Genomic DNA, 56,692 nt, shown 5'->3' with positions numbered 1-56,692 from the left:
GCTCATGCGCCGCGCGGTGCGCTGGACCGAACCCGTGGAACTCTTCGTGCACCCCGCGACGGTGCGCCTCGCGGCCACGGCGTCGGGCCTCGTGCGCGACCTCGAGGGGCAGGTGTCGAAGAAGATCACCAACAGCGACATCGCGTTCCACGCGCTCCGGCCCTACGTGCCGGGAGACGATCGCAGATACGTGCACTGGCGCACGTCGGCGCGCATCGGACAGCTCATGGTGCGCCAGTTCGAGGAGACGCGTCGGTCGCAGCTCACCATCATCCACAACAGTCTCGAGAGCCTCTACGCGAGTGAGGAGGAGTTCGAGCTCGCGGTCTCAGTCACGGCGTCGATCGGCGCTCAAGTGTTGCGCGACGGCACCCAGATGAACATCGTGAGCGAGAGCGGGGTGTGGCGCACCCCCTCGGTCACGTCGATGCTCGACCACTCGAGCCGTATCGAACCCGCGGGACGGATCTTCGAGAGCACGCGCAGTTTCGCTCGCGAGCAGACCAAGCGACTGCCCGCACCGAGCATCGTCATGATCGTGGGCGGGTCGCTCATGTCGACGGCCGAGTTCCGCAGCATCGAGAGCCTCTTCGGGCAGGACACGACGCAGATCGGATTCCGCATCTCGGCGGGGGCCGCGCCGTCGATCTCGGCCGTCGGCTCGCTCACCCTCGTGACGGTCGGCAGGCTCAGCGACCTCGGCATGCTCGTGAGGGTCGCCTCGTGAGCGCGTCGGCGCCGCAGCAGACGCAGGCGAAGCCGGTGCGTGCGCCTCGACCGGCAACTCCGAAGCGGATGCCGTCGACCCGCACGTGGGCCGACATCGCCGTTCTGCTCACCCTCGCGATGCTCGGCGTCGTCGGGTTCGAGCCGCCGTTCGGCGGGTTCGGGTTCCTGCTCGCGGGAATCGGCGGTCTCGCCGTGGGGGCGGCCACGGGCATCCTCACCTCGATCTACCGTCTGCCCGTGATCACGACGACCCTCGTCGCGGTGACGGGCTACTTCCTCCTCGGCAGCGCCTTCGCGGTTCCCGGCCAGGCGCTCGCGGGAGTCTTCCCGAGCCTGCAGTCGCTCGCCTCCCTCGCCGTCGGCGCGGTCTACGGGTGGGCCGACATCGTCACCCTCCAGACCCCGATCGGTGCGCCGCAGTACATCGCGGTCGTGCCCTTCGTCGCGACCTGGCTCGTGGCCCTCATCGCGACGACACTCGCGGCGCGATGGCTGCCGTCGCGCCCGCGTGCCGCGTGGCGTCACGGGGTCATGCTCATCGGGCCCGTGCTGCTCTACCTCGCGGGGGTCCTCCTCGGCACCGACACCCCGTTCCAAGCGGGCGTTCGCGGCGTCACCTTCGCGGTGCTCGCCCTCGTGTGGCTCGCTTGGCGACGCTCGAGCGAGGGCACCCTCGCGGCCGAGTCCGCGGCGCGCAACCGGCGCCGCAAACTCGCGGGCACCGCCATCCTCGTCGCGGCGTCCGTCGTCGTCGGCACCGGATCGGCTCTCGTGCTCGCTCCGCCGAACGACCAGCGATTTGTTCTGCGCGACGAGATCGAACCGCCGTTCGACCCCCTGCAGTACCCGAGCCCGCTCGCGGGGTTCCGTGAGTACAGCAAGCTCATGCAGGAAGACGTGCTCTTCACCGTCGACGGGCTCGCGCCCGCCGATCGGCTGCGTCTCGCGACGATGGACACCTTCACGGGCAAACTCTGGAACGTCACGGGCCCCGAACTCCAGACCGCCGGTTCGGGGTCGTTCGCTCTCGTCGGTCGCGAACTTCCCCGGCAGGATTTCATCACCGCGGATCGGCGCGAGAACGTCACCGTGACGATCGAGGCCTACGACGACGTGTGGGTGCCGAGCGTCGGCTACCCGACCGATCTCGAGTTCACCGCGGGAGACGCCGCCGACGACACCGACAGCCTGCGCTACAACGAGGCGACGGGCACGAGCGTGCTCACGACGGGCGTGAGCGAGGGCGACAGCTACACGATCGACGCGGATGTGCAGCGCGTGCTCTCGGGCGACGACCTCGCCGACGCGAGCCCCGCCGCGATCTCGCTCCCGCCCATCACCGACAACCCCGACATCACGACGGCGAAAGCCCAGGAGCTCGCCGGAAGCGCGACCGAACCGGCGGCGCAACTCGAGGCCATCCGGCTCGGGCTCGCGGAGCAGGGCTTTCTCTCTCGGGGGCTCGCGTCCGACGCCGTGCCCTCCCGGGCGGGTCACGGAGCCGATCGCATCGACGAGCTCTTGAGTCGAAACCAGCTCATCGGAGACGAAGAGCAGTACGCCTCGGCGTTCGCCCTCATGGCGTCGACCTACGGCTACCCCGCTCGCGTCGTCATGGGATTCGCTCCCGAGGTCGTCGAGGGGCAAGTGACCGAGGTGCGCGGTGAAGACGTGAGCGCGTGGGTCGAGGTCGCCTTCGAGGACATCGGGTGGGTCGCCTACGACCCCACCCCCGACGAGACCGACATCCCGCAAGACCAGACCCCGCAGCCGCAGATCGAACCGCAACCGCAAGTGCGTCAACCGCCGCGTGCCGACAACGACCCCGAAGACCTCCTCACCCCCGTCGAGCTCGACAACGAAGACACCGACGACGAAGACGCTTTCGTCTTTCCGACGTGGCTCGTCGTGCTCGCGCTCAGCATCCTCATTCCCGCCGCGATCATCCTCATCCCCGCGCTCATCATCGGCGCGCTCAAGGCTCGACGCGCTCGCCGTCGCCGGGACGCGGCGACGGGGGACGCCCGAGCCGCGGGAGCGTGGGACGAACTCGTCGACCAGTACACCGAACTCGGCTACGCCGTGCCCGCCCGATCGACACGCCCGATGATCGCGCGCGACCTCGAACGCCAGGTGCCGGGGGAGGAGCCGCTCCCGCTGCGATCGCTCGCGACGGCGACAGACCGCGCCGTGTTCTCCGGTGCCGACCTCGATGCGGTGAGCACCGACGAGGTGTGGTCGGAGGCCATCGCGGCCGTCGAGATCGCGCGTCGCGCCGTCACGCGCTCCCGCCGCATCCTCAGCAGGTATCGCTTGCACCGCCGTCGGCGTCGCCGCGGTCGCGCGTGACCACTCGGCTACCATGGCGTTCGTCGCTGAGCGGGGAGGTCGCGGGATGACGCCAACAGATCCGCACGCGGACGAGGGTCGGCCGTTCATCGCGCCGCCCCCGGGTGCGGATGCCGCGCCGCCCACTCAGAACGGTTCGAACGGTTCGGACGGGCCGGGGCGCAGCGCTACCGACGGCTCCGCCGGAGACCCCGCCCCCGACGACTTCATCAGCCTCCCGCCGGGCGTCGTCGACATCCCCGATCCCGACTCGGGAACACGCCGCGTGCAGCGGGCCAGACCGGACATCGCCGAGCCCGCGGCGACCCGCGGGCCGACCGCGCCGGCCGCGCCGGGCGGGATCACGTTCTTCCCTGCGCCGATCGGAGCCCCTGCACCGATCGGAGCTCCTGCGCCGCCCGTGCGCGACGCGCCGCCCGCCACCCCCGCGCCCGCCGCGCAACACGACGTCGAGACGGGGCAGACGGCAGCCGTCACGTGGCGCTTGCGCCTGCCCGGTGGCGACAGCATCCTCGTCGACCGGGCGGTCTTCGTGGGGCGCAACCCCTCGGCGACCGACGTCGCCGGTCTCGCGACCGCGGGCGCGCGACTCGTCGCCGTGGTCGACCCGGCCAAGACGGTGTCGAAGACGCACGCCCTCTTCGTGCTCGACGGCACCGACCTGCTGGTCGTCGACCTCGACTCGACGAACGGCGTGCACATCACCGCTCCCGGCGACGCCGAGCGTGCCGCGACCCCCGGCCAGACCACCGCCATTCCGGACGGCGCTCGCGTCGAACTCGGCGACTTCGCTCTCGACGTCTCTCGCGGCTGACCCCCGTCGCAACGAGCGCGCAGCGGTGCGCGTCGTAGACTTGCGAGATTACGCCCGTGTTACACGCGGTCGAGAGCACGTCACGAAGAGAGAGGGCGCTTCAGTGGGCAGGACGCTGGCAGAGAAGGTGTGGGACGACCACCTCGTGGTCAAAGGCGACGACGGATCACCCGACCTCCTCTACATCGACCTCCACCTCGTGCACGAGGTCACGAGCCCGCAGGCGTTCGACGGATTGCGCATGGCGGGTAGGCCCGTGCGGCGCCCCGATCTCACGATCGCGACCGAAGATCACAACACCCCGACCCTCGACATCGACAAACCGATCGCCGATCTCACGAGCCGCACCCAGATCCAGACCCTCCGCACCAACGCGGCCGAGTTCGGGGTGCGGCTGCACTCCCTCGGCGACGTCGAGCAGGGCATCGTGCACGTCGTCGGCCCCCAGCTCGGTCTCACGATGCCGGGCATCACGGTCGTGTGCGGTGACTCGCACACCTCGACCCACGGCGCGTTCGGAGCGATGGCGTTCGGCATCGGCACGAGCGAGGTGGAGCACGTGCTCGCCACCCAGACCCTTCCGCTCAAGCCCTTCAAGACCATGGCGATCACGGTCGAGGGTGAGCTGCGCCCCGGTGTCACGGCGAAAGACATCATCCTCGCCGTCATTGCGAAGATCGGAACCGGCGGTGGGCAGGGCTACGTGCTCGAATACCGCGGCAGCGCCATCCGCTCGCTGTCGATGGACGGCCGCATGACGATCTGCAACATGTCGATCGAGGCGGGCGCCCGCGCGGGGATGGTCGCGCCCGACCAGACGACCTACGACTACCTCGAGGGAAGGCCCCACGCTCCCGAGGGTGCCGACTGGGATGCCGCGGTCGCCTACTGGAACACGCTCGCGACCGACGACGACGCCGTGTTCGACGCCGAGGTCTTCCTCGACGCGAACGAGCTCGAGCCCTTCGTGACGTGGGGAACCAACCCCGGCCAGGGCGTCTCGCTCAACGACAGCGTTCCCGACCCCGCGACGATCGTCGACCACAACGAGCGGGCCTCGGCCGAGCGCGCCCTCGAGTACATGGCCCTCAAGGCCGGAACCCCGATGAAGGACATCGCCGTCGACGCCGTGTTCATGGGGTCGTGCACCAACAGCCGGATCGAAGACCTGCGAGCCTTCGCCTCGATCATCAAGGGGCAGAAGAAAGCCGACGGCGTGCGCGTCATGGTCGTGCCGGGGTCGGCGCGCGTGCGCATCGAGGCCGAGGCCGAGGGAATAGACCAGATCGTCAAAGACTTCGGAGCAGAGTGGCGATTCGCGGGGTGCTCGATGTGTCTCGGGATGAACCCCGACCAGCTCGCTCCCGGCGAGCGCTGCGCGTCGACCTCCAACCGCAACTTCGAGGGACGCCAGGGCAAGGGCGGTCGCACGCACCTCGTGTCGCCGCTCGTGGCAGCCGCGACCGCGGTGCGCGGAACGCTCTCGAGCCCCGCCGACCTCGCGGTCGCCGCCGAGAGGGGCGCGATCTGATGGACAAGGTCACCGTCATCACGGGTGTCGCCGCGCCGCTCGAGCGCGCGAACGTCGACACCGACCAGATCATCCCCGCCGTGTTCCTCAAGCGCGTCACCAAGACGGGTTTCGACGACGCACTCTTCTACGGATGGCGGCAGGACCCCGACTTCGTGCTCAACCGACCCGAATTCCAGGGTGCGAGGGTGCTCGTCGCCGGACCGGACTTCGGCACGGGCTCGAGCCGCGAGCACGCCGTGTGGGCCTTGCGCGACTTCGGGTTCGCCGCCGTGCTCAGCCCGCGATTCGGCGACATCTTCCGCGGCAACGCGGGCAAGCAGGGGCTCCTCGCGGCGCAGATCACCGAGGCCGAGGCCGAGGAGTTCTGGGCACTCATCCGCTCGAACCCCGGCATCGAGGCGACCGTCGACCTCGAGGCGCGGACCGCGACGATCGGCGAGCGCACCGTGGCGATCGAGGTCGACGACTACACCCGCTGGCGTCTTCTCGAGGGCCTCGACGACATCAGTCTCACCCTGCGTGACGAAGCGCAGATCACAGAGTTCGAGGGGCGCCGGGCATCCTGGCGACCGCGCACTCTGCCCGTAAAGTAGATCGACCGATCAGAAATCAGTGCAGGTGAACTCAATGAACTCTCTCGTCACAGACGCCCAAAAGGCGGGTCAGCGCGTGGGAATGACGTCCGACTCGATCATCATCGACGGCGGTAAACCCCTCAGGGGAACCATCGAGGTGCGCGGGGCGAAGAACCTCGCGACCAAGGCGATGGTCGCGGCACTCCTCGGGCAGACCCCGAGTGTTCTGCGCGATGTTCCCGACATCAGCGACGTGCAGGTCGTGCGCGGACTCCTCGAGGTCTACGGGGTCAAGGTCACGAGCGAGGCGCGCGGAGAGCTGCGGTTCGACACGAGCAAGGTCGAGACGGCCGATTTCGCCGAGATCGACGCGCACGCGGGAGCGAGCCGCATCCCGATCCTCTTCTGCGGACCCCTCCTGCACCGCCTCGGTCACGCGCGCATCCCCGACCTCGGTGGTTGCCGCATCGGCGACCGCCCCATCGACTTCCATCTCGACGCGCTGCGCAAGTTCGGCGCGATCGTCGACAAGACTTACGAGGGCATCAACCTCACCGCTCCGAACGGCCTCAAGGGTGCCGACATCGAGCTGCCGTACCCGAGCGTCGGGGCGACCGAACAAGTGCTGCTCACGGCTGTGCTCGCCGAGGGCACGACCGAGCTCAAGAACGCGGCCATCGAGCCGGAGATCATGGATCTCATCGCCATCCTTCAGAAGATGGGCGCGATCATTTCGGTCGAGCCCAACCGCGTCATCCTCATCGAGGGTGTCGAGAGCCTCGACGGCTACAAGCACCGCGCGCTCTTCGACCGCAACGAGGTCGCGAGCTGGGCGTCGGCCGCACTCGTGACCGGGGGAGACATCCTCGTCAAGGGTGCCCGCCAGTCGGAGCTCATGACCTTCCTCAACGTCTTCCGCAAGGTCGGCGGCGCGTTCGACGTGCAAGACGACGGCATCCGCTTCTGGCACCCCGGAGGCAACCTCAAGCCCGTGACGATCGAGACCGACGTACACCCCGGGTTCATGACCGACTGGCAGCAGCCGCTCATCGTCGCGCTCACGCACGCTCACGGCGAATCGATCGTGCACGAGACGGTCTACGAGAACCGTTTCGGCTTCACCGACGCGCTCAACGAGATGGGCGCCAACATCGTCGTGCACAAGACCGGACTGCCCGACCACCCGCGTCGCGTCGCTCGCCGCGATTTCGAGCAGGCCGCCGTCATCACGGGACCGACGAAGCTGCACGGCGCCGCGATCTACGTTCCCGACCTGCGCGGAGGGTTCAGTCACCTCATCGCGGCGTTGAGCGCCGAAGGTCGATCGGTCATCAGCAACATGGGCATCATCAGCCGCGGCTACGAGCACATCATCGACAAGCTCGAGGCGCTCGGGGCCGATTTCGTCTACGAAGGCTGATCCGGCGTGACGAAACGCGCGTCCGAGAAGACCCCGATCTTCCGGTTCCTGGCGTTCCTCCTGCTCCCCGTGATGCACGTGCTCGCGCGGTATCGCCTCCACGACGGCGACAAGCTCCCGAAAGACGGAGCGTTCGTTCTCGCACCCAACCACTACAGCGAGATCGACCCCGTCGTCGTGGGGGTCGCGATGTGGAAACTCGGGAGGATGCCGCGCTACCTCGCGAAAGCCGACCTCTTCAAGTACCCCGTCATCGGCACCCTTCTGCGCGCCTCCGACCAGATCCCGGTCGAGCGGACGGGCGCCGTTCGTGGGAGCGACCCCCTCGTCGCAGCACGCAAGATCGTCGACAAGGGGCTCGCCGTCGTCATCTACCCCGAGGGGTCGCTCACGCGCGACCCCGACCTCTGGCCCATGCGCGGCAAGGCGGGGGCCGTGCGCATGGCGCTGCAGTCGGGCATCCCCATCATCCCCGTGGCTCACTGGGGAACGCAGAAGGTCATGCCGCGCTACGCCAAGCGCATCAGCGTCTTTCCGCGCAAGACCATCGACATCAAGTTCGGCGACCCCGTCGACCTCTCCGCCTTCCGCGACAAACCCCTCGACGGCGCGACGGTGACCGCCGCGACGTCGCTCGTCATGGATGCGATCACCGCCCTGCTCGAAGACCTCCGAGACGAGAAGGCCCCCGCGACGCGGTGGGACCCGTCGAAGAACAACCAGAAAGAGACCGGTCGCTTTTGAGCATGACCATGCCGATCCGCCTGCCCATCCCCGGAGCGACGAGGATCGCCGTCCTCGGCGCGGGCAGCTGGGGCACGACCTTCAGCAAGGTGCTCGCCGACGGGGGAGGCGACGTCGCCCTGTGGGCGCGGCGGGCCGAGCTGGCTCGCGAGATCTCGCAGAGCAAGCGCAACAGCGAGTACCTCCCCGGCATCAACCTCCCGCGCAACCTGTGGTCGAGTTCGCGCTTGCCCGACGTGCTCGACGGCGCGGAGATCGTGTTCATCTCGGTTCCGAGCCAGTCTCTCCGTGGCAACCTCGCGATCGTGAAAGAGCTCATCCCCGCAGACGCTATCGTCGTGAGCCTCATGAAGGGCGTCGAGAAGGGGTCGGGCCTCCGCATGAGCGAGGTCATCCACGAGGAGCTCGGCATCGACCCCGAGCGCGTGGCCGTGGCATCCGGACCCAACCTCGCCCTCGAGATCGCCAAGCAGCAGCCGACCGCGGCCGTCGTGTCGTCGGTGAGCATGGCGACGGCGACGACCGTGGCCGTCGCCGCGACCAACCCCTACTTCCGCTCTTTCGTGAACACGGATGTCATCGGCACCGAGTTCGGGGGAGTGCTCAAGAACCTCATCGCCGTCGCGATCGGTATCGTCGACGGCGTCGGGCACGGAGAGAACACGAAGGCCTCGATCATCACGCGAGGCCTCGTGGAGATGACGGAGTTCGCCGTCGCGTTCGGTGCGCGCCCCGAGACCCTGTCGGGGCTCGCAGGGCTCGGCGACCTCATCGCGACGTGCGGTTCGCCCCTCTCGCGCAACAACACCGCGGGCCGTCTGCTCGGGCAGGGCTACGCGTTCGACGACGTCGTGACGCAGATGAACCAGACGGCCGAGGGCCTCTCGTCGGTCGCGCCCGTGCTCGAGCTCGCTCGCGCCAAGGGTGTCGACATGCCCATCGTCGAGCAGGTGGCCGGGGTGCTCGCCGGTACGATGAACCCGCGCGACATCGCGCCCCATCTCACCACTGACAGCGACGAACCGCAGACGGAGTCCTAGGTGCCAGCACAACTCACGGTCGTCGTTCTGTTCGGCGGCCGGTCGAGTGAGCACTCGGTCAGTTGCGCGACCGCCGGCGGTGTTCTCTCGGCGATCGACCGCTCGAAGTGTCGCGTGATCCCCGTCGGCATCACGCGCGACGGGGCGTTCGTGCTCGAGAGCGACGACCCCGACCGTTTCGCGATGACCGGCGAACTGTCGTCGGTCATCGACACCGGGTCACGCGTGCACTGGCCCGAATCCGCGGTGTCGCGAGAGCTCACCGTGACCGAGGAGGGCGTCACGCGTTCGCTCGGCGATGTCGACGTCGTGTTCCCGATCCTGCACGGCCGTTTCGGTGAGGACGGCACCGTTCAGGGCTTGCTCGAGCTGCTCGGGCTGCCGTACGTCGGCGCGGGCGTGCTCGCGTCGTCGGTGGGCATGGACAAGCACTTCACCAAGACGGTGCTGCAGGCATCCGGTATCGCCGTGGCGCCGTGGGTGACCGTGACCGAGTCGGCGTGGCGGCGCGACCCCGACCGTGAGCTCACCGCGATCGACGCTCTCGCCTCGAACGGCTCGCTCTACCCGCTCTTCGTCAAGCCCGCGCGCGCGGGGTCGAGTGTCGGCGTCTCGAAGGCGACGGATGCCGCGAGCCTCACCGAGGCCATCGACACGGCTCTGCGCGAAGACACCAAGGTTCTCGTCGAGACCGCGATCGTCGGCCGCGAGGTCGAGTGCGCGGTGCTCGCGGGGCGCGACGGTGGTGCCCCTCGCGTGTCTGTCGCCGGGGAGATCATCACCCCGTCGGGCGTCTTCTACGACTTCGAGTCGAAGTACCTCGACGCGGACGCCGCGAGACTCGAGTGCCCCGCCGACCTCGCCCCCGAGCAGCTCGCCGAGATGCAAGACCTCGCAGCGCACGCCTTCGTCGCCATCGACGGGTCCGGTCTCGCGCGCGTCGACTTCTTTCTCACGGCAGACGGTTTCGTCATCAACGAGCTCAACACGATGCCGGGTTTCACGCCGATCTCGATGTTCCCGAAGTGCTGGATGGCGTCGGGCATGAGCTACCCCGAACTGCTCGACGAGCTCATCACGCTCGGCCTCGAGACCGCCCGCTAGCGAGCCCTGCCCCGCCCTAGGGTGCGGGCGTCAGCACTTCGCTGTCGCCCGTCGTGAAGTCCTGGGCGACAGTGCACTCGCGGTCGACGGGGTTGACGCCGACAGCGGTCGCGAGCTCGTTGAGCGCGGTGGCCTCGGCGAACTCGGAGTCGACGATCACTTGCACGGCGGGGTCGCGACCGTAGGTCGTGAAGCGGCCGAAGGCGTCGTCGGAGTCGTCGACGAGCCAGTCGACACCGTCGATCGTGACGCAGCGCTGCTCCGACGGACCGGGCACCGCGACACCGCACGTGAGCAGCACGACGGCGGGTTCCCCCCAGGCACCCGTGGCCTGGGCATCCGTCTGGCGCTTCTCGAGTTCGCCGATCGTGTCGGGCAACCGCACCGTGATCTCGGCGCACAGCGGGTCGGTCGCCTCGGGAGCGGCCTCCATCGGGACCGTCGCCGTGCACCCCGTGAGGGCGACGCCCGCGAGGCCGAGGGTCACGAGGATGCGAGCGGCAGTCGTCACCGCTCGCGTGCGCGAGCGTGTGCCCGTGCGTGTGCCCGTCGAGTTCATCGTGACCAGGTTAGCGTTGAGCGCATGACGCCACCTGAGACCCCCGCTGACGGCGCAAGCAACGCAGACACCCTCGGCAGCGTCGGTGAGGGGGCGGTGCTCGAGCGCATCTTCCCTCGGCTGCCGGGGGCGGCATCCGCTCTCATCGGCCCGGGAGACGACGCCGCCGTCGTCGCGGCACCCGACGGCCGTTTCGTCGTGACGACCGATCTCATGGTGCACGGCCCCGACTTCCGGCTCGCGTGGTCGACCCCCGTCGAGCTCGGACTCAAAGCGGCGGCCTCCAACCTCGCGGATGTCGCCGCCATGGGCGCCGTGCCCACGGCGCTCGTCGTGGCGATCGCCGCTCCCTCGAACACCCCGGTTTCGACCCTCGAGCTGATCGCCGACGGACTGCGGGAGGGCTGCGAGAGCCTCGCGCCCGGGTGCGGGGTCGTGGGGGGCGACCTCTCGGTGTCGGCGACCCTCACGATCGCGGTCACGGCGTTCGGCGACCTCGAGGGCCGCGACCCGGTGCTGCGCTCGGGTGCGAGGGTCGGCGACACCGTCGCGGTCTCGGGGGCACTCGGGCGCTCCCTGCGCGGACTCGAGCTGCTCTTCACCCGCGGGGTGGATGCGGCGGGGGAGCCGGATGCCGCGGCGACCGCAGAGCTGCGCCGCGAGCATCCCGATCTGCTCGCTGCCCATCTCGCCCCGACGCCGCCGATCGCCGACGGCCCTCTCGCGGCCGAATCGGGGGTCACCGCGATGCTCGACGTGAGCGACGGCCTCGCCCTCGACGCGGCCCGCATCGCGCGCGCGAGCGGTGTCGGCATCGACCTCGAGTCGGCGCTGCTCGGCGACGACCCCGACGCGGCGATCGCGGGCGGCGAAGACCACTCGCTCCTCGCGACCTTCCCCGACGGCGCAGCCCTCCCCGGGGGGTTCCGCCGCATCGGAACGGTCGTCGAAGCGCAGGCCGAACACGGGCCGCGAGTCACGGTCGACGGTGCGACGCCGGCGCGGTCGGGCTGGGACCCCTACGCGGGCTGGGACGGCGCGGCGGGCTAGTCCTGCGCGCCGGCTAGTCCTCAACGGCGGGCCGAGTCGGCCCCGCCCACCACAGCGTCGTGTCGCCGTAGTCTTTGCGCCGATCGAGCCGCAGGGCGGCGGGCCAGCGGGGTTCGGATGTTCGCGAACTGCGCTCGACGAGCACGATCGCGTCGCTCGTGAGCTGCGGCGCGAGAGCCTCGAGCGTGCGTGCGAGGTCGTCGTCACTCAGGTCGTACGGCGGATCGAGGAAGACGAGGTCCCACGCGGCCCCCGCTGCGGCCGCCAAGAACCCCTCCACGCTCGTCGCCCGCACCTCGACGAGCGGGGCCGGCGACGGAGCCCCCGCGAGCACCGCTTTCGCGTTGCTGCGGCATACCGCCGCGGCCTTGCCGTTCTTCTCCACGAGAGTGACCGACCGGGCTCCGCGGCTCGCCGCCTCGAGCCCGAGCGCGCCCGACCCGGCGAAGAGGTCGAGCACTCGCGCGCCGTCGAGAGCGTCGCGCGACTCGAGCGCCGAGAAGATCGCCTCGCGCACCCGATCACTCGTCGGGCGGGTGCCCGCATCGGGCACGCGGATGGCGATGGAGCCGGCGAAGCCGGCGATGATGCGCGTCATGAGCATCCACGTTACCGGCGGCTTTGGCGGAACGACCGCACCCGGGGCGCGCTCCCCGGCGCCGAGACTGTAGACAAACGACAACCCGTTCGGTCGAAACGGGTGGATGTTCGACACTGGCGTCATGGCCAGTGTCGACCGATCCACCAAACCCTCGTTCACCAAATCACTCTTCCTCGGGCATCTCGCGTCAGACCTCGTTCTGCCGTATCCGACGATGGCCGAGGAGGAACGGCGCACCGTCTCGGCGCTCGTGACCTCGGCGCGCGACTACCTCGAGAACGTCTACGACCCGCAGAAGGCCGAGCGCGAACGCTGGGTCGGAGACGACACCATCCGCGACCTCGGCGAGCGCGGCCTCCTCGGCCTCTTCGTCGACAAGCAGTACGGCGGCCAGGGGCTCAGCCAGTCGGGCTACTGCCGCGTCATGGAGGAGTTCGGGCGCATGGACGGCGCGCTCGCCGTGGTCATGGGCGTGCACCAGTCGATCGGCACGAAACCCATCCACCTGTTCGGCACCGACGACCAGAAGGCCCGCTGGCTTCCCGATCTCGCCGCCGGTCGCAAGCTCGCCGCGTTCGTGCTCACCGAACCGAACGTCGGGTCGGATGCCTACAACCTCGAGACGTGGGCCGAACGCCAGTCCGACGGCTCGTGGATCCTCAACGGCGAGAAGCGCTGGATCGGCAACGGCGATCAAGACGTGCTCACGGTCTTCGCCCGATCCGAGCTCGGCCACGTGGCCCTCGTCGTCGAGAAGGGCTCGGAGGGGCTCAGCACCGGCCCGCGCTTCGAGACCCTCGGGCTCAAAGCCAATCGCCTGCAGCGCGTGCACTTCAACGACGTGCGCGTGCCGGCCGAGAACCTCCTCGGGGAGCCGGGCGACGGCTTCCGCATCGCGATGAACACCCTCAACAACGGGCGAATGTCGATGGGGACCTCGATCGCGGGAGGCATGAAGCGCTTCCTCGACCTGACCCTCGAGCACGCGACATCGCGCCGCCAGTTCGATCGCGCGATCATCGACTTCGAGCTCGTCGAAGAGAAGACGGCGTGGATGACGACGCAGATCTACGGCCTCGAGTCGATGTCGTACCTCACGACGGGCCTCGTCGACCTCGGCGTCGCCGACTACTCGCTCGAATCGGCGATGACCAAGATCGTCGCGAGCGACACCGGCTGGTACGGCCTCAACAAGGCCGTGCAAGTGCACGGCGGCACGGCCTACATGGACGACCACCCTCTCGCGAAGGCTCTGCGCGACTTCCGGATCTTTCCGATCTTCGAGGGGGCGAACGACGTCATGCGCGCGTTCGTGGCACTCAACGGCATCAAGGCGCTCAGCGAAGACCTCCCCGACGTGCGGTCGCTCAGCATCAGCGACCCCGGCAAAGCGATCGGCGTGCTCGCGCCATACGTGTCCGGTCGCATCAACCGCGTGATCCGCCCGGGAAGGCTCGCCGGGCCCCACGCGGCGTTCGCGCGGCACAGCTCCGCGGTGAGCGAGCAGACCGTGCGGCTTCGAGACGCCGCCGAAGCCGCCCTGCGCAAACACGGCAAGAAGGTGCAGGAGAAGCAGCTCCTGCAGAAGAGGCTCACGGCCGTGGCATCCGGGATCTACTCGCAAGTGGCCGTGATCGGGCGGGCGTCGGCGACGATCGCCCGCGACGGGCTCGACGAGTCGGCCGCGGAGAAGACGGTCGCCATCAACTTCCTCAAGAGCAGCCAGCGCGAGGTCGCGAGACAGCTCAGGTCACTCGAGAAGAACGACGACAGGTACACGCGCGTCATCGGGTCGAACGTGCGGGCGTCGAAGGGGTACCGCTTCGAGTTGTAGCGTTCTCGCATGTCTGCCGAATCGCGCTCGAGCGTCGTCGCCAACGTCATCTATGCGAACGGGAAGCGTGCCGCTGCGCCCACCGATCTCGCCGCGACCTTCGCGGAACTCGAGGCGCACCCCGACTCGATGGCGTGGATCGGTCTCTACCGCCCCGACGCGGCCGAGCTCGCCGAACTCGCGGAGCGATTCGATCTCCACGAGCTCGCCGTCGAAGACGCCGTGCTCGCGCACCAGCGGCCCAAGATGGAGCGCTACGGCGAGAGCGTGTTCCTCGTGCTCCGCGCGGCGCGCTACCTCGACGCCGAGGAACGCGTCGAGTTCGGCGAGCTCCACATCTTCGTGGGCAAGGGATACGTCGTCACGGTGCGTCACGCCGAGAAACCCGACCTCTCGATCGTGCGCACGCGGCTCGAAGACGACCCGGAGCTGCTCGCCCTCGGGCCGGAAGCGGTTCTCTACGGCATCCTCGACGCCCTCGTCGACGGCTATTCCCCGGTCGTCGACGGCCTCGAGAACGACATCGACGAGATCGAGTCGCAAGTGTTCGACGGCGACCCCGCGGTGTCTCGACGCATCTACGAGCTCTCGCGCGAGGTCATCGACTTCCAGCTCGCCGCGAAGCCGCTCAGCGGCATCCTCAGGTCGATCACCGACGCCTTCGACGAGTCGGACATCGACCCGAGGCTGCGGGCCTACCTGAGGGATGTCGACGACCACGTCGTCGCGGTCACCGAGCGCATCGCCGAGTTCCGTGAGGTGCTGCGCGACATGCTCACCGTCAACGCCACTCTCGTGGCGCAGCGTCAGAACGACGAGATGCAGCGCGTCGGTGTCGCGAGCAACCGGCAAGCGGAGGAGGCCCGCAAGATCTCGGGGTGGGCGGCGATCCTCTTCGCGCCGTCGCTCATCGGCTCGGTGTACGGCATGAACTTCGCGAACATGCCCGAGCTCTCGTGGCAGTTCGGCTACCCCTTCGCGCTCGGTCTCATGGTGGCGGCGAGCGGAACGCTCTTCGTCGTGTTCCGCAAGCGCGGCTGGATCTGAGCCCGCGCGAGCCGGGCAGGAGCGCGCCGCGAGCGCGGCCGCAGTCACACCCCTCGCCTACGATCGGAGCATGCCGGATTCGCCTCTCGACGCGCGCCTGAGCGGCGCGCTCGGGGGGCGCACGGCGTCGGCATTCGCGAAGGCGTTCGGTGTCTCGACGGTCGGCGACCTGCTCTCGCACTACCCGCGCCGCTACGCGCGCCGCGGTGAGCTCACGGCCCTCGCCGAGCTGCCCCTCGATGAGAACGTCACGATCGTGGCCGAGGTGCTCGAGGTGCGCGAGCGCCCGATGCGCGCGCGTCGGGGGTCGATCCTCGAGGTCAAGATCAGCGACGGCAGCGGCATCCTCACCCTCACGTTCTTCAATCAGTCGTGGCGTTCGAAAGAGCTCCGGCCGGGCAGTCGGGGCATCTTCGCGGGCAAGGTCACCGACTACCGCGGAACGCGCGGGCTCAATCATCCGGACTACGAACTCTTCGACGTCGAGCTGGGGCGCGGTGAGGCGTCGGTGTCGAAGTGGGCGCAGCAGCCGATCCCGATCTACCCGGCGACGGCGAGTGTCGCGTCGTGGCAAGTGCAGAAAGCGATCGGGGTCGTGCTCGACACGCTTCCGGCGCTCGCCGACCCGGTTCCCGAGTCGGTGCGGAGCGAGCGGCAGCTCATGTCGTTCTCGCGCGCGATCGACCTCATCCACCGGCCCGAGAAGGACTCGGACTGGCGAACCGCGCGCGACGCCCTGAGGTTTCAGGAGGCGTTCGTCTTGCAAGCGGCCCTTCTGCAGCAGCGCGCGAGGTTGCGCTCGCGCACCGCGACGACGCGCGTCGCCGGGGCGGGCGGGATGCTCGAGCGGTTCGACGCTGACCTCCCGTTCGAGCTCACGGGCGACCAGAAGTTCGTCGGGAGAGAGATCACGGCCGACCTCGCCTCGGACGCCCCGATGAACCGCCTCGTGCAGGGCGAGGTCGGCTCGGGCAAGACCCTCGTGGCGGTGCGCGCGATGCTCGCGGTCGCCGAGTCTGGCGGGCAGTCGGCGCTCCTCGCCCCCACCGAGGTGCTCGCAGCGCAGCACGTGCGCTCGATCGCGCGCGTTCTCGGGCCGGAGCTGGCCGCGCGAGTGCGACCGACCCTCATCACGGGGCAGATGCCTCTCGCCGATCGCCGCAAAGCGACCCTCGCGGCGGTGAGCGGGCACGCGAGCATCGTCGTCGGTACCCACGCGCTCATGAGCGAGAGCGTCGAGTTCTTCGACCTCGGTCTCGTCGTCGTCGACGAGCAGCACCGCTTCGGTGTCGAACAACGGGAATCGCTGCGACAGAAGGGGCACACGCCGCCCCACGTGCTCGTGCTCACGGCGACCCCGATTCCCCGCACCGTCGCGATGACCGTGTTCGGCGACCTCGACGTCTCGACGATCGCCGAGCTGCCGGCGGGCCGCGTGCCGATCGAGTCGTTCGTCGTGCCCCTCGCCGAGAAACCCGCGTGGGGGTCGCGCATCTGGCAGCGCATCTCGGAGGAGCTCGCGCTCGGGCGGCAGGCGTTCGTCGTGTGCCCCGCGATCGACAGCACGGTCGTCGAGGTCGGCGACGAGCCCGACGCCGCCGAGGTGCGGGATGCCGCGGATGCGGGTGAAGCGCCCGTCGCGCGCGCCAACGTGACCGACGTGCTCGCGAGCATCCGCGCGAGACCCGAGTTCGCGGGCCGACGCGTCGAGGAGCTGCACGGCCGCATGCCGGGCGAGCTCAAAGATCAGGTCATGCGCGCCTTCGCCGCGGGCGACATCGACGTGCTCGTTGCGACGACGGTGATCGAGGTCGGTGTCGACGTGCCGAACGCGTCGGTCATGGTCGTGCTCGACGCCGACCGGTTCGGGGTGTCGCAACTGCACCAGTTGCGTGGCCGGGTCGGGCGCGGCGGGGTGCCCGGGCTGTGCCTCCTCGTGACCCACGCCGAGGCCGAGTCGCTCGCGCGCGAGCGTGTCGAGGCTGTCGCGTCGACCCTCGACGGTTTCGAGCTCGCCCAGAAAGACCTCGAGTTGCGGCGCGAGGGTGACGTGCTCGGTCGCAACCAGGCCGGGGGGCGCTCATCGCTGCGGTTGTTGCGCGTCGTGACCGACGGCGACCTGATTCTGGAGGCTCGGGAGGCGGCGGGGTTCGTGCTCGACGCCGACCCCGAGCTCGAGTCTCACGAGGCGCTCCGGGAGGCTCTCGAGCGCCGCCTCGACGAGTCGAGCCGCGACTTCCTCGCCAAGAACTGACGCGGGGTCGCCGCCTACCACTGCTGCCCCGATGCGAGCTGGGCTGGATGTCACAGAACGGCAACATCGGGCGGTTAGGGTCGAGTCATGCACCGGATCGCTGTCGTCCCTGGCTCCTTCGACCCTGTGACTCTCGGGCACCTGGATGTGATCGAACGCGCGGCGGGAATCTTCGACGAGTTGCACGTGCTCGTGGTTCACAATCCGGCCAAAACGGCTCTCCTGCCGGTCGCGCAGCGTGTGTCGCTCATCGAGAAGGCGATCCAGGACGCCGGTTTCGCGGGCGACATCAGGGTCACGTCGTGGAGTGTCGGTCTGCTCGTCGACTACTGCACGGATGTCGGGGCGAGCGTGCTCGTCAAGGGCGTGCGGTCGCAAGTGGATGTCGCGTATGAGACGCCCATGGCGATCGTCAACCGCAACCTCGCGGGCGTCGAAACGGTGTTCCTGCTCCCCGACCCCGCGCACGCGCACGTGTCGAGTTCGCTCGTGCGTCAGGTGTCCGGTCTCGGCGGGGATGTCTCGCCCTATGTTCCTCGCGCCGTCGCCGATTTTCTGCAGAAGCCCCGCGGCTAGCTGCGGTGCGCCGCGCGTCTCACCGCCGCAACGCGGTCATGAGTGCGCGGTTGCGGCCGAGGGGTCTCCACACCTGGTCGGGGTCGAGCCAGGGCGGGGCGAGCAGTCGGGGGCGGCCCGCGAACATCCGCATCGTGAAGGCGGAGGCGTGCAGCAAATGGTGATGGGCAGAGCACAGTAGGGCGCCGTTGGCGATGTCGGTCGTGCCGCCGTGCTCCCACTCGGTGACGTGATGCGCTTCGCACCACGACGGGGGAGCCATGCATCTCGGCCACACGCACCCGCCGTCGCGAACGGCGAGGGCTTTGCGTTGTGCGGCGGAGAACAGGCGTCTCGTGCGACCGAAGTGCAGGATCTCGCCCGCGTCACCGACGAGCACGGGCCGGAACCCGGCGTCGCACGCCATCGTGCGCACCGTCGGCGCCGAGACCGGTTCGGTCACGTCGTCGAGCCACCCTGCGCCGACCCCGGAGCGCAACTCGTCGAGGGTGATGACCGCCATGACTGCGGTCATCGGCCGAAGCGACCCGGGTCCGGCCGTCGCGGCGCCCCTCGGCACAGCGCCTGTCGACACGGCTCCCGTCGGCGCAGCTTCCGTCGGCACGGCGCGTTCGGTGTCGCGGGAGCGGAGTCCCGCGGTGATGGTTCCGATGAGAACGTCGAGGCGCCGCTGTTCTCTCGTGCGCGGGTCGGCGAGGGTCTCGACGAGGTCGCCGTCGGGTGTGGGCGTGACCGTCGTTCCCGTGCGCTCGTCGGCTTCGTCGATGAACTGCGGCTCACGACCGGGGTCGGTGCCGTGGGACAGCATCGAACGCACGAGCGCGGCGGATTGCGGATCGAGCACGAGGGTGCCGCGCGTCATCCCGTTCGTTTCGCGGCCGAGGGTGAAACCGCGCCTCTGCCGGAGGTCTTCGTCGCGGGGCTCCGCTCCGTCGGGGTCGATCGCTTCTCGCCAGGCGAGCGCGTGCATTGACACGAGGTCGGCGCAATCGGAACGCGCGACATCGACGAGCGCGCGCTCCGCTCGGTCGACGTCTGCGGGGTCGGCTGAGCTCGAGGCCGAGTCGAGGCAGCGGATGATCGCCCTCGCCGCGTCGGCGCCGACCTCTCCTTCGGCCACCGCCTCGGCGACGGCCGGGTAGCTCGGTGGCGAGAGGCGGCCACCGAGCTCGCGCCGCGGGCGGAGGCCGGCGGCGAGGCGGAGTCGACGGGCGGCTTCGGACGGCGACACCCGGGTGTGCTGCTCGAGGAGGTGCGCCGGGGTGGAGTGCCCGAGACGACGCGCGAGGGAATCGCCGGCGAGTTCGACGCGAGAGCGCTCGGCGAGCTCGCCGGCGACGGCAACCCTCAGCGCGTCGATGACTCTGCCCGCGTGCTCGACGTCGCGGAGCAGAGCCACGACCGCGCCGTCGTCGAGCCCCGTCAATTGCGAGGCGAGAGCGGCGGCGGCGTCGCCCTCGCCCTTACCCTCGCGACCACGCCCGTTTGCATCGGCACCGCTGATGGCGGACCCGAGCTCACTCGCCGATCGACGCACGGCGAGTGCGAGATCGGTGCGGGGTGGTCTGTTCATGCTCACACGGTGACACCAGCCACTGACATTCGAAATCTCCCGGTCAGAGGGGTTTTTAGCTGTGGATGAATGGTAGTCGTTGTCGGCTGGGGAGGAGATGACACAGCCTCCGCACGAGTCGCCGCTCGAGCGCGGGATGGACGCCACTAAGCTTCGGCGCATGACGCACCCCGCCGCGCCGAACCCGTACGTGCCGAACCCCGCCGCGCCGAACCCGTACGTGCCGAACCCGTACGCCCCGGCATCCCTCCGCCCACCGCTCTCGAAACGACACAAGCGCGGGGCATTCTGGGCGGGCTTCGTCGGGCTCAACCTCGTCAGCCTCGGTGGCTCACTGCTCGTGTCTGCGGCGGGAGTGGCCGCGTTCGTCGCCTTCCTCAGCGCGGCCATGGATTCGACCGGGTCATCGTCGCTCCCGAGTTCGCCAGACGCCTCGGCCTCGCAAGACGGGTTCGCCGAAGCGGTCGACAGCATCGACCTGTGGGCGTGGCTCACCATTGCTGCCCTCGTCGGGTTCGCGGTGGTCGCTCTCGGAGTGATCGCGAGCGGCCTGATCCTGCGCGGGCGAGGAGTGCGCAAGCCGTGGGCGGTCACCTGGAGTTCGATCGGCATCTCGCTTCCGGTGCTCGTCGTCATCGGATTCGTCGGCGCGACGGTGGCTCAATTCGTCGGAGTCGCGGCATCGATCGCGGCGTTCAGCTCCATGACCACGTCGGCCGCGCCAGCGGGATCACCCGAGGGCGACCTCACCGCGGCTCTCACGGCGGCACTCGCGACCGGAGCCGTCGGGCTCGTCTTCTCCGTCATCGTCGTCGGCATCGCGGGGTGGCTCATCTGGTGGTGGATGACGCACGTGTTCCGCGGGTCTACTGCTGCGAACGGGGAGTGAATACTCGCGAGGGTGCGGTGATGGGTGGTCGGAGCGGCAGACTGTCAGGGTGACTCTCAAACTCGGATACAAGGCATCGGCAGAGCAGTTCGACCCCCGCGAGCTCGTCGAGATCGCGGTCGCGGCCGAAGCGCACGGCATGGAGAGCGTCGCGGTGAGCGACCACTTCCAGCCCTGGCGGCACGAGGGCGGTCACGCACCGTTCTCGCTCTCGTGGATGGCCGCGGTGGGCGAGCGCACGAAGACCATTCAGATCGGCACCTCCGTGATGACGCCGACGTTCCGCTACAACCCCGCCGTTCTCGCGCAAGCGTTCGCGACGATGGGGGTGCTCTACCCGGGGCGCATCATGCTCGGTGTCGGAACGGGTGAGGCGCTCAACGAGGTCGCGACCGGATTCCGCGGGGCGGGCGAGCAGACCTGGCCCGAGTTCAAGGAGCGATTCGCGCGCCTCCGCGAGGCGGTGCAGCTCATGCGGCAGTTGTGGACCGAGGACCGCGTCAACTTCGAGGGCGAGTACTACTCGACCCACGACGCGAGCATCTACGACCGGCCCGAGGGCGGCATCCCCGTCTACATCGCGGCCGGCGGCCCTGTCGTCGCGCGCTACGCCGGTCGTTCGGGTGACGGGTTCATCTGCACGTCGGGCAAGGGCGCCGAGCTCTACACCGATTCGCTCATCCCCGCGGTCAAAGAGGGGGCGGACAAGGTGGGGCGCGAGTTCGAGAGCATCGATCGCATGATCGAGATCAAGCTCTCGTATGACACCGATCACGACACCGCGCTCGAGAACACGCGCTTCTGGGCGCCGCTCGCCCTCTCGAAGGAGCAGAAGCACGACATCACCGACCCCGTCGAGATGGAACGGGCCGCGGATGCCCTCCCCATCGAGAAGATCGCCTCCCGCTGGATCGTCGGCTCCGACCCCGATGCCGTGGTCGACGAGATCGGCAAGTATCTCGATTACGGCATGAACCACCTCGTGTTCCACGCCCCCGGGCAGGACCAGCGCCGCTTTCTCGAGCTCTTCGAGCGCGACATCGCGCCGCGGTTGCGCGCGAGAGCCTGATCGGCGGGGCGGTCGGCCCCGGCACGGAGAAACGACCCGCGCCTCGGTGAGGTGCGGGTCGTTTCTGGTGAGGGGCGGTTCAGCGGCGCGTGACGCTGCGACGGCCGCCGACGCGGATCCAGATGAGCAGCACGATGATCGCGCCGATGATGGAGCCGATGATGCCGGCGGGCTGGAAGAAGCCGTCGGTCGCGTCGGCGCCGAAGAGCAGGTAGCCGAGGAACCCGCCGACGAACGATCCGATGATGCCGATGAGGATCGTCATGGGAACCGAGAGGTTCTGCTTTCCGGGGACGAGAAGGCGAGCGACGAAGCCCGCGATGAGGCCGATGACGATGATGCTGATGATGAGACCGAGCATGGTGTTCCTTTCGTGATGCGGAGGGGGTTCCGCGGGGGACGCCCGAAGGTCGGGTCAGTGGCAGTGGAGAACCAGTGAGTCCACGAAACCACCCCCTCGGGTGTGCCACTACACCCCTCGGGGTGGAATAGTCATCCCATGACCCCGCCCCGTTCGACACCCATCACGGTGACCCTCGTCGACGACTACGACGTCGTGCTCACGGGCCTCGCGCACATGTTCGACGACTATCGCGATCGCGTGATCGTCTCGGAGATCGCCGCGAACGCCGAACTCGACGACGTCATCGACATCGTGATGTACGACTCGTTCGCGCAGCCGGAGTCGGACCACGACGAGATCCGCGCCCTCGTCACGAACCCCCGCGCGACCCACGTCGTCGTCTACACGTGGAACTTCGACCAGAGACTCATCGACGATGCCCTCGCGCAGGGCGTCACGGGCTACCTGTCGAAGACGCTCGCCGCCCGCGACCTCGTGGCCGCGCTCGAGCGGGTGCACGCGGGCGAGACCGTCGTGAGCGAGAGCCCGAAGCGCGCGACGAGCAACCTCGGGCTCGACTGGCCGGGCCGCCGGGAGGGCATCACCGATCGCGAGTCCGAGGTGCTCGCGCTCATCACGCAGGGCAAGAGCAACGCGGATGTCGCCACACTCACCTATCTGAGCCCCAACACCGTGAAGTCGTACATCCGCAGCATCTATCGCAAGATCGGTGCCGACAGTCGCACCCAAGCGGTGCTGTGGGGTGTGAAGCACGGCTTCACGCCCGACCACCACCGGATCGATCACTGGCTCGGGGGGCCGTAGGCGCCGGATCGGCGTCCCAGCTCGCGAGCACGGGCAGCATCCGCTCGGTGGGGGAGCCCCGTTCGGCCGTGTAGACGATGAGGCGCTGCTCGGGGTCGTGCGGTGCCGTCACGATCTCGAGGTCGAACTCGAGCTCGCCCACGAGAGGGTGTCGGATCTTCTTCGCGACCGAGGCGTAGTCGCGCACACCGTGGTCGTTCCACCAGCGTTCGGCGTCGGCATCCGCCGCCCGCAGGTCGTCGACGAGGGCGGCGAGCCTGCGATCGTGCGGGTGCCTCGCGAGGTCGCGGCGCAGCGACGCGACCGTCGTCGACGCGAAGGTCTCCCAGTTGACGATGCGCTCGCGCGCGACGGGATCGAGAAACATGAACCGAGCGAGAGACGACCCCACCGGGAGGTCGTGGAGCACGGTGGCGAGCAGGGCGTTGCGCGCGAGCACCTCGGCGCGCTGCCCGATGATAAGTGCGGGGAGGTGCTCGACGGCGGTCATGAGTCTGAGCAGCCCGGGGTCGGCGTGCTGCGTCGTGGTCGTCGACATCGGCGCCCTCCGCGCTGGCGCAGCGAGGTCGTGGAGGTGAGCCCGCTCGACATCGTCGAGGCGCAGTGCTCGGGCCAGCGAGTCGAGAACCTCCCGCGAGATGGTGGCCTGACGCCCCTGCTCGAGGCGGCTGTAGTAGTCGGGACTCACCCCCGCGAGCACGGCGAGCTCTTCTTTGCGCAGTCCGGGCACGCGGCGGGGGCCGGGGAACGCCTCGATACCGGCCGTCGAGGGCGTGAGTCGATCGCGGCGCGAGCGCAGAAACTCTCCGAGGGCGGCGCGGTCACGAGTCATACGGCCACCCTAGGAGCCCGTGTCGGTTGCATCCTGGTCCCGTCATGCCCAGGTTGAGCCTGACCTGGTGGCTGCGGCGATGGCCGTTTAGACCTGAGACATGACATCAGCGAACACACCCTCCTCCTCCACCGCCTCGGCGCCCGACAGGCGCACCGCCATCGTCACCGGCTCGACGAGCGGCATCGGCGCGGCGATCGCCCGCGCTCTCGCCGCCGAGGGGGTGCTCGTCGCCGTGAGCGGCCGTGACCGGGCCCGCGGCGAGGCCGTCGTCTCGTCGATCGCCGCCGCCGGCGGGGAGGCGATCTTCGTTCCCGTCGACCTCGCTGGTGACTACGCGGCGCTGCGCGCCTTCGCGGCCGACGCCACCGAGATGCTCGGCGGTCGCGTCGACATCCTCGTGAACAACGCGGGCATCTACCCGGCGACGTCGACTGCCGAACTCGCGGATGCCGACCTCGACACGATGCTCGCCGTCAACGTGCGGGCACCCCACGTGCTCGTCGCGGCGACCGCCCCGGCGATGGCCGAGCGCGGCTCGGGGGCGATCGTGACCGTCGGATCGTGGATGGGCCGCGTCGGCAACCCCTTCGCAGCGATGTACTCCGCGACGAAGGCGGCAGACGAGCAGCTCACGAGATCGTGGGCTGCCGAGTTCGGGCCGCGCGGCGTTCGCGTGACCGCGGTCGCCCCGGGCGTCACCCTGACCCCGGGCAACGAGGGCGCGCGCCCCGTGCTCGACGCCATGGCCGCGAGCACCCCCGCCGGGGTCGTCGTGCAGCCGGAGGACATCGCGAACGCCGTCGTCTTTCTCGTGTCGGACGCGGCCGCGATGATCCACGGGGTCGTGCTCGACGTCGACGGCGGCATCTCGTCGACGAGGCCGGCGGGCGTAGCGTGAGCGGTATGGACGCCTCCCCAGCCGCCTTCGGCGCCACGAGCACGGCAGCCGACGTCGTCGAGGGCGTCGACCTGCGCGGTGCTGTCGCCATCGTCACGGGTGCCGCTTCGGGCATCGGCGTCGAGACGGCGCGTGCGCTCGCCGCCGCCGGCGCGAGTGTCACGCTCGCCGTGCGCGACGTCGCCGCGGGTGAGAGGGTCGCCGACGACATCCGCGGTTCGTCACGCGAAGCGGATGTCGCGGTCGCGCGACTCGATCTCGCCGATCTGCACTCTGTCGACGCTTTCGCGGCCGCGTGGGCGGGGCCGCTGCACATCCTCGTGAACAACGCGGGCGTGATGTGGGCCCCCGAGACGCGGACGCCCGAAGGCTGGGAGCTTCAGTTCGCGACCAACCACCTCGGGCACTTCGCGCTCGCGACCGGTTTGCACACGGCGCTCGCCGCGGGTGCCGCCGAACGACCCGGCGGCTCGCGCATCGTTTCGGTGAGCTCGAGCGGGCACGCGTCGTCGTCGGTCGACTTCGACGACCTCTTCTTCGAGAGGCGGCCGTACGACGCCGGTGTCGCCTACGGGCAGTCGAAGACGGCGAACGTGCTCTTCGCCGTCGAGGCGTCGCGGCGCTGGGCGGGCGACGGCATCACCGCCAACGCCGTGATGCCCGGCGGCATCTGGACCAACCTGCAACGCCACTGGGATCCGACCGTGCTCGAGACCACCAAGCGCCAGGTCACCGAGGCGGGGTTCACCGCGAAGACACCTGAGCAGGGTGCCGCGACATCGGTGTTCGTGGCGACGTCGCCGACGCTCGCGGGGGTCGGCGGCCGATACTTCGAGGACTGCCACGAGGCGGATGTCGTCGACCACCTCGCCGACGGCCTCCACGGTGTCGTGGCGCACGCGCTCGACCCCGAGGCCGCGCGCCGGCTGTGGACCGTGTCGCTCGCCCTGCTCGAGGCGGCGCGCGCCCGCGAGAGCCGGCGGTGAGCCGCAGCGCCGCGAGCTTCGGCACCTCGAGTTACAGAGCCGCGAGAATCGTCTCGGCGAGCTGACGGGGCTTGGTGAACTGGGGCCAGTGCCCCGTCGGCAGGTCGACGAGCTCACGATCGCGGATGCGTGCGAGCTCGGCCGTGTATGGATGGTCTTCGGCCATGAACTGCCGGAGCATGTCGGCGGGGAACTCGCAGCAGATCACGGTGACCGGCACATCGAATCGCCTCGGGTCACGGAGCTCGAGCGCGTCGGTGGCGACGTGCACCGGCTGCGGGTGGGCGATGCTGCGGAAGTGTTCCCGTGCGGCGTCGTCGAGGTCGGTCAGGTCGGGCTCGTCGAAGACACTCCAGTCGGGCAGGGGGATCACGCCGTCGACCGCGGGCAACTCGTCGTTGATGACCCCGCCGTGCGCGAGGGCGCCACCGCCGCTGTGGCCGACGAGCACCACCGGAACGTCTGACGCGTCGACCGCGGCCACGACCGCGTCGACGTGGTCGCGGAGACAGATCGTAGACCTGTCGATCCCGGGCTTCGCGGGCTTCGCGGGCTTCGCCGCATTCGCCGCGTCGTCGCGTTCGAGTCCGGGGAGGGTGAGGGCCGTGACACCGTGACCGTGCTCTCGGAGCACCGTCGTCACCTCGCCCCACGAATCGCCGTCGAGCCAGAAACCGGGGATCAGGACGATGTTCATGCGGGAAATGTAGCGCTGGCCGCAGACATCCGCGACGGAAGGCGACCCGCTAGCGCTCAGACACCGCAGCCTCGACCACGGCCTCGAGAACGAGGGTCGAGTCGGCGAGGTCGAACGCCGTGATGGTCATGCCGGCCATCCTCGAGTCGACGGCTTTCTGCAGGTCGATGAGCACGACGGGCTCGCTTTCGCCCCGCTCGAGTTCGACGAGCCCGGGAGGCATGCCGCTCTCGTTGAGACCCCGGTTGATCGGGTCGAGGAGGTAGGGCACGAGTTTGTGTGCGGGGAGGCCCCGCGCGTGCGCGGTGATCGCGAAGGAGACGACGCCCGAGGTGAAGCCGAGAAAACGCGCCGTGACCGTGACGGTGCCCGCGGCCGCGAACGCGAGTTGCTTGGCGAAGGCGGTCGTCTCGATCTGCGTGAGGTCGACCTCGGTGTGGATCGTCGAGCCCTCGCACCGCACGTCGTCGAGCATGACCGGGAGGGCGGCGCCCGAGGTCGCGAGAGCGAGTGCCTCGTCGAAGGGCAGGGTGAGCTTCACGTGCACCTCCGGTCTCGCCGAGCGGAACGCGCGGTCGTGATGATGCTAGAGGAGCGAGGCTGGGACTCGCGCCGCCTCGAGCAGCCGTGCGTCGTGACAGCATGAGGGAAGCATTCATCCAGTGGAGGATCCCCATGAGCATCATCAAGATCAACGCCATCACCGTTGCGGCCGACAGCGGGGACGAACTTGCCCAGCGCTTCGCCGCTCGCGCCGGAGCCGTCGACGGCCAACCCGGTTTCGAGGGGTTCGAACTGCTCAAGCCGACCGACGATCGCACGACGTGGCTCGTCATCACCCGCTGGAGCGACGACGAGTCGTTCCAGGCCTGGGTCGATTCGCCCGCGTTCGGCCACGGTCACCGCGGCCCCACCCCAGCGGAGGGTGACGCCCCGAAGGGGCACGTCGGTCTCAGCAGTGAACTGTGGTCCTACGTCGTCGCCGGCGGTTCGGCGGGGTGACCTCTCCGGGCGTGCACATCGGTTATGCCGCGATGCTCGAGCGGTTCCACCCGAACGAGATCCTCGAGTTCGCGGCGCACGCCGAGTCCCGCGGGTTCACGGGCGTCATGGCCGCCGACCACTTCCAGCCGTGGGTGCCGGGCCAGGGCAACGCCTCGTTCGTGTGGAACGTGCTCTCCGCCCTCGGTCAGACGACGTCGGGCGACCTCGGCACGGGGGTGACAGCGCCGACGTTCCGCTGGCATCCGGCGATGGTCGCGCAAGCATCCGCCACTCTCGCCGCGATGTATCCGGGCAGGCACTGGCTCGGCCTCGGGAGCGGCGAGGCCCTCAACGAGCACGTGGTCGGGCAGTACTGGCCCGAGGCGCCCGAGCGCATCAACCGGATGTTCGAGGCCGTCGACATCATCAAGAAACTGTTCGTGTCGGGGCTCAGCCACCGCGACGTGCGGCACGACGGGCAGTTCTACAAGCTCGAGTCGACGCGGCTGTGGACGATGCCCGAGGTCGCACCCGAGATCCTCGTCGCGACGGCCGGGCCCGTGGCGGCGAAGCGTGCCGGTCGCACCGTCGACGGGCTCATCACCGAGGCCGCGCCGGTCGAGAAGGTCGCGATGCTCGTGCAGCGCTTCGCGGAGGGAGCCCGCGAGGTGGGTCGCGAACCCGCGACGATGACCAAGGTGCTCCGGGTGCACGTGAGCTGGGCGGCGACCGACACCGAGGCGATGCGCAACGCGCTCACCGAGTGGCCCAACGGCGGCATCCGCTTTCCGAAGGGCGACATCCGCTCGCCGTTCGAACTCGAGCAGATCGCGCGGATGGTGCGCCCCGACGATTTCGAGGGCCGCATGCCGATCAGCTCCGACCCCGACGTGCACCGCGCGTACATCCAGCAGTTCGTCGATCTCGGCTTCGACCGCATCTATCTGCACAATGTGGGGCGCAACCAGCGAGAGTGGATCGACGTGTTCGCGCGCGAGGTGCTGCCGGCGCTGCGGAAGTAGCGCTGGCCGCACGGTCTGTCAGCCCTCGGAGTCGTCGCCGAGAAGGTCGACCTCGTCGCGTGTCAGTCGAAGGCGAAGACGTTCTCGGAGACGGCCGTGGCCCCCTCGGGCGTCGGACTGTCGTCGGGGCGGACCTCGAAGCGCCCTCCGGGACCGTCGATCTCGAGCTGCCCTGTCCCGCCGCACGCGACGTGCCAGTCGCCGCCCTCCGGTGACACGATGAGACACACGCCGAGCCCGACCACGGAATCTCCGCTCCGCGCGAGCCAGACATCGGTTCCGTCATGCTCGCCCACGAACCGTGCCGACGACATATCGAGGTCGTCGAATGCGTAGCCAGGCAGGTCGGGGAGGGCATCGCCAGGACCCAGCTCTCGCTCGAGCACGGCGAAATCAGAAGTCCCTCCCACGCATCCGGCGAGCACCGCCATGACCGACACCGCGACGATGGTCGCACCTGCACTGCGAAATCGAGCCCTCATACCGCGATGATCCCTCACCTCAGGTGGTCAGCGAAAGAGCCTCTCGAGTCACCATGCCGGTGTGCATCGCCGAGCGACGCCTCCCGAGCTCGGGAGTTCGGGCCGTAGACGCAGGTCCGGGGGCGAAATGGCCATCACTCACAAGAAGGTCTGACGGGTGCGTCTCTGAGATAGTGGCGGCGGAACCGTCGTCGCGCTGGGGGAGTTGCCAAGCCAGAAAGCCGCTGACGAGCATGGCGATGGGCACACCCCCCGGTCGAAGCGACGTGCTCGGCCCGTGTCAGCCACCACGCACAGCGGTCTGGCGCACGCGACACGGGACAATGGGGGAGTGCAGCTCACCGCGTTCTCGATCCCCGGCCTCCCCGAGTTCCAGGCGGGCGACGACCTCGCGCGCATCCTCGGCGACGCGCTCGAACCGGTCATCGAGAGCGGCGACATCGTCGCGGTGACGAGCAAGATCGTGAGCAAGGCGCAGGGGCGTCAGGTCGCCGCCGCCGATCGCGAAGACGCGATCACGAGCCAGACCGTGCGTCTCGTCGCGAGCCGCGAGCATCCGAACGGGGTCACGCGCATCGTCGAGAACCCGCTCGGTCTCGTGATGGCGGCGGCGGGAGTGGATGCGAGCAACACGCCCGACGGCGTCGTGCTGCTGCTCCCCGAAGATCCCGACGCGACCGCGCGCGAGCTGTGTGCGGCGTGGCGGGAGCGGTTCGGGTTCGACATCGGCGTCGTCGTGAGCGACACCTTCGGCAGGCCGTGGCGCGAGGGGCAGACCGACGCGGCGATCGGAGCGGCGGGGCTGCGCGTTCTCGACGACTTGCGCGGGTCGACGGATGCCTCGGGCAAGCCCCTCGCCGTCACCGCGCCCGCGGTGGCCGACGAGATCGCCGCGACGGCCGACCTCGTCAAAGGCAAAGCGTCGGGCCGACCCCTCGCGATCGTGCGGGGGCTCGCTCACCTCGTCGGCGACGTCGACCTCCCCGGCGCGCGCGTTCTCGTGAGGTCGCCCGAGAACGACATGTTCCGGGTCGGCAGCGCCGAGGCGCACGCCGCGGGGTTCGCCGCCGGACTCGCGGCGGGGCGGGCGGAGCGCGCCGAACACGCCGCACCCGATCGCGCTCTCTGAGCACCCCCGCACCGGCGTCTGGCAGACTGCGCCGAGAACACGCGAAGGAGCACGGTTGATGGTGGAGAGCTCGATGAGTGACGTACAGACCGATCCGGCCCGATCGGTTCGGGTGCCCGTGCTGGATGCGGGTGAGTTCCAACGGCTGAGCACCCTCATCGTCGCGAGCGTGGAGAAGGTCATCGACGGCAAGCGCGGCCCCGTCGAGCTCGCGCTCACGGTGCTCCTGGCCGAAGGACACCTGCTCATCGAGGATGTGCCCGGCGTCGGCAAGACCATGCTCGCGCGCGCCCTCGCTCGCTCGGTCGACTGCACGGTGTCGCGCATCCAGTTCACGCCCGACCTGCTGCCGTCGGATGTCACGGGTGTCTCGATCTTCAACCAGGCGACCCGCGAGTTCGAGTTCAAGCCCGGGCCGGTGTTCGCCAACATCGTCATCGGCGACGAGATCAACCGGGCGAGCCCGAAGACCCAGTCGGCTCTGCTCGAGAGCATGGAGGAGCGCCAGGTCACCGTCGACGGCGTCACCCACCCGCTCGCGGCACCGTTCGTCGTCGTCGCGACGCAGAACCCGGTCGAGATGGAGGGCACCTATCCTCTGCCCGAAGCGCAGCGCGACCGCTTCATGATGCGGGTGTCGATGGGATATCCGGATGCGGCGGCCGAACTCGCGATGCTGCGTCAGCGCGAGACCCACAGTCCCCTCGACGACGTGCGCAGCGTCGTCTCTACCGACCAGTTCATCGGCATGATCGCCGCCGTGCGGTCGGTCTTCGTTTCGCGAGCCGTCGAGCAGTATGCGGTCGCGATCGCGCAGGCGACGCGCGCCGAGCGGGCGCTGCGCCTCGGCGCGAGCCCGCGAGCGACGCTCCAGCTCGTGCGGGCCGCGAAAGCGCGAGCGGCACTCGACGGCCGTGAGTTCGTGCTCCCCGACGACATCGACGCCCTCGCCGTTCCCGTTCTCGCCCACCGGCTCATTCCCGCCAACAGGTCGTCGGGCGGCTCGCCCGCGTCGGCGTCCGCCCTCGACGATGTCGTGGAACGCATCGTCGCGCGCGTCGAGGTTCCCCTCGGTTCGTCGACCGCGCCCTGATGCGGTTCGTGGCGCGGGAGCGCGAGTGACGGCGGGGCGCGAATGACTGCGGGGCCCGAATGACGACAGGGCGCGTGCGTCGCTCGTCTCGGCGCCGGGAGGGCTACGGCATCCGATTGACGGCGCGCGGGTGGTGGTTCGTCGTCGCGGCGGGTGCGAGTGCCGCCGGCGCTTTCGCGGCGGGGGTGCCCGAGCTGCTCTATGTCGCGGGCCTCGCGCTCGTGCTCGTCGCCGTCGCGTTCACGCTCGTGGTCTCGCGGCGCGTGCGGCTCGATGTCGTGCGGGAGTTCGCGCCCGCCGTCGCGGCGATCGGGCAGGTCGTGTCGGTCGACGTCACGGTGCGCAACACGTCGCGCACGACTCTCGCCGCGAGCGACGCCGTCGACTTCCGCCCGTTCGGCGCGATCAATCGCGACCGCTCCCTCGCTCTGCCCGCCCTCGGCCCCGACCGCCGGGGCTCGTCGGCGAAGCCGAGCGTCGCCCACGTGCGCTATCGCCTCGAGGCGACGAGTCGCGGGGTGTTCGAGATCGGCCCGTTCGCCGTCACCGTCATCGATCCGTTCGCGCTCGCGACTCGCGTGGTGCCCGCGGGCCCTCTCGACGAACTCGTCGTGACCCCCGCGCTCGAGACCCTGAGGGATTCGGGTCTCGCCGTCATCGCGAGCGAGGGCGCCTCGGCGCTCGTGCGCCGCGCGAGCGGGGCCGACGACGACCTCTCGACACGCGAATACCGCACGGGAGACGCGATGCGCCGCGTGCACTGGCGGGCGACGGCCAAATACGGCGAGCTCATGGTGCGGCAGGAGGAGCCTCGCAGTCACGCCGAGGCGCGCGTCGTGATCGACACGAGGGCGAGCGGATACGGTCCGCTCGCGCCCGTGACGCCGAGGTCGAGCCCCGAGTTCGAGCGGGCGCTCTCGATCGCCGGGTCGATCGCCATCCACCTCGCCCACCGCGGTTTCGCGGTCGAGGTCGTCGAGTCGAGCGCGGCCCAGCTCGCGCCCGTCGCGCCCCTCCCCGAGTTCCTGCGTTCGCTCGCGACGATCGAGCTGAGTGGCGAGACCGGGCGGGTCTCACCCGACTCGCCCCTCGGTGCCCCCGTGAGACTCGACCGCGGCTCGGGATCGCTGTTCGCCGTCGTCAGCAACCCCGACCAGGAGACGCTCGACCGGCTCGAACGGCAGCGGTCGGGGTTCGGGCTCGCCGTCGCGTGCGTCGTCGATCCGGATGCCATCGCCGACGCGAGTTCGGACGACGGCGCCCGCGAGACCGCGACGGCCGCGCTCGACCGGGCGGGGTGGACGGTCGTGCTCGTGAGGCCGGGCGACACCGCGGTCGACGTGTGGGCCGCGGTCGCCGACATCCACGGGGTGCGTCATGGCCGTTGACACCCGCAGCCCCGCCCGGGAGGGGCGATCGTCGACGGCGCGCGGCCCCGTGCGTGGCGGGCCGCGAGCGCGCCGAGGGCGGGAGAAACCGCGCTCGACACTTCTCGCGAGTGCGTCTCTCGCCGGGGCGTTCCTCGCGGCGGCGTTCGGCCTCGGTGCTCTCCTCGACGGGCTCTCGTGGTGGGCGGTCGTGTCTCTCGTCGTGCTCATCGTGCTCGGCGCCGCCGCCCTCACGCGTGCGAGAGCCCGCGTCGCCGCCCTCGCCCCGATCGTCTCCGCCGTCGTGTTCGTCGTCGTCACCACTCTGTTCTTCGCGCCGGGGAGCGCGATCCTCGGCATCATCCCGACGCCCGACACGATCGCGGTGTGGCGTGCGCTCGCGGATGCCGCCCAGACGTCGATCTCCGAGCAGACGGTTCCCGCGACCGCGAACGTCGCCATCGTGTTCGCGGCGTCGGTCGGAATCGGTGCCCTCGCGTGGGTCGGCGACGTCGTCGCGATCACCCTCAGGCGCCCCCTCTTCGTGGCTGTCCCGCTCCTCGTCATCCTCGCGATACCCCCCGTCGTCGCCCCCGGCCGCTTCGACATCGCGTCGTTCGTCGCCACGAGCGCCGCGTTCCTCGCGCTCCTCGTGGTCGTGCGAGGAACCCGGCAACCGGGGGTGGCGGTCGGCATCGGCGCCGTCGCGGTCGTCGGTTCACTCCTCACCCCGCTCGTGCTCCCTGCGGTGCAGCCGTCCGTCGCCTTCGGCCCCGGGCTCTCGACGGGCATCAACCCCGTGCTCAACCTCGGCGACGATCTGCGTCGCACGACCGATCGCACCGTGCTCGAATACTCGACCGAGAGCGGCAGCGCGCAGTACCTGCGCCTCGTGACCCTCGAGCGCTTCACGGGTGACGAGTGGGCGCCGACCCCCACGCGCGTCGACACGGGCAACACGCTCGACGACTTCGGGGCGATTCCGGGGCTCGAGAGCGAGGTCCCTCTGGAACCCGAGACGACGGCGATCGACGTCGCGCGGCTCTCCTCCCCGTGGCTCCCGCTTCCCTACCCCGCGCTGTCGGTCTCGGGGGTCGAGGGGGAGTGGTTCTTCGAACCGCGCGGGCTGTCGGCATCCGGAGTCGGCGAGACCGCGACCGGTCTCGACTACACCGTCTCGAGCGTGCGCGTGACGCCGACCCCCGAGCAGTTGCTCGCGGCCGTGCCGGGCACGGACGACGTCGACGACTACCTCGAGCTCCCCGACGACCTCCCCGAGGTCATCGGGGAGACCGCGCGCACCGTCGCGGGGGATGACGGTGCCTACACCTCGGCCATCCGCCTGCAGGAGTTCTTCCGCTCCGGCGACTTCGACTACTCCGAGACCGCGCCCGTGGACAACGGCTACGACGGAACCGGGATGGAGGTCATCGCGACGTTCCTCGAGGCACGATCGGGGTATTGCGTGCACTTCTCGTCGGCGATGGCCGTCATGGCTCGCGAGCTCGGCATCCCCGCGCGGGTCGTCGTCGGCTTCCTGCCCGGTTCGACGGGGGAGGAGCCCGGGATCTTCGAGGTGTCGACCCACGACCTCCACGCGTGGCCCGAGCTCTACTTCGACGGCATCGGCTGGGTGCAGTTCGAGCCGACCCCGGGCAGGGGAGCGCTCGAGACCTACGCGGATGTGAGCATCGAGGGTGTGCCCGAGGCGACGCCCCCGGCGGAAGCCGAACCGGACGAGCCCGACGACGCGCCCGACCCCGACGTCGACCCCGACGACGGCACCGACCCCGAGACCGACCAGGACCCCGACTCGGCACTGCCCGAGACGGGGAGCACCGAGTCCGCGCAGACGCCACAGGGTGGGCTCGCGTGGGTCGGTGTCGCGGCACTGATTCTGGGCCTCGCACTCGCCCCCGCCCTCATCCGCTTCGGGCAGCGCGCGGCATTCGTGCGTCGCGCGCGCGACGGGCGGAGCGACGCCGTCGAGGCGTGGCGGGAGGTCGTCCGCGACGCGACCGACACGGGCGTCGCTCTCGTCGACACCGCGACGCCTCGCGAGAACGCGCGGCTCATCGAGGAGGCTCTGTTCAGTGCGGAGCCGGCTCTCTCGAGGGTTCTCGCGCGAGTCGAACGCCACGCGTTCGCCGGGGCCACGGCGGCAGCCGCTGCCGGTGCGGGCGCAGAGGGCGACGCACCGGGCGACGTGGCGGCCGTGCGATCGGCGCTTCTCACGAGCGCGGGAGCCGGAGGAGCCCTGCGCGCGACGGTGCTCCCCCGATCGCTCCTGCGTGCGTTCGACCGCGGGCGGACGACCCGATCGTGAGGTGGAGCGTCGTCATCCCGGTCAAACGATTGCCCGAGGCGAAGTCGAGGCTGCGCGGCGATGCCGGCGCTGGTCGCGGAGGCGGTGCCGGTGGCGGAGCGGCGCCGGCGAGCCCGGCGCCAGACAGCCCGGTCGCCGATCTCGCCCTCGCCTTCGCGCTCGACACCGTGAGCGCGGCTCGCGAGTCGCCCGGGGTCGACCGCGTTCTCGTGGTGTCGAGTGACGCGACCGTCGCGCGGGAGGTCACCGCGATCGGGGGTGTCGTCGTCGCCGACCCGGGAGGCGGACTCAACGCCGCGGTCGGCGGGGGAGTCGCGGCGGCGCTTGCGGTCGCTCCCGAGGCGGGGGTCGCGGTGCTCACGGGTGACCTCCCATCGCTCCTCCCCGCCGACCTCGGGGCGGCGCTCGCCGCGGCGGCACTGCACCCGCGAGCCGTCGTGCCCGACCACCTCGGAACGGGAACGACCCTCCTCACCGCGCGACCCGGCGAGAGCCTCGACCCCCGATTCGGTGTCGACTCGCGATCACGGCACGAGAACGCGGGTCACGAGGTGCTCGACATCGCGCTCGGGTCGAGCGTGCGGTGGGATGTCGACACCCCGGCCGATCTCGACCGCGCGGCGCAGCACGGCACAGGGCGACACACCGCTCGAGCCCTCGCCGAGCGCACCGGCGCACACGCCGCGCGACACCGACCGCGCGACTAGGGCCGCGCGACGAGAGCCGCGCGACCAGGGTCCCGCGACGAGATCAGGTCGCGAGCGCGAGGGCGTCGCGGGCGATCTTCGCGGTCGCCGCGGCATCCGTCATCCACAGCGGAACGGCGGCGGTGCGGATGCCCGCGGCCTCGAGTGCCGGCAGAGAGGCGGCATCGGCGTCGTCGACGAGCCACCCGTCGATCAGCCCGCCGGTCGACCGTGCGCCGTAGTGGGAGGCGACCGCCGCGGCACTCGTCTCGACGCCGATCGCGGCGAGGCAGGCGTCGGCCATTCCCCGCACGGCGGCGCCGGCGATGATCGGCGAGACCCCGATCACGGGTGCCCCCGTTGCGGAGAGTGCCGCGCGCATGCCGGGGAGCTCGAGGATCGTTCCGATCGACACGACGGGGTTCGAGGGGGCGACGAGCACGACGTCGGCGGCCGCGATCGCCTCGAGGGCTCTCGGGCTCGCCGCCGCGGTCTCGATGCCGCGCTGCACGAAGCGGCGGGCCGGGAGGGCGGCGCGGTGTCGCACCCACCACTCCTCGAAGTGCAGTTCGCGCACGGGGTCGCCGACCTCGACGTGCGTCTCGACCTCGTCGTCGGTCGCGGGCACCAGGGTCACGCCGAGATCCCAGCGAGCCGTGAGCCGCTCGGTCGCCTCGCTCAGGGTGAGGCCGTCGCGCAGCATCGAGGTTCGCGCGATGTGGGTCGCGAGGTCGAGGTCGCCGAGAGTGAACCACGGCCAGCCGACCCCGTAGGCGGTGAGCTCGGCGCTCACCCTCTCGCTCTCGCCGACGCGGCCCCATCCGCGCACCTCGTCGTTCGCGCCCGCGAGCGTGTACATGAGCGAGTCGAGGTCGGGGCACACGCGCAGGCCCGCGAGCCACAGGTCGTCTCCCGTGTTGGCGACGACCGTGATCGAGCTCGGGCCACCGGCGCCGATCGCATCGAGCTGCTCGAGGTGCTGCCGGAGGCCGCGCACGAAGCGCGCTCCGCCGACCCCTCCCGCGAGAACGGTGATCGCCGTCATGTCGTGCTCCTGGTTCTGCTTCGGGGTGCGGCCTCCGACGGGGGCTCATCGGGAGCCGCGTCAAACGCGATGACGGGGAGACCCGAGAGCGGATGCGTGAGCATCGTGACCGAGACCCCCCACACTGACTCGATGACCGATCGCGTGAGCGCCGTGCGGGGCGGGCCCGAAATCACGACGCGTCCGCGGTCGAGAACGATCACGTGGTCGGCAAACGTCATCGCGAGGTTGAGGTCGTGCAGCGCAGCGACGACCGCGATGCCGCCCGCTGTCGCGAGCGAGCGCGCGAGACCGAGGATCGACAGCTGGGCGCGCACGTCGAGGTGGTTCGTCGGTTCGTCGAGCAAGAGCAACCCCGGTTGCTGGGCGAGCGCCCTCGCGAGGTGCACCCGCTGCCGCTCGCCGCCCGAGAGGGTCGAGAGGGGGCGAGCTGCGAACTCCGCGACACCCGCGTCGCGCATCGCGTCACGCACGATCGCGGCGTCGTCGCGCGAGGGCGCCCCGAAGGCCGAGAGGTGCGGGGTGCGACCGAGCGCCACGGCGTCGCGCACCGTGAGCGGCAGTTCGGCGTGCACATCCTGTTCGACGAGCGCGGCCGACCTGGCCCGTTCACGACGGCCGAGGGCGAACCAGTCGGAGCCGTTCCAGCGCACGTCACCCGACGACGGCCGCGCGACCCCGGCGAGCACACGGATGAGGGTCGACTTGCCCGCGCCGTTGGGTCCGACGATCGCCGTCACCTCGCCACCTCGCACCTCGAGATCGACCTCGTCGACGACGGACCGACCTCCCAGGGTCACCGTGACGACGCTCGCCTCGAGGCGCGTCACGCTCGCACCCTCGCCCGCACGAGCAGCCACACGAAGACGGGGGCGCCGATGACGGCGGTCACGATGCCGACGGGCAGCTCCCGCGGGTCGAATACGGTTCGTGCGAGGGTGTCGCACCAGATCAAGAAGATCGCCCCCGTGAGCGCCGAGAGGGGCAGGAGCGCGCGGTGGCGGGCACCGACGACGAGGCGCACGGCGTGCGGGAGGATGAGCCCGACGAAACCGATCGACCCGCTCACCGCGACCATCCCGCCCGTGAGGAGCGCCGTGCCGACGAGCATGAGCACGCGCATCCGCGCGACGTCGACACCGAGGGCGGCGGCGGACGTGTCACCGAACGCGAACGCGTCGAGCACGCGGCCGCCGACCAAGAGGGGAACGCCCACGATGACGAGAGCACCCACGGCGATCGCAACGGCGGGCCAGCGGGCCCCCGCGAGCGACCCGAGCAGCCACGTGATGATCTCGCGGTAGGAGTCTCCCGTCGCGGTCCAGAAGATGACGAAACTCGTGAGGGCGGCGCCGAGGCTCGACACCGCGACACCGGCGAGGATCGTGCGGCTCGGGGTCAGCGTCGCACCGGTGCCCGCGATCGCGAGGGTCGCGACGAGGGCGACGATGGCTCCGACGAAAGCGGCGCCGGGGAGGGCGACGGTGAGGCCGAGCACGAGCACCGCGACGGCGCCGAGCGAGGCGCCGGAGGAGAGCCCGAGCAGGTAGGGGTCGGCGAGCGGATTGCGTGTGACCGCTTGCATCACCGCCCCCGCGATGGCGAGGCCCGCGCCGACCGCACCCGCTGTGAGCACGCGCGGCAACCGCAACTGCCACACGATGCCGTCGCGCAAGGCGTCGAGAGGGGTCACCCCGAGACCGAGGTTGCTCGCGACCGACAACCACACGTCGGCGACGCGGATGTCTGCCTGGCCGATCGTCACCGCGACGCCGACGGACACCACGAGCGCGATCGTGAGCGCGACGCCGACGAGCACGGGGACCGCGACGGTGCGCCGCGTCGCGGTGCCGCGCGCGCTCTCGATCGTCGCCATGCCGTGATCAGCCCTCGGTCGCACTCTCGGCCAGCGCGGCGGTCGAGAGCTGATCGGCGAGGTCGGCCGCGGCATCGACGTTGCGCACCCCGGCCTCGCCCGCCGCGAAGGGCACCACGAGGTACCGCTCGTCGCGCACGGCCGAGAGCTCGGCGGTCGCCGGATTCGACTCGAGAAGCTCGATCTTGCTCTCGGCGGTGTTCCAACTCGCGTCGACGAGCACGATGACATCGGGGTCGGCGTCGACGATCGCCTCCCACCCGATCGAACTCCAGGTGTCGTCGATGTCGGACGCGATGTTCTCGAGGCCCGCGGCCTCCATGATCATCTGCGGAGCACCGATGCCCGCGCCCACGTAAGGGGTGTCTGTTCCGGAGGAGTACCAGAGGGCGGTGAGACCGCGGTCGTCGGGCTCGACGGCGTCGAGCGCGGCGCTCTGCTCGGCCACGAGGTCGGTCGCGGCATCCTCGGCGCCCAGGAGCACGCCGGCCTCGGCGATCTCGTCGAACACGTCGGCGAAGGCGAGCTTCTCGGGCATGTAGTCGCGGTCTTTGCACGCCGACGGGGCCACATAGGTGCCCACGCCGAAGCCGGCGAGAGAGTCGCGGTCACCCGCCGCTTCGGCCGTGAACATCGACTCCCAGCCCGCGTAGACGAGGTCGGGTTCGAGTTCGAGCACGGCCTCCTGGCTCGGCGCGAAGTCGGAGATCACCGGAACGTCTGCCGCGGCATCCGCCCACCGCTCGGGAACCGGCCCGTCTTGAAAAGCGGCACCGACGATGCGGTCGCCGAGACCGAGCGCGAGAACGAGCTCGGTCGTCGTCGACTTGATCGTGACGATGCGCTCGGGCGCTGCACCCGCCGTGTCGACCTCGGTGCCGCAGTTGTCGAGGATGCCGGCCGCCGCGGCGTCGGGTGAGGCCTCACCCGAATCGGAGGCGGGAGCGGTCGCGCACCCCGAGAGGGCGACGGTCGCGGCGATGACGACGGCGAGGGAGGCTGCGGTGCGGAAGCGGGAGGGGGTCATGGGCGGGCTCCTGGATGACGGCGAGAGGGAACGCGATCCGGGCACACGGCGGTGCAGGAGACGCGAGACCTGTCGCCCCAGAACCGGGATCGACTCGCCGCACCAGATCGGGTGCGGGGGCCTCCCCCCAGCGTAGCGACACTATGCACGGCCGCTCGACGGTCGTAGGTTTTACGCCAGCGTCACTGATCGAAACGACCCCGAAACGTGAGCCGCTGACAATGACACCCACGAGGCACCCCCAGGAGGCACACCGATGACCGTCGTTCGCGCAGCAATCACCCAGACCACGTGGACGGGCGACAAAGAGTCGATGCTCGACAAGCACGAGCAGTTCGCCCGCGACGCCGCGGCCGACGGAGCGCAGATCATCTGCTTCCAAGAACTCTTCTACGGGCCCTACTTCGGCATCACCGAAGACAAGAAGTACTACGCGTACGCGGAGCCGTCCGACGGCCCCATCGTTAAGCGGTTCGCGGCCCTCGCGAAAGAGCTCGGCCTCGTCATGGTGCTCCCCATCTACGAGGAGGACATGCCCGGCGTCTACTACAACACCGCCGTCGTCGTCGACTCCGACGGAAGCATCCTCGGGCAGTACCGCAAGCACCACATCCCGCACCTCGACAGGTTCTGGGAGAAGTTCTACTTCCGCCCCGGCAACATGGGTTACCCGGTGTTCCAGACCTCCGTCGGCCCGGTCGGCCTGTACATCTGCTACGACAGGCACTTTCCCGAGGGATGGCGCGAGCTCGGCCTCAACGGCGCACAGATCGTGTTCAACCCCAACGCGACCAAGCCCGGCCTCTCCAATCGCCTGTGGGAGGTCGAGGGCCCCGCGGCGGCCGTCGCGAACGGCTACTTCGTGCTCCAGCCCAACCGGGTCGGGCGCGAAGACAACGAGTACGGCGAGCTCGCCGTCGACTTCTACGGCACGAGCCAGGTGATCGACCCGCGCGGCAACTTCGTCGGAGAACGGGGGTCGGGAACGACCGAAGAGATCCTCATCCGCGACCTCGAGATGGACCTCATCCGCGAGATGCGCGACGACTGGCAGTTCTACCGCGACCGCCGGCCGGAGTCGTACACGTCGATCCCCAAGCCGTGACCGTGAACCCCAGACGAAAGGCAGGTCGATGAAGACCCTCATCAAGAACGGCACCGTCGTCAACTCCACGGGGCGCGCCCCGGCCGACGTGCTCATCGACGGCGAGACGATCGCCGCCGTGCTCGCCCCCGGTTCCTCGCTCCTCGGGTTCGACATCGAGCGCAACGTCGACACCGTCATCGACGCCGCGGGCAAATACGTGATCCCCGGGGGGATCGACGCCCACACCCACATGCAGATGCCGTTCGGCGGCACCGAGGCATCCGACACCTTCGAAACGGGCACGCGGGCCGCCGCCCACGGGGGCACGACGAGCATCGTCGACTTCGTCGTGCAGTACGCGGGCGAGAACGTGCTCGACCAGTACGCCCTGTGGCACGAGAGGGCGGCGGGCCAGTGCGCGATCGACTACGGGTTCCACCAGATCCTCTCCGACGTGCAGGACTCGTCGCTCACGGCGATGGACGAACTCATCGACGAAGGGGTCACGAGCTTCAAGCTCTTCATGGCCTACAAGGGGGTGTTCCTCTCCGACGACGGCCAGATCGTCAAAGCGATGCAGAAAGCCGCGTCGAACGGATCGATGATCATGATGCACGCCGAGAACGGCAGCGTCATCGACCTCCTCGTGCAGCAGGCGATCGCCGCGGGCAACACCTCGCCGTACAACCACGGGCTCACGCGCCCGTGGCAGGCGGAGGAGGAGGCCACGCACCGCGCCATCATGCTCGCCGACCTCACCGGCGCCCCGCTCTACGTCGTGCACGTCAGCGCGAAGCAAGCGGTCGCGCAGATCGCCGTCGCGCGCGACCGCGGGCAGAACGTGTTCGGCGAGACGTGCCCGCAGTACCTCTACCTCTCGCTCGAAGACCAGCTCGGCGCCTCGAGCGACGAGTGGGGCGACTTCGAGGGGGCCAAGTGGGTGTGCTCCACCCCGCTGCGCTCGAAGCACGAGGGTCACCAGCACCACATGTGGCAGAGCCTCCGCACGAACGACATCCAGATGGTCTCGACCGACCACTGCCCGTTCTGCATGAAGGGCCAGAAAGACATGGGCCTCGGCGACTTCTCCAAGATCCCCAACGGCATCGGATCGGTCGAACACCGCATGGACCTCCTCTATCAGGGTGTCGTCGACGGCAAACTCTCGCTCGAGAGGTGGGTCGAGGTGACGTCCACGACCCCCGCGCGCATGTTCGGGATGTACGGCACGAAGGGGGTGATCCAGCCGGGAGCCGACGGTGACATCGTCGTCTACGACCCGAGCGGGCACACATCCATCGGGGTCGACCAGACGCACCACATGAACATGGACTACTCGGCGTGGGAGGGCTACGAGATCGACGGGCACGTCGACACCGTGATCAGCCGCGGCAGGGTCGTCGTCGACGGCAACGAGTACCTCGGATCGAAGGGCGACGGGCGCTACATCAAGCGCGGCCTGTCGCAGTACCTCATCTGATGCCGAAGGTACGCAATTTCCGCGAGGGTACGCAGGATCCGGCACAGTCTGGCGGAAACTGCGCACTGTCGGCGGGCGGAAAGAGGATCTGATGGACTTCGGAGCGGTACTGCAGACCAACCCGCCGGCCTCGCGCACGGTGCACCTCGCCAAGCTCGCCGAGCAGCACGGGTTCAGCCACGTGTGGACCTTCGACTCGCACCTGCTGTGGCAGGAGCCGTACGTCATCTACAGCCAGATCCTCGCCGAGACGCGTCGCGTGAAGGTCGGCCCGATGGTCACCAACCCCGCGACGCGCGACTGGACGGTGACGGCGTCGACCTACGCGACGCTCAACGAGATGTACGGCAACCGCACGATCTGCGGCATCGGCCGTGGCGACAGTGCCGTGCGAGTGACGGGCGGTGCGCCCACGACCCTCAAGTCGCTGCGCGAGTCGATCCACGTGATCCGCGAGCTCGCCAACAGCCGGTCGGTCGAATACAACGGGCAGACCCTCCAGTTTCCGTGGAGCCGGGGTTCCGAGCTCGAGATGTGGGTCGCGGCATACGGCCCGCTCGCCCTCAAGCTCACCGGTGAGGTGGGCGACGGGTTCATCCTGCAGCTCGCCGACCTCGACATCGCCGAGTGGATGATCGCGACCGTGCGCCGCGCCGCCGAGAACGTGGGGCGTGATCCGGACTCCATAAAGTTCTGCGTCGCGGCCCCGATGTACATCGGCGACGACACCGAGGAGTCCCGAGCGCACATGCGCGACCAGTGCCGCTGGTTCGGCGGGATGGTCGGCAACCACGTGGCCGACATCGTGAGCAAGTACGGGGCAGACAGTTCGGTTCCGCCCGCGCTCACCGACTACATCGCCGGCCGGGAGAGCTACGACTACAACGAGCACGGTCGCGCGGGCAACAGCCACACGAGTTTCGTGCCCGACGAGATCGTCGACAGGTTCTGCATCCTCGGCACGGCCGAACAGCACATCGGGAAGCTCGAGAAACTGCGGGCGCTCGGCGTCGACCAGTTCGCCGGCTACCTCCAGCACGACAACAAGGAGGAGACCCTGCGCGTCTACGGGGAGACGGTCATCCCGGCCCTGAGCGACACGATCGTGGCCCGGTCGTGACGGGCGCGGGCACGCCTTCCGCGGTCGACGCGCCTCCCGCGGTGCGTTCCCCGCGGGGGCGGGCCCGCTCGTCTCGCGCGACGGCGTCGCGCCTCGGCCTCGGCGCTCTCGCGATCCTCGCGGTGGCCGCCGTGTGGGAGCTCTACAAGTGGCTTGGTCCCGCCGACGGCCTCGTCATCGGCGGTGCGCGCATCCTGCCGCGCACGAGCGACCTCGCGATGCCGCACATCCCCGACATGGTCGTGCGGTTGTTCGAACCGGTGACGCGCGCGGATGGTTCCCCGCCCCTGTGGCTCGAGGTCGCGGGTGCGGCATCCCTCACGCTCGGTATCGCCGCGGTCGGGTGGCTCCTCGGCCTCGTCGTGGGCTTCGCGCTCTCGCTTCTCATGGTGCGCTCGCGCATCGCCGAGGCGAGCCTCCTGCCGTGGATCGTGCTGAGCCAGACCGTGCCCCTCATCGCCTTCGCGCCCGTCGTGCGCAGCTGGGGGTCGAGGGTCGAGATCGGCGCGTTCGAGTGGCAGGACTGGATGTCGGTTGCTCTCATCGCGTCGTATCTCGCGTTCTTCCCCATCGCGATCGGGGCGCTGCGGGGGCTGACGTCTCCCGCCGCGATGCACACCGACCTCATGACGTCGTACGCCGCCGGATGGTGGGCGACCCTCGTCAAGCTCCGCCTCCCGGCGAGCGTGCCCTACCTGCTGCCCGCGCTCAGGCTCGGGGCGGCCAACGCCGTCGTCGGGGCGATCGTGGCCGAGGTCTCGACGGGGCTGCGGGGTGGGCTCGGTCGCATGATCGTGCAGTTCGCCGGCCAGGCGAGCGGCGACCCTGCCAAGTCGTGGGGTCCCATTTTCGGAGCCATCCTCCTGGGGCTCCTCGCCGCGGGATCCGTCGCCCTCATCGGCGGCGGGTTGCGCAACTATCGCAGAGCTGAGGTGAGCGCATGACGCTCGACGAAACGGTCCCCACGACGGAGGGTGTTCACGCCCGCGGAGCCGACGCCGTCGTCGCGTCGGGGGTGGGCAAGGTCTTCGAGGCCGCGGGGGTCACGGCGCTCGACGGCGTCGACCTCGTGGTGAGCGCGGGGGAGTTCGTCTCCCTCATCGGCCCGTCCGGGTGCGGAAAGAGCACGCTCTTGAGGCTCATCGCCGACCTCGACACCCCCTCGAGCGGGTCCCTCGAGATCTTCGGCAAGTCGGCGAAGCAGGCCCGGATCGACCAGGACTACGGCATCGCGTTCCAGCAAGCCGGACTCCTGCCGTGGCGCACGGTCGCGGCGAACATCGAGCTCCCCCTCGAACTCCACGGGTTCTCGAAGGCGCAGCGCGCCGCGCGGTCGCGCGAGCTGCTCGATCTCGTCGGCCTCTCCGATTTCGGTGAGCGCTATCCCGACGAACTCTCGGGCGGGATGCAGCAGCGCATCGCGATCGCGCGCGCTCTCGCCGAGAAGCCCAACCTCCTCCTCATGGATGAACCGTTCGGCGCGCTCGACGAGATGACGCGCGAGCGCATGCAGACGGAGCTCACGCGCATCTGCGCCGAGACCGGGGCAGCGGTCGTCTTCGTGACCCACTCGATCCCCGAGGCGGTGTTCCTCTCCGATCGCGTCGTCGTCATGTCGCCTCGTCCCGGCCGGATCGAGACGGTCGTGCCCATGGCCCTCGGGCCCGCCTCTGAGCGCGGCGACGGCATCCGCGAAGACCCCGCGTTCTTCGAGATGGTCACGGCCGTGCGCGAGGCCCTCCACCGCGGCGCCCCCGCGAGGGGCACGGACAACCGATGACGGCGCCGTCGCGAGACTCGATCGTGAGGATCGGTGCGCCCGTCGCGCTCGGGGTCGTCGTGCTCGTCGCGTGGCAACTCGTCGTCATCGTGGGCGAGATCGACGACTACCTGCTGCCGAGCCCGCTGAGCATCGTCGAGCAGATCGTCGAGTTCTGGCCCGCACTCGTCGCGGCGGTCGGGAGCACGGGGCTCAACGCCCTCATCGGTCTCGTCGTCGGCTCGGTCGTCGGCATCCTCGTGGCGCTCCTCGCTTCACTCAACCGCGTCGTCGATCACCTCTCGGCCCCTCTCGTCGCGGGCCTCGCGGTGGTTCCGATCGTCGCCCTCGCCCCCGTACTCAACACGATGTTCGGTGCCGACTCCGAGACGGGCAGGCGCACGATCGCGGGCCTCGCGGTGTTCGTGCCCGTCTTCATCAACACGCTCCGAGGGCTCCGGCAGACCGACCCCGTGCACCGCGACCTCATGAGGTCGTATGCCGCGGGGCCGGGTCAGGTCGTGCGCGTGCTCACGATTCCGGCGGCGCGTCCGTACATCGTCACGGGCATCAGGGTCGCGTCGTCGCTCGCGGTGATCTCGGCCCTCGTCGCGGAGTATTTCGGCGGCCCGCGCGGCGGGCTCGGCTCGCTCATCTCGTCGTCGGCGGCGACGAGCGCCTACGCCCGGGCGTGGGCATACGTCGTCGGCGGCATCGTGCTCGGTCTGCTCTTCTTCGTCGCGACCGCCGCCCTCGAGAGAGCCGCGACACCCCGCAGGCTCACCGTCGCCTCGACACTCACCCCCACGAAAACACCCCTCACCGCACCACGAAAGGAACTGACATGACACACAGCAGGCGTCGTGCCGTCGCTCTCGGAGCAGGTCTCCTGAGCTCGGCCCTCCTCCTCTCGGCTTGCTCGTCGTCGGGAGACTCCGGCGGCTCCGGTGGCTCCGGCGATCTCACTCCCGTGAGTCTCCAGTTGCAGTGGCTGCCCCAGGGCCAGTTCGCGGGCTACTACGCAGCCCTCGACCAGGGGTTCTTCGAGGAGGAGGGGCTCGACGTCGAGATCATCCCGAGCGGCGGAGACATCGTTCCGCAAGACGCCCTCGTCGCGGGAGACGTCGACTACGCGATCGCGTGGGTGCCCAAGGCCCTCGGGTCGATCGAGGCCGGCGCGAACATCACCGACATCGCCCAGATCTTCCAGCGCTCCGGCACCCTGCAGGTCGCGTGGGCCGACAGCGGCATCGAGTCGGTCGCCGACTTCGAGGGCAAGCGCATCGGCAGCTGGGGTTTCGGCAACGAGTGGGAGATCTTCGCGGCGATGGCCGCCGAGGGACTCGACGCGACGTCGGTCGAGATCATCACGCAGGACTTCAACATGAACGCCTTCCTCGAGGGCGACATCGACGCGGCCCAGGCGATGACCTACAACGAGTACGCGCAACTGCTCGAGAGCACCGATCCCGACACGGGCGAGCTCTATCAGCCCGAAGACTTCTCGGTCATCGACTACAACGAGGCGGGCGGCGCGATGCTGCAAGACGCCATCTGGGCCGACACCGAGAGGCTCGAGAGCGACGAGGAGTACCAGGAGACCACCGTCGCGTTCCTCAAGGCCGTGATCAAGGGCTGGGCCTACGCCGCGAACGAGCCCGAGGCGGCGGCCGACATCACGATCAACGAGGGGTCGGGCTGGGGGCTCACGCACGAGCTGTGGATGGTCAACGAGACCAACAAGCTCATCTGGCCGTCGGAGAACGGCATCGGAATCATCGACGAGGATGCCTGGAACGACACCGTCGAGGGCGCGCTCTCGGCGACCAACGAGACCGGTGCCTCGCTCATCACCGAGGAGCCGCCGAGCTCCGCGTGGACGAACGAGTGGATCCAGATGGCCCTCGACGAACTCGAGGGGGAGGACATCGACCTCACGGGCGCCGACTTCGAGCCCATCGAGGTCGAGGTCACCGAGGGCGGTCAGTAGCGGCGGGCTCACGCCGTTCTGTCTGGGGCGGTCGGTATGGTGCGACCATGTCGACCGCCCCTCGCACGTCTTCCGACGCTCCCGTGTTCGCACCCACTCGCGCGGCGGGGCTCGAACTCCTCGCCGACTTCGTGCCGCGGGCGGGCCGCGACTACGCCGTCGGGCGCAACACCGACCCCGGCCCCGGCCGCGACACCGCCGTCTCGATGCTCTCGCGGTATGTGAGCCACCGGCTCGTGACCGAGCGCGAGATCATCGAGGGCGTGCTCGAGAAGCATTCCCCCGCCGCGGCGCAGAAGTTCGTGCAGGAGGTCTTCTGGCGCACCTACTGGAAGGGCTGGCTCGAGCTGCGACCGAGCGTGTGGGCGGGCTACCGCGCAGACGTCGAGCGGTTGACCGCGGCATCCGACGACGCCGACTTCTCGGTCGGCCTCGCCGCGGCTCTCGAGGCCCGCACCGGAATCGAGTGTTTCGACGCGTGGGTCTCCGAGCTCGTCGAGAACGGCTACCTCCACAACCACACGCGCATGTGGTTCGCGAGCATCTGGATCTTCACCCTCCGGTTGCCGTGGCAGCTCGGAGCCGACTTCTTCTACCGACACCTGCTCGACGGAGACCCCGCGTCGAACACCCTCTCGTGGCGCTGGGTCGCCGGTCTCCAGACGACGGGCAAGACCTACCTCGCGACGGCAGACAACATCGAGAAGTTCACGGAGGGGCGGTTCCGCCCGAGCGGGCTCGCCCCCACAGCCCCCGCGATCGACGACGACCCCGCACCGGATGCACGCGAACTCCCCGCCACCGAGCCTGCGCCCGCGGGGCGTGCCGTGCTCCTTCTGCACGACGACGATCTGCACGTCGAGAGTCTCGACCTCGGGCCCGCCGACATCGTGGGGGTCACGGCGTTCTCGTCGGTCGGGTCGCGCTCGCCGCTCCGTGTCGCAGGCGATGTCGCGCGGTTCTCGATCGCGGCCGTCGACGACGGCGTCTCCCGGGCGCGTGCCCACGTCGCCGAGAGGGGAAGCGAGCCCGAGCACGTCGGCCTCGACGACCTCGACGAGTGGATGCGGCGAGCCGACGTCTCGACCATCGTGACTCCCGTCGCGCCCGTCGGTCCCGCCTCCGAGATGCTCGACGCCATCGAGCGCGAGCTGCCCGACGGCGTCCGACTCGTGCGCGTGCGTCGCGAGTGGGACACCCTCGCGTGGCCGCACGCGCGTCGGGGCTTCTTCCCCTTCCGTGAGCGCATCCCCGAGTTGCTCCGCGCGCAGCACCTCACCTAGAGCGGGCCTCGTAATAGTGTGAGAATCCGACCGCGACCCGCAGGAGACCCCATGACCGGCATCGATGCAGTGGAGGGTCGTCGCGCGCACGACCTCGACCGCGCTCACGTCTTCCACTCCTGGTCGGCTCAGGGTGCCCTCGACCCGTTCGTCATCGCCGGGGGGCTCGCGTCGACGATCTGGGATTTCGACGGCCGCGAGTACCTCGACTTCTCGAGCCAGCTCGTGAACATGAACATCGGCCACCAGCATCCGAAGGTCGTCGCGGCCATTCAGAAGCAAGCCGAGCTGCTCACGATGGTCGCCCCACCCCACGCCGACATCGCGCGCGGCGAGGCGGCCCAGCGCATCGTCGAGAAGGCGGGCCCCCCGTTCTCGAAGGTCTTCTTCACCAACGGGGGCGCCGATGCCAACGAGAACGCCATCCGCATGGCGCGCCTCGTGACGGGCCGCGACAAGGTGCTGTCGACCTACCGCTCGTACCACGGCAACACGGGAGCCGCGATCGTGGCGACGGGCGACTGGCGCCGCGTTCCCAACGAGTTCGCGCGCGGTCACGTGCACTTCTTCGGACCCTTCCTCTACCGCTCCGAGTTCTGGGCGTCGAGCGAGGCCGAAGAGAGCGAGCGGGCACTCCACCACCTCGAGCGGGTCGTGCAGGCCGAGGGGCCCGAGTCGATCGCCGCGATCATCCTCGAGGGCATCCCGGGAACCGCGGGAGTGCTCGTGCCCCCGCCCGGCTATCTGCAGGGCGTGCGCGAGATCTGCGACCGCTACGGCATCAAGCTCATCGTCGACGAGGTCATGAGCGGCTTCGGCCGCGCGGGCGAGTGGTTCGCCTTCCAGCTCGCGGGAATCACCCCCGACCTCGTGACTTTCGCGAAGGGCGTCAACTCCGGCTACGTGCCGGTCGGCGGCGTGATCATCTCCGACGAGATCGCGCGGCACTTCGACGAGCGCGTCTTCCCCGGGGGGCTCACCTACTCCGGTCACGCCCTCGCCGCGGCATCCATCGTCGCGTCGATCGACGCCATGGTCGACGAGGGCGTCATCGAGAACGCGCGGATGATCGGCACCGACCACCTGGGGCCGGCGCTCGCGGCGCTCGCGGCCAGACATCCGATGATCGGGGAGGTGCGCGGAGTCGGCGTGTTCTGGGCGCTCGACCTCGTGACCGACCCCAAGACCCGCGCCCCTGTCGGCCCCGCGACGATCGCGGCGCTCAAGCGCGAGCTCCTGGCGCGAGGGGTGCTGCCGTTCGCGGCCGACAACCGCATCCACGTCGTGCCGCCGTGCGTCGTCACCCCCGCCGAGGTCGAGAGGGCCATGGTCGCCTACGACGAGGCGTTCACGGCCGTGGCGGCCTCCTCGAGCTGAGAGCCGGCCTCCGCGCGGAGTGCGCTGACCGAGAACGTCGGGGAGGCGCACACGGGCACGCGAGTACAATTCCGCGAGTGCCGCACATCTCGAAATCCCCATTCGTCGTCCCCGTCTTCGATCTCATGCACCGTCCGGGTGAGATGCGGGAGAAGCTCGTCGACGCCGTCGTGCCCGAGGGGTTCGGCAACGCGGTCATCGGCGTGCCGACCGGCGGCGAGGTGCGCATCGACGTGCGTCTCGAGTCGCTGCACGACGGAATCCTCGTGAGCGCGGATGTCACGGCGACCGCAGTGGGGGAGTGCGTGCGATGCCTCACCGACGTCGAGCTCCCCATCGAGGTCGATATACAGGAGCTTTTCGCGTATTCTCATGACGAAGCTTTCGACTACGAGGTTCAAGACGACTCCATCGATCTCGAACCGCTGGTCAGAGACGCGGTAGTGTTGTCACTTCCGTTTCAACCGGTCTGTCAAGAGAACTGCCCCGGGCTGTGCCCGACTTGTGGGGCGAGGCTCCTCGACGATCCGGGTCACGAGCACGAAGCACCCATCGATCCTCGATGGGCCGCTCTGTCAGGACTCCAGGGTGTGACCGGCACCCCAACCGATGATGTTGCTGGCGCAGAGAACGATGGCGCCACCGAGGAAAAGAGATAGTCATGGCCGTACCGAAGCGCAAAATGTCCCGCGCGAGCACCCGCGCGCGCCGCGCCCAGTGGAAGGCCACGCCTCCCACCCTCGTGAAGACCATCGAGGGCGGAAAGGTCACCTACAGCCTCCCGCACCGCGCGAAGGTCGTCGAAGACTCCACCGGCACCCCTCTGTACATGGAGTACAAGGGCCGCAAGGTCGCCGACGTCTGAGCCGATGACTCGTCCTGCGGACGGTCACGCTCGTGCGCCTCGCGAAGGCGCGCCCCTCGTGCGATCGATCCTCGCGCGTGAACTCGCGGTGGACGTCAGTGAAGAGCTCCTCGAGCTCGCACTGACCCACCGCTCTTTCGCGTACGAAAACGGCGGAATCCCACACAACGAGCGCCTCGAGTTCCTCGGCGACTCGATCCTCGGGCAAGCCGTGACCGTCATGCTCTACACCGAGAACCCGGATCTCGACGAGGGCGAACTGGCGAAGCGCCGCGCGAGCCTCGTGAGCAGTGTCGCTCTCGCCGAGGTCGCGAGGTCCATCGACCTCGGTCGACACATCCGGCTCGGTCGCGGTGAAGAATTGACCGGCGGGCGGGACAAGTCCTCGATCCTCGCCGACACCGTCGAAGCCGTGATCGGTGCGACCTACCTCTCGGCGGGCCCCGAGGCGGCGACCGGACTCGTCATGCGACTCATCGCCCCGCTCCTCATCGACCCGGCCCGTTTCGGAGCCGCCATGGACCCGAAGACCGCCCTGCAGGAGCTCTCGGCGCAGCTGGGCCGCGGAGTGCCGCGATACGCGGTGAGCGACAGCGGCCCCGACCATTCGAAGCGCTTCCACGCGGCCGTGAGCCTCGGAACCGAGGGCCCGATCGCCGAGGGCGACGGGTCGAGCAAGAAGCACGCCGAGATGGCGGCGGCCCTCCTCGCGTGGACCTCGCTCACGTCGTGATCGCGGGATCCCCGCGTGCCTGAGCTCCCCGAAGTCGAGGTCGTGCGTGCCGGTCTCGCGCCCGCCGTCTCCGGTGCGACCATCACGGCCGTCACGATCTTTGACGAGCGCTCGCTCCGGCGCCACGAGGGGCCCGCCGAGGACTTCGTCGAGCGGCTCGTGGGCTCGACGATCTCGGTCGCCGCGCGACGCGGCAAGTTCCTGTGGTTCCCCCTCCTCGAGCGCGACGCGGTCGGTAGCGCCACCGCTCTCGTCGCCCACCTCGGCATGTCGGGCCAGATGCTCTTGCGTGATCGGCAGACCGATGACAGGCTCACGCGCATCCGGTTCGATTTCGCGCATCCCGAGCACGGCGCACTCCGACTCAATTTCGTCGACCAGCGCATCTTCGGGTCGATGGCCATCGACAGCCTCGTTGCGACGAGGGATGGCGGCCCCGGCGGGTTCACGGGAGACGCGAGTCTCGACGCTCCGCTCGTGCCGTCGCACGTCGCGCACATCGCGAGGGATCCCCTCGACCCGGCATTCGACGACGACCGCTTTCTCGATGCACTCGCGTCGAAGTCGTCGGGCATCAAGCGCGTGCTGCTCGACCAGCGGGTCGTGAGCGGCATCGGCAACATCTACGCCGACGAGTCTCTGTGGGCGGCGAAGGTGCACTTCGATCAGCCCGCGAGTCGACTGTCGCGGCGTCGCGCCCGCACGCTCCTCGGCGAGGTCCGCGAGGTGCTCGCGAAAGCGCTCCTCGAGGGCGGCACGAGTTTCGACAGCCAGTACGTCAACGTCAACGGGGCCTCGGGGTACTTCTCCCACTCGCTCAACGCCTATGGGCAGCAGGGAAAGCCGTGCCCGCGGTGCGGTCGGCCGATCCGCCGCATCCAGTTCATGAACCGCGGGTCGCACCTGTGCACGTGGTGTCAGCGCCTCACGCGCTGACCGACACGGCGCTGACCCCTAGAGCTCCCGGCGCCACGCCCCCTCGGCGCCGACGGCGACGAACCCGATCGCCTCGTTGACCGAGAGCATGTGCCGGTTCTCTTCGGCGTTGAACGTCGTGATGCTCGGGTGGCCGGGGCGCTGCGACTGCAGGGCGTCGATGCCCGCGAGTTTGAGGAGCATCCCGAGCCGGTGACCGCGGTGCTCCCGCAGCACGAGGGTGTCCATCTGGGCGACGGGGAAGTGCCCCTCCGCGGGAATGGAGAGTTCGGTGAACCCCGCGAGAGTGCCGCTCGGCACGTGCTCCACCGCCGTGACGAGGGATGTGCGCGGACTCGCGTCGTTGCGCGCATCCATCGCGATGACGCGAGCGTCGTCCCACGGGTCTTCTGCGATGTCGAGCCCCGCCGAGGGGGCATCGGTGCTCATCCGCTGGTGCAGCATCGCGACATCACCGCGCCAGCGCTCCGGTGTCGCGCCGAGCCAGTGCACGATGCGATAGTCGCCGCCCGCCGAGGCGCGCGCCGACGCCCGCAGAGCATCGAGCGTCGCGTCGTCGACCGGGAGGCGGAGCCTGCTGTATCTCTCGACCTGTTCGAGCCGGAATCCCCGAGCCAGGAGGAACGACGTGCCCGGGCTGCTGCGGAGAACGGCGCCGAACCCCGTCGGGGAGTCGAGCCGCTCTGGCTCCGGCGCGTTCTCGACCGGGTAGGGCCCAAGCGCGTAGCTCTGCAGAACCGTGCGACCGTCGATGCGCGCGTGGTCGACGAGCACGTCGAAGAGCGCGGAGCCGATGCCGCGCCCGCGGAACTCGGGCAGCACCTCGACCTTGATCCACGCGGCGACCGCTTCCTCGGCGACCTCGACCTCGTAGAGGCCGCGCCCGACGATGCGGCCCGTGCCGCGCGACGACCCGGCCGACGGCACCCGCGCGAGCCATGCCCGCTTCGGCTCGTAGGGGTCGTTCCACTCGGGCAGCAGGTCGGCGGCGGAGTAGGCGAGGTCGTCGTCTCCGACCGCGTCGGCCTCGACGAGGTTGGTGAGCGCGGCCATCTCGCAGAAGTCGTCGGCGGCACCGCGCGTCGCCGGGTCGTCGAAGCGGGAGGGGATGACGAGCTCGTCGATCGTGACGTTCATGGTGGCGTCGTCTCCTCGTGTCTGTCGGGTGCCTCTGTCGTGTGCTGCGGATGCTGCGCCGCGGGTCGTGCTGCGCGTGCCACTGCCGCCCGTACCGCCCGCTCCGACAGCCGATCAGGATATCGCGGCGGGTCGCCGCGACGCTAGCGGAGGTCGATCCGACGCTCCGGTACCGTAGATCCGACCATCGGGCCGTCGACGCCGCCCGAGCCGAGGCGAGTCGAGAGGCATCCGTGTACCTGAAGAGCTTGACCCTCAAGGGGTTCAAGTCGTTCGCCCAACCGACGACGTTCGCGTTCGAGACGGGTGTCACGTGTGTCGTCGGTCCGAACGGTTCGGGCAAGTCGAACGTCGTCGACGCGCTCGCGTGGGTCATGGGCGAGCAGGGCGCCAAGACCCTGCGCGGCGGCAAGATGGAGGACGTCATCTTCGCGGGCACGGCGACGAAGGGCCCGCTCGGCCGCGCCGAGGTCATCCTCACGATCGACAACACCGACGGCGCGCTGCCGATCGAGTTCACCGAGGTCACCATCAGTCGCACACTCTTCCGCAACGGCGGAAGCGAATACGCGATAAACGGGCAGGGCTGCCGGTTGCTCGACGTGCAAGAGCTCTTGAGCGACTCGGGGCTCGGCCGCGAGATGCACGTCATCGTCGGCCAGGGGCAGCTCGACGCGGTGTTGCGTGCGACGCCCGAAGAGCGCCGGGGGTTCATCGAGGAGGCCGCGGGCATCCTCAAGCACCGTCGCCGCAAAGAGAAGACCATCCGCAAGCTCGACGCGATGCAGGTCAACCTCACGAGGCTCAGCGACCTCGCGGGCGAGATCCGTCGCCAGCTCAAGCCTCTCGGCAAGCAAGCCGAGATCGCGCGCGAGGCGCAATCGATCGCGAGCGTCGTGCGCGACGCCCGCGCCCGCATCCTCGCCGACGACGTCGTCACGGTGCGCGCGGCGATCACGGCGCAGAGCCGAGGCGAGAGCGAGCGCAAGACCGAGCGCATCGTCGTGCAAGAGCAGCTCGATCAGGCGAGACTGCGCCAGCAGCGCATCGAGGAACGCCAGGTGGGCGACGCCGTCGACCTCGCGAGACGCACCGCGTTCGGCCTCGAGACCGAGCAGGCGCGGTTGCGCAGTCTCTACACTCTCGCCAACCAGAAGCTCGCGCTCCTGTCGCAGCAGGCCGAGCTCGTCGACCCCGATGTCGGGGTGTCGGGGGCGGCCGTCGCCGACGCGCGCGACGAGGCCGCGAGGCTCGCCGAGCTCATCGGCGACGCGGATGCCGCGTGGCAGGAGGCTCGCGCTGTCACGGCCCTCGCGCGCGAATCTCTCGACGGCCTCGACGAGCACATCGCCGCGCAGAGCGACCTCGTGTCGAAGCACGATCTCGAGGTCTCGAAATTGACGGGGCACGTGGAGACCGCGGCGTCCCGCCTCGCGGCGGTGCGGGGCGAGGTGTTGCGGCAGCAGAACGCCCTCGACGCTGCTGCCGTCCGCAGAGACGCCGCGATCGCCGCTTTCACCCAGCTCGAAGCGGATGCCGCGCTCATCGACGTCGGCGAGACCGACCTCGATTCGGCCTACGAGAGCGCGCAGTCCGCCGTCACCGCGGCGGAGGCGGAGATCGACAGGCTGCGCGACGCGCTCCACGGTCACGAGCGCGAGCGCGACGCCCTGTCGGCGCGCGTCGCGGCCCTCTCGAGTGCCCTCGACCAGAAAGACGGCTCGAGCGCCCTCGTCGCGAGCGCGCGGCCCGGTGTCACGGGCCTCCTCGCCGAACACGTGACCGTCGAGCCCGGTTTCGAGGCGGCGATCGCCGCGGCGCTCGGCACTCTCGCCGACGCGGTGCTCGCCGACGATCGCGATTCGGCGCTCGACGCTCTCGCCTTCGCGAGCGACGGCGATCTCGGCCGGGTCGAGCTCGTGCTCGCCGACCCCGGCACCGATCACGAGCGCTCGATCGACGTCGCGCTGCCCGACGGCGCGGTGTGGGCGTCGGATGTCGCGACCGCACCCGTGGGAGTCCTCGGCCTGCTCGCCCACACGCTCATCGCCGCCGATCTCGCCGTGGCGAGGGCCGCGTGGGACTCGATCGAGCGGACGGCGCCCGACGTCGCATCGAGCACGACGGTCATCACCCGGGCGGGCGACGTGCTGAGCCGGTTCGTCGTTCGTGGGGGCTCGGGCGCGACGCGCTCGAAACTCGAACTCGTGGCCGATCGCGACGCCGCGACCGCCCGTCTCACCGAGGTCACCGCCCACATCGAGCGGGCCCGATTCGCGCTCGCCGAGCAGCGCGCCCTCGCGCAGACGGCGAAGACCGCGAGCGCGGCGGCCCTCGCCGAACTGCGTGACTTCGATGCCAGGCTCGCGGCGCAGACCGAGAAACTCAACAGGACGCGCGTGCAGGTCGAGGCCACGACGGGGGAGGCGGAGCGTCTCGAGCGTGCCCTCGCCCTCGCGACCGCCTCGGTCGGGGATGCCGAGGAGGCCGTCACTCGCGCGAAGCACTCCCTCGACGAGGTGACATCCCGCGCGCGCCCGATCCTCGACGTCGCCGCGCGGGACGCCCTGCTCGACGAACTCGAGTCGGCGCGCGAGCGCGAGGTCGAAGCGCGACTGCAGTTCGAGACCGCGAGGGAGCGCGCGCGCGTCGAAGCCGAGAGGGCGGCCGCGCTCGAGAAGCGTCGCCGAGCCGAGCAGGCTCAAGCGGAGGAGGCGGCGCGGCGGGCGGTCATCCGTCGTCGGCGCGTGGACTCCGCCCAGCGCGTGCTCGACGCGCTCCCGACCGTGCTCGACGCCATCGACCGCTCGGTGTCGATGGCGCGCGTGGAACTCGCGGCGCGGGAGGCCGAGCGAGCGGAGCAGAACACCGAGCTCGCGGCGCTGCGTGTCGAAGAGGCGTCGTTGCGTGAACGACTGCACGGCATCAGCGAGAACGTGCACGGGCTCGAGATGCAGCTCTACGAGAGCAAACTGCACCTCTCGGCGCTGCTCGAACGCGCGGGCAACGAGCTCGGGCTCGTCGAAGACGTGCTCGTCGCCGAATATGGACCCGAGACGCTCGTGCCCGACGACTCGGCGACCGAGAGTGCTGAGACCGCTGAGGGCGCCGAGACCGCTGAGGGCGCCGAGGCCGCCGAGGGTCGCGTCGACGGCGTGCCCTACGTGCGCGCCGACCAGGAGAAACGCCTCGCGCGGGCGGAGCGCACCCTCGCACAGCTGGGCCGTGTGAACCCTCTCGCCCTCGAGGAGTTCGAGGCCCTCGAGCAGCGGCACAAGTTCCTCACCGAGCAGCTCACCGACCTCACGAAGACGCGCGCCGACCTCCTCACGATCATCGAGGAGATCGACGACAAGATGCAGAACATCTTCCGTGCCGCCTTCGACGACACGAGGGAGGCGTTCGATCGCGTCTTCCCGATCCTGTTCCCCGGGGGCACGGGCAGCATCCACCTCACCGACCCCGACGACCTGCTCGCCACGGGAATCGAGGTGTCGGTGAAACCCGCGGGCAAGAAGATCGAGCGGCTCTCGCTCTTGAGCG

General features: G+C 69.8%; 53 protein-coding genes (2 of these 53 running past the window's edge). 40 read left to right on the top strand and 13 right to left on the bottom strand.

The features are described 5' to 3' along the window. The 9 genes from ACLHIH_RS07380 to ACLHIH_RS07340 all read left to right on the top strand — a co-directional run. Positions 1-727, top strand: the 3' portion of a protein-coding gene (locus ACLHIH_RS07380; protein ID WP_411316059.1) for a DUF58 domain-containing protein. 563 nt of this gene lie to the left of the window's left edge; 727 of the gene's 1,290 nt are visible here — the last part of the coding sequence; its start codon lies off the left edge, out of view; its stop codon occupies positions 725-727. Beyond that, on the top strand, positions 724-3,078 hold the full coding sequence (locus tag ACLHIH_RS07375) for a transglutaminaseTgpA domain-containing protein (protein WP_411316058.1): 2,355 nt from the start codon (positions 724-726) through the stop codon (positions 3,076-3,078). Before ACLHIH_RS07380 ends, ACLHIH_RS07375 begins: the two co-directional genes overlap by 4 nt. A 46-nt stretch (positions 3,079-3,124) precedes the next feature. Beyond that, positions 3,125-3,892, top strand: coding sequence for an FHA domain-containing protein (locus tag ACLHIH_RS07370; RefSeq protein ID WP_411316057.1), 768 nt, complete (start codon positions 3,125-3,127; stop codon positions 3,890-3,892). 103 nt (positions 3,893-3,995) lie between these two features. Next, entirely contained in the window at positions 3,996-5,423 is a 1,428-nt protein-coding gene (leuC, locus tag ACLHIH_RS07365; RefSeq protein WP_411316056.1) for a 3-isopropylmalate dehydratase large subunit, read from the top strand. Then, positions 5,423-6,019, top strand: a complete 597-nt coding sequence (gene leuD, locus ACLHIH_RS07360; protein ID WP_411316055.1) for a 3-isopropylmalate dehydratase small subunit — start codon at positions 5,423-5,425, stop codon at positions 6,017-6,019. Before leuC ends, leuD begins: the two co-directional genes overlap by 1 nt. Before the next feature lie 34 nt (positions 6,020-6,053). Then, positions 6,054-7,421, top strand: coding sequence for a UDP-N-acetylglucosamine 1-carboxyvinyltransferase (gene murA / locus ACLHIH_RS07355; protein ID WP_411316054.1), 1,368 nt, complete (start codon positions 6,054-6,056; stop codon positions 7,419-7,421). Between the two features lie 6 nt (positions 7,422-7,427). Beyond that, a complete protein-coding gene (locus ACLHIH_RS07350; RefSeq protein ID WP_411316053.1) occupies positions 7,428-8,165 on the top strand; it encodes a lysophospholipid acyltransferase family protein in 738 nt (245 codons plus the stop codon). 2 nt (positions 8,166-8,167) lie between these two features. Continuing rightward, positions 8,168-9,205 carry an NAD(P)H-dependent glycerol-3-phosphate dehydrogenase gene (locus ACLHIH_RS07345; protein WP_411316052.1) on the top strand — a complete coding sequence of 346 codons (1,038 nt, stop codon included), beginning with the start codon at positions 8,168-8,170 and terminating at the stop codon, positions 9,203-9,205. After that, positions 9,206-10,309 (top strand): D-alanine--D-alanine ligase family protein, encoded by a 1,104-nt coding sequence (locus ACLHIH_RS07340; RefSeq protein ID WP_411316051.1) that lies wholly within the window; start codon positions 9,206-9,208, stop codon positions 10,307-10,309. 16 nt (positions 10,310-10,325) lie between these two features. Here the strand turns inward: ACLHIH_RS07340 and ACLHIH_RS07335 are convergent, their stop codons facing one another. Then, entirely contained in the window at positions 10,326-10,868 is a 543-nt protein-coding gene (locus tag ACLHIH_RS07335; protein WP_411316050.1) for a DUF3515 family protein, read from the bottom strand. A 24-nt stretch (positions 10,869-10,892) separates the two neighbouring features. Here ACLHIH_RS07335 and thiL point away from each other — a divergent pair, with 24 nt between their 5' ends. Beyond that, positions 10,893-11,918 (top strand): thiamine-phosphate kinase, encoded by a 1,026-nt coding sequence (gene thiL / locus ACLHIH_RS07330; RefSeq protein ID WP_411316049.1) that lies wholly within the window; start codon positions 10,893-10,895, stop codon positions 11,916-11,918. A gap of 13 nt (positions 11,919-11,931) precedes the next feature. Here the strand turns inward: thiL and rsmD are convergent, their stop codons facing one another. Further along, positions 11,932-12,516: a 16S rRNA (guanine(966)-N(2))-methyltransferase RsmD gene (gene rsmD, locus ACLHIH_RS07325; RefSeq protein WP_411316048.1), complete on the bottom strand. Its 585-nt coding sequence runs from the start codon at positions 12,514-12,516 to the stop codon at positions 11,932-11,934. A 124-nt stretch (positions 12,517-12,640) separates the two neighbouring features. Between rsmD and ACLHIH_RS07320 the strand changes: the two genes are divergently transcribed. From ACLHIH_RS07320 to coaD, 4 genes are all read left to right on the top strand, one after another. Then, entirely contained in the window at positions 12,641-14,353 is a 1,713-nt protein-coding gene (locus tag ACLHIH_RS07320) for an acyl-CoA dehydrogenase family protein (RefSeq protein WP_411316047.1), read from the top strand. 9 nt (positions 14,354-14,362) lie between these two features. Further along, positions 14,363-15,400, top strand: a complete 1,038-nt coding sequence (locus tag ACLHIH_RS07315) for a magnesium and cobalt transport protein CorA (protein WP_411316046.1) — start codon at positions 14,363-14,365, stop codon at positions 15,398-15,400. Between the two features lie 70 nt (positions 15,401-15,470). Beyond that, positions 15,471-17,654 carry an ATP-dependent DNA helicase RecG gene (locus ACLHIH_RS07310; protein WP_411316045.1) on the top strand — a complete coding sequence of 728 codons (2,184 nt, stop codon included), beginning with the start codon at positions 15,471-15,473 and terminating at the stop codon, positions 17,652-17,654. Between the two features lie 87 nt (positions 17,655-17,741). Continuing rightward, complete coding sequence (coaD, locus tag ACLHIH_RS07305) at positions 17,742-18,230, top strand: pantetheine-phosphate adenylyltransferase (protein WP_411316044.1); 489 nt, start codon at positions 17,742-17,744, stop codon at positions 18,228-18,230. Between the two features lie 19 nt (positions 18,231-18,249). On the opposite strand, the gene ACLHIH_RS07300 is transcribed toward coaD, so the two are convergent. After that, positions 18,250-19,803: a DUF222 domain-containing protein gene (locus tag ACLHIH_RS07300; RefSeq protein ID WP_411316043.1), complete on the bottom strand. Its 1,554-nt coding sequence runs from the start codon at positions 19,801-19,803 to the stop codon at positions 18,250-18,252. 160 nt (positions 19,804-19,963) lie between these two features. Here ACLHIH_RS07300 and ACLHIH_RS07295 point away from each other — a divergent pair, with 160 nt between their 5' ends. Together ACLHIH_RS07295 and fgd are read left to right on the top strand one after the other, a co-directional pair. After that, entirely contained in the window at positions 19,964-20,692 is a 729-nt protein-coding gene (locus ACLHIH_RS07295) for a hypothetical protein (protein WP_411316042.1), read from the top strand. Between the two features lie 49 nt (positions 20,693-20,741). After that, positions 20,742-21,761, top strand: a complete 1,020-nt coding sequence (gene fgd / locus ACLHIH_RS07290) for a glucose-6-phosphate dehydrogenase (coenzyme-F420) (protein WP_411316041.1) — start codon at positions 20,742-20,744, stop codon at positions 21,759-21,761. A gap of 79 nt (positions 21,762-21,840) precedes the next feature. Here the strand turns inward: fgd and ACLHIH_RS07285 are convergent, their stop codons facing one another. Beyond that, entirely contained in the window at positions 21,841-22,122 is a 282-nt protein-coding gene (locus tag ACLHIH_RS07285; protein WP_411316040.1) for a GlsB/YeaQ/YmgE family stress response membrane protein, read from the bottom strand. Positions 22,123-22,260: 138 nt separating this feature from the next. Between ACLHIH_RS07285 and ACLHIH_RS07280 the strand changes: the two genes are divergently transcribed. Continuing rightward, a complete protein-coding gene (locus ACLHIH_RS07280; protein WP_411316039.1) occupies positions 22,261-22,929 on the top strand; it encodes a DNA-binding response regulator in 669 nt (222 codons plus the stop codon). Here ACLHIH_RS07280 and ACLHIH_RS07275 read toward each other — a convergent pair. Continuing rightward, positions 22,883-23,761 (bottom strand): helix-turn-helix transcriptional regulator, encoded by an 879-nt coding sequence (locus ACLHIH_RS07275; protein WP_411316038.1) that lies wholly within the window; start codon positions 23,759-23,761, stop codon positions 22,883-22,885. The two genes, ACLHIH_RS07280 and ACLHIH_RS07275, sit on opposite strands and share 47 nt — an antisense overlap. 100 nt (positions 23,762-23,861) lie before the next feature. On the opposite strand from ACLHIH_RS07275, the gene ACLHIH_RS07270 reads away from it, so the two are divergent. Both ACLHIH_RS07270 and ACLHIH_RS07265 read left to right on the top strand, forming a co-directional pair. Then, complete coding sequence (locus ACLHIH_RS07270) at positions 23,862-24,662, top strand: SDR family NAD(P)-dependent oxidoreductase (protein ID WP_411316037.1); 801 nt, start codon at positions 23,862-23,864, stop codon at positions 24,660-24,662. A gap of 5 nt (positions 24,663-24,667) precedes the next feature. Continuing rightward, positions 24,668-25,648 carry an SDR family NAD(P)-dependent oxidoreductase gene (locus ACLHIH_RS07265; protein WP_411316036.1) on the top strand — a complete coding sequence of 327 codons (981 nt, stop codon included), beginning with the start codon at positions 24,668-24,670 and terminating at the stop codon, positions 25,646-25,648. A 31-nt stretch (positions 25,649-25,679) separates the two neighbouring features. Here ACLHIH_RS07265 and ACLHIH_RS07260 read toward each other — a convergent pair whose 3' ends face one another. Further along, a complete protein-coding gene (locus tag ACLHIH_RS07260; RefSeq protein ID WP_411316035.1) occupies positions 25,680-26,345 on the bottom strand; it encodes an alpha/beta fold hydrolase in 666 nt (221 codons plus the stop codon). 49 nt (positions 26,346-26,394) lie between these two features. Further along, positions 26,395-26,886: a hypothetical protein gene (locus tag ACLHIH_RS07255; RefSeq protein WP_411316034.1), complete on the bottom strand. Its 492-nt coding sequence runs from the start codon at positions 26,884-26,886 to the stop codon at positions 26,395-26,397. A 134-nt stretch (positions 26,887-27,020) separates the two neighbouring features. Between ACLHIH_RS07255 and ACLHIH_RS07250 the strand changes: the two genes are divergently transcribed. Continuing rightward, positions 27,021-27,347 (top strand): antibiotic biosynthesis monooxygenase family protein, encoded by a 327-nt coding sequence (locus ACLHIH_RS07250; RefSeq protein ID WP_411316033.1) that lies wholly within the window; start codon positions 27,021-27,023, stop codon positions 27,345-27,347. Beyond that, positions 27,344-28,351 carry a TIGR03557 family F420-dependent LLM class oxidoreductase gene (locus tag ACLHIH_RS07245; RefSeq protein ID WP_411316032.1) on the top strand — a complete coding sequence of 336 codons (1,008 nt, stop codon included), beginning with the start codon at positions 27,344-27,346 and terminating at the stop codon, positions 28,349-28,351. The genes ACLHIH_RS07250 and ACLHIH_RS07245 overlap by 4 nt, the downstream gene beginning before the upstream one ends. Before the next feature lie 62 nt (positions 28,352-28,413). Here ACLHIH_RS07245 and ACLHIH_RS07240 read toward each other — a convergent pair whose 3' ends face one another. Next, a complete protein-coding gene (locus ACLHIH_RS07240) occupies positions 28,414-28,833 on the bottom strand; it encodes a hypothetical protein (protein WP_411316031.1) in 420 nt (139 codons plus the stop codon). Positions 28,834-29,164: 331 nt separating this feature from the next. On the opposite strand from ACLHIH_RS07240, the gene cofE reads away from it, so the two are divergent. The 5 genes from cofE to cofC all read left to right on the top strand — a co-directional run bounded on the left by cofE (position 29,165) and on the right by cofC (position 35,455). After that, positions 29,165-29,962 (top strand): coenzyme F420-0:L-glutamate ligase, encoded by a 798-nt coding sequence (gene cofE / locus ACLHIH_RS07235; RefSeq protein WP_411316030.1) that lies wholly within the window; start codon positions 29,165-29,167, stop codon positions 29,960-29,962. 73 nt (positions 29,963-30,035) lie between these two features. After that, entirely contained in the window at positions 30,036-31,055 is a 1,020-nt protein-coding gene (locus tag ACLHIH_RS07230; protein ID WP_411316029.1) for an AAA family ATPase, read from the top strand. A 59-nt stretch (positions 31,056-31,114) separates the two neighbouring features. Continuing rightward, a complete protein-coding gene (locus ACLHIH_RS07225; protein WP_411316028.1) occupies positions 31,115-32,443 on the top strand; it encodes a DUF58 domain-containing protein in 1,329 nt (442 codons plus the stop codon). Further along, positions 32,433-34,748, top strand: coding sequence for a transglutaminaseTgpA domain-containing protein (locus tag ACLHIH_RS07220; protein ID WP_411316027.1), 2,316 nt, complete (start codon positions 32,433-32,435; stop codon positions 34,746-34,748). The genes ACLHIH_RS07225 and ACLHIH_RS07220 overlap by 11 nt, the downstream gene beginning before the upstream one ends. Continuing rightward, positions 34,745-35,455 carry a 2-phospho-L-lactate guanylyltransferase gene (gene cofC, locus ACLHIH_RS07215; protein WP_411316026.1) on the top strand — a complete coding sequence of 237 codons (711 nt, stop codon included), beginning with the start codon at positions 34,745-34,747 and terminating at the stop codon, positions 35,453-35,455. Before ACLHIH_RS07220 ends, cofC begins: the two co-directional genes overlap by 4 nt. A 43-nt stretch (positions 35,456-35,498) precedes the next feature. On the opposite strand, the gene cofD is transcribed toward cofC, so the two are convergent. The 4 genes from cofD to ACLHIH_RS07195 are packed head-to-tail and all read right to left on the bottom strand — an operon-like array spanning position 35,499 to position 39,382. Further along, positions 35,499-36,479, bottom strand: a complete 981-nt coding sequence (gene cofD, locus ACLHIH_RS07210) for a 2-phospho-L-lactate transferase (RefSeq protein WP_411316025.1) — start codon at positions 36,477-36,479, stop codon at positions 35,499-35,501. Next, entirely contained in the window at positions 36,476-37,309 is an 834-nt protein-coding gene (locus ACLHIH_RS07205; protein ID WP_411316024.1) for an ABC transporter ATP-binding protein, read from the bottom strand. The genes cofD and ACLHIH_RS07205 overlap by 4 nt, the downstream gene beginning before the upstream one ends. Then, positions 37,306-38,355, bottom strand: a complete 1,050-nt coding sequence (locus tag ACLHIH_RS07200) for a putative F420-0 ABC transporter permease subunit (protein WP_411316023.1) — start codon at positions 38,353-38,355, stop codon at positions 37,306-37,308. The genes ACLHIH_RS07205 and ACLHIH_RS07200 overlap by 4 nt, the downstream gene beginning before the upstream one ends. 7 nt (positions 38,356-38,362) lie before the next feature. After that, positions 38,363-39,382, bottom strand: coding sequence for a putative F420-0 ABC transporter substrate-binding protein (locus ACLHIH_RS07195; RefSeq protein WP_411316022.1), 1,020 nt, complete (start codon positions 39,380-39,382; stop codon positions 38,363-38,365). Positions 39,383-39,638: 256 nt separating this feature from the next. Here ACLHIH_RS07195 and ACLHIH_RS07190 point away from each other — a divergent pair, with 256 nt between their 5' ends. The 13 genes from ACLHIH_RS07190 (at position 39,639) to mutM (ending at position 52,012) form a co-directional block, all read left to right on the top strand. Continuing rightward, positions 39,639-40,487, top strand: a complete 849-nt coding sequence (locus ACLHIH_RS07190; protein ID WP_411316021.1) for a nitrilase-related carbon-nitrogen hydrolase — start codon at positions 39,639-39,641, stop codon at positions 40,485-40,487. 28 nt (positions 40,488-40,515) lie between these two features. Then, positions 40,516-41,949 carry a dihydropyrimidinase gene (gene hydA, locus ACLHIH_RS07185; protein WP_411316020.1) on the top strand — a complete coding sequence of 478 codons (1,434 nt, stop codon included), beginning with the start codon at positions 40,516-40,518 and terminating at the stop codon, positions 41,947-41,949. 91 nt (positions 41,950-42,040) lie between these two features. After that, positions 42,041-43,069 carry a TIGR03842 family LLM class F420-dependent oxidoreductase gene (locus ACLHIH_RS07180; protein ID WP_411316019.1) on the top strand — a complete coding sequence of 343 codons (1,029 nt, stop codon included), beginning with the start codon at positions 42,041-42,043 and terminating at the stop codon, positions 43,067-43,069. Further along, positions 43,066-44,013: an ABC transporter permease gene (locus ACLHIH_RS07175; protein ID WP_411316018.1), complete on the top strand. Its 948-nt coding sequence runs from the start codon at positions 43,066-43,068 to the stop codon at positions 44,011-44,013. The genes ACLHIH_RS07180 and ACLHIH_RS07175 overlap by 4 nt, the downstream gene beginning before the upstream one ends. Further along, on the top strand, positions 44,010-44,849 hold the full coding sequence (locus tag ACLHIH_RS07170; RefSeq protein ID WP_411316017.1) for an ABC transporter ATP-binding protein: 840 nt from the start codon (positions 44,010-44,012) through the stop codon (positions 44,847-44,849). The genes ACLHIH_RS07175 and ACLHIH_RS07170 overlap by 4 nt, the downstream gene beginning before the upstream one ends. Before the next feature lie 23 nt (positions 44,850-44,872). After that, positions 44,873-45,676 carry an ABC transporter permease gene (locus tag ACLHIH_RS07165; protein WP_411316016.1) on the top strand — a complete coding sequence of 268 codons (804 nt, stop codon included), beginning with the start codon at positions 44,873-44,875 and terminating at the stop codon, positions 45,674-45,676. Further along, complete coding sequence (locus ACLHIH_RS07160) at positions 45,673-46,818, top strand: ABC transporter substrate-binding protein (RefSeq protein ID WP_411316015.1); 1,146 nt, start codon at positions 45,673-45,675, stop codon at positions 46,816-46,818. The genes ACLHIH_RS07165 and ACLHIH_RS07160 overlap by 4 nt, the downstream gene beginning before the upstream one ends. Before the next feature lie 47 nt (positions 46,819-46,865). Continuing rightward, complete coding sequence (locus ACLHIH_RS07155; protein ID WP_411316013.1) at positions 46,866-48,101, top strand: FAD-binding domain-containing protein; 1,236 nt, start codon at positions 46,866-46,868, stop codon at positions 48,099-48,101. A 51-nt stretch (positions 48,102-48,152) separates the two neighbouring features. Then, the gene (locus ACLHIH_RS07150) at positions 48,153-49,478 is read left to right on the top strand and encodes an aspartate aminotransferase family protein (RefSeq protein WP_411316012.1); all 1,326 of its coding nucleotides are present in this window, start codon (positions 48,153-48,155) and stop codon (positions 49,476-49,478) included. Between the two features lie 77 nt (positions 49,479-49,555). Next, complete coding sequence (locus tag ACLHIH_RS07145; RefSeq protein WP_411316011.1) at positions 49,556-50,137, top strand: YceD family protein; 582 nt, start codon at positions 49,556-49,558, stop codon at positions 50,135-50,137. A gap of 2 nt (positions 50,138-50,139) precedes the next feature. Then, entirely contained in the window at positions 50,140-50,343 is a 204-nt protein-coding gene (gene rpmF, locus ACLHIH_RS07140) for a 50S ribosomal protein L32 (RefSeq protein ID WP_411316010.1), read from the top strand. 4 nt (positions 50,344-50,347) lie between these two features. After that, positions 50,348-51,076 carry a ribonuclease III gene (gene rnc, locus ACLHIH_RS07135; RefSeq protein ID WP_411316009.1) on the top strand — a complete coding sequence of 243 codons (729 nt, stop codon included), beginning with the start codon at positions 50,348-50,350 and terminating at the stop codon, positions 51,074-51,076. Between the two features lie 15 nt (positions 51,077-51,091). After that, a complete protein-coding gene (gene mutM / locus ACLHIH_RS07130) occupies positions 51,092-52,012 on the top strand; it encodes a bifunctional DNA-formamidopyrimidine glycosylase/DNA-(apurinic or apyrimidinic site) lyase (protein ID WP_411316008.1) in 921 nt (306 codons plus the stop codon). A gap of 18 nt (positions 52,013-52,030) precedes the next feature. Here mutM and ACLHIH_RS07125 read toward each other — a convergent pair whose 3' ends face one another. Beyond that, positions 52,031-53,149: a GNAT family N-acetyltransferase gene (locus tag ACLHIH_RS07125; RefSeq protein WP_411316007.1), complete on the bottom strand. Its 1,119-nt coding sequence runs from the start codon at positions 53,147-53,149 to the stop codon at positions 52,031-52,033. A gap of 233 nt (positions 53,150-53,382) precedes the next feature. Between ACLHIH_RS07125 and smc the strand changes: the two genes are divergently transcribed. Then, positions 53,383-56,692, top strand: partial view of a chromosome segregation protein SMC gene (gene smc, locus ACLHIH_RS07120; protein WP_411316006.1) — the 5' portion only. The gene runs 299 nt beyond the window's last position; the window shows 3,310 of its 3,609 coding nt (coding positions 1-3,310); its start codon is at positions 53,383-53,385; the stop codon falls past the right edge of the window.

The organism is Marisediminicola sp. LYQ134 (assembly GCF_046599635.1).
In the GTDB taxonomy this organism is placed as follows: Bacteria; Actinomycetota; Actinomycetes; order Actinomycetales; family Microbacteriaceae; genus Marisediminicola.
Note: the sequence above shows the minus strand (reverse complement) of the source record. Positions and strands in the feature narration are given on the sequence as shown.

Excerpts from the sequence above, each read along its gene's own strand:
- ACLHIH_RS07190 (WP_411316021.1), top strand. The coding sequence starts at position 39,639 with ATGACCGTCGTTCGCGCAGCAATCACCCAGACCACGTGGACGGGCGAC.
- ACLHIH_RS07275 (WP_411316038.1), bottom strand. The coding sequence starts at position 23,761 with ATGACTCGTGACCGCGCCGCCCTCGGAGAGTTTCTGCGCTCGCGCCGC.
- cofD (WP_411316025.1), bottom strand. The coding sequence starts at position 36,479 with ATGACGGCGATCACCGTTCTCGCGGGAGGGGTCGGCGGAGCGCGCTTC.
- ACLHIH_RS07345 (WP_411316052.1), top strand. The coding sequence starts at position 8,168 with ATGACCATGCCGATCCGCCTGCCCATCCCCGGAGCGACGAGGATCGCC.
- ACLHIH_RS07250 (WP_411316033.1), top strand. The coding sequence starts at position 27,021 with ATGAGCATCATCAAGATCAACGCCATCACCGTTGCGGCCGACAGCGGG.
- ACLHIH_RS07280 (WP_411316039.1), top strand. The coding sequence starts at position 22,261 with ATGACCCCGCCCCGTTCGACACCCATCACGGTGACCCTCGTCGACGAC.
- ACLHIH_RS07155 (WP_411316013.1), top strand. The coding sequence starts at position 46,866 with ATGTCGACCGCCCCTCGCACGTCTTCCGACGCTCCCGTGTTCGCACCC.
- ACLHIH_RS07150 (WP_411316012.1), top strand. The coding sequence starts at position 48,153 with ATGACCGGCATCGATGCAGTGGAGGGTCGTCGCGCGCACGACCTCGAC.
- ACLHIH_RS07335 (WP_411316050.1), bottom strand. The coding sequence starts at position 10,868 with ATGAACTCGACGGGCACACGCACGGGCACACGCTCGCGCACGCGAGCG.
- ACLHIH_RS07265 (WP_411316036.1), top strand. The coding sequence starts at position 24,668 with ATGGACGCCTCCCCAGCCGCCTTCGGCGCCACGAGCACGGCAGCCGAC.
- ACLHIH_RS07180 (WP_411316019.1), top strand. The coding sequence starts at position 42,041 with ATGGACTTCGGAGCGGTACTGCAGACCAACCCGCCGGCCTCGCGCACG.
- ACLHIH_RS07170 (WP_411316017.1), top strand. The coding sequence starts at position 44,010 with ATGACGCTCGACGAAACGGTCCCCACGACGGAGGGTGTTCACGCCCGC.
- ACLHIH_RS07160 (WP_411316015.1), top strand. The coding sequence starts at position 45,673 with ATGACACACAGCAGGCGTCGTGCCGTCGCTCTCGGAGCAGGTCTCCTG.
- coaD (WP_411316044.1), top strand. The coding sequence starts at position 17,742 with ATGCACCGGATCGCTGTCGTCCCTGGCTCCTTCGACCCTGTGACTCTC.
- rsmD (WP_411316048.1), bottom strand. The coding sequence starts at position 12,516 with ATGACGCGCATCATCGCCGGCTTCGCCGGCTCCATCGCCATCCGCGTG.
- ACLHIH_RS07225 (WP_411316028.1), top strand. The coding sequence starts at position 31,115 with ATGACGACAGGGCGCGTGCGTCGCTCGTCTCGGCGCCGGGAGGGCTAC.
- ACLHIH_RS07230 (WP_411316029.1), top strand. The coding sequence starts at position 30,036 with ATGAGTGACGTACAGACCGATCCGGCCCGATCGGTTCGGGTGCCCGTG.
- ACLHIH_RS07220 (WP_411316027.1), top strand. The coding sequence starts at position 32,433 with ATGGCCGTTGACACCCGCAGCCCCGCCCGGGAGGGGCGATCGTCGACG.
- murA (WP_411316054.1), top strand. The coding sequence starts at position 6,054 with ATGAACTCTCTCGTCACAGACGCCCAAAAGGCGGGTCAGCGCGTGGGA.
- ACLHIH_RS07310 (WP_411316045.1), top strand. The coding sequence starts at position 15,471 with ATGCCGGATTCGCCTCTCGACGCGCGCCTGAGCGGCGCGCTCGGGGGG.
- ACLHIH_RS07195 (WP_411316022.1), bottom strand. The coding sequence starts at position 39,382 with ATGACCCCCTCCCGCTTCCGCACCGCAGCCTCCCTCGCCGTCGTCATC.
- thiL (WP_411316049.1), top strand. The coding sequence starts at position 10,893 with ATGACGCCACCTGAGACCCCCGCTGACGGCGCAAGCAACGCAGACACC.
- ACLHIH_RS07260 (WP_411316035.1), bottom strand. The coding sequence starts at position 26,345 with ATGAACATCGTCCTGATCCCCGGTTTCTGGCTCGACGGCGATTCGTGG.
- hydA (WP_411316020.1), top strand. The coding sequence starts at position 40,516 with ATGAAGACCCTCATCAAGAACGGCACCGTCGTCAACTCCACGGGGCGC.
- ACLHIH_RS07240 (WP_411316031.1), bottom strand. The coding sequence starts at position 28,833 with ATGAGGGCTCGATTTCGCAGTGCAGGTGCGACCATCGTCGCGGTGTCG.
- ACLHIH_RS07270 (WP_411316037.1), top strand. The coding sequence starts at position 23,862 with ATGACATCAGCGAACACACCCTCCTCCTCCACCGCCTCGGCGCCCGAC.
- ACLHIH_RS07315 (WP_411316046.1), top strand. The coding sequence starts at position 14,363 with ATGTCTGCCGAATCGCGCTCGAGCGTCGTCGCCAACGTCATCTATGCG.
- ACLHIH_RS07200 (WP_411316023.1), bottom strand. The coding sequence starts at position 38,355 with ATGGCGACGATCGAGAGCGCGCGCGGCACCGCGACGCGGCGCACCGTC.
- ACLHIH_RS07320 (WP_411316047.1), top strand. The coding sequence starts at position 12,641 with ATGGCCAGTGTCGACCGATCCACCAAACCCTCGTTCACCAAATCACTC.
- ACLHIH_RS07125 (WP_411316007.1), bottom strand. The coding sequence starts at position 53,149 with ATGAACGTCACGATCGACGAGCTCGTCATCCCCTCCCGCTTCGACGAC.
- rpmF (WP_411316010.1), top strand. The coding sequence starts at position 50,140 with ATGGCCGTACCGAAGCGCAAAATGTCCCGCGCGAGCACCCGCGCGCGC.
- ACLHIH_RS07370 (WP_411316057.1), top strand. The coding sequence starts at position 3,125 with ATGACGCCAACAGATCCGCACGCGGACGAGGGTCGGCCGTTCATCGCG.
- ACLHIH_RS07285 (WP_411316040.1), bottom strand. The coding sequence starts at position 22,122 with ATGCTCGGTCTCATCATCAGCATCATCGTCATCGGCCTCATCGCGGGC.
- rnc (WP_411316009.1), top strand. The coding sequence starts at position 50,348 with ATGACTCGTCCTGCGGACGGTCACGCTCGTGCGCCTCGCGAAGGCGCG.
- ACLHIH_RS07300 (WP_411316043.1), bottom strand. The coding sequence starts at position 19,803 with ATGAACAGACCACCCCGCACCGATCTCGCACTCGCCGTGCGTCGATCG.
- leuD (WP_411316055.1), top strand. The coding sequence starts at position 5,423 with ATGGACAAGGTCACCGTCATCACGGGTGTCGCCGCGCCGCTCGAGCGC.
- ACLHIH_RS07295 (WP_411316042.1), top strand. The coding sequence starts at position 19,964 with ATGACGCACCCCGCCGCGCCGAACCCGTACGTGCCGAACCCCGCCGCG.